This is a genomic window from Actinoplanes regularis (assembly GCF_900188005.1).
Lineage (GTDB): Bacteria > Actinomycetota > Actinomycetes > Mycobacteriales > Micromonosporaceae > Actinoplanes > Actinoplanes regularis.
The window spans coordinates 170,499-228,169 of the sequence record NZ_FZNR01000013.1 but is presented as its reverse complement, the minus strand read 5'-3'; the positions used below and the strand labels follow the sequence as shown (position 1 = coordinate 228,169).

50 protein-coding genes and 2 pseudogenes (2 of these 52 cut by a window edge) are annotated in these 57,671 nt (G+C 71.3%); 16 read left to right on the top strand and 36 right to left on the bottom strand.

Going from position 1 to position 57,671, the window contains the following annotated elements:
- Positions 1–561 carry the 3' portion of a Clp protease N-terminal domain-containing protein gene (locus CHC09_RS29635; protein WP_089296515.1) on the top strand. It extends 144 nt beyond the left edge of the window, so the window shows 561 of its 705 coding nt (coding positions 145–705); the start codon falls outside the window, past its left edge; the stop codon is at positions 559–561.
- A gap of 250 nt (positions 562–811) precedes the next feature.
- Here CHC09_RS29635 and CHC09_RS29630 read toward each other — a convergent pair whose 3' ends face one another.
- Positions 812–1,258 (bottom strand): MarR family winged helix-turn-helix transcriptional regulator, encoded by a 447-nt coding sequence (locus CHC09_RS29630; protein ID WP_089296514.1) that lies wholly within the window; start codon positions 1,256–1,258, stop codon positions 812–814.
- 145 nt (positions 1,259–1,403) lie between these two features.
- On the opposite strand from CHC09_RS29630, the gene CHC09_RS29625 reads away from it, so the two are divergent.
- A complete protein-coding gene (locus tag CHC09_RS29625; protein WP_239138569.1) occupies positions 1,404–1,871 on the top strand; it encodes a GNAT family N-acetyltransferase in 468 nt (155 codons plus the stop codon).
- A 15-nt stretch (positions 1,872–1,886) separates the two neighbouring features.
- Here the strand turns inward: CHC09_RS29625 and CHC09_RS49030 are convergent, their stop codons facing one another.
- The 3 genes and pseudogenes from CHC09_RS49030 to CHC09_RS29615 all read right to left on the bottom strand — a co-directional run bounded on the left by CHC09_RS49030 (position 1,887) and on the right by CHC09_RS29615 (position 2,748).
- Entirely contained in the window at positions 1,887–2,222 is a 336-nt protein-coding gene (locus CHC09_RS49030; RefSeq protein ID WP_483398209.1) for a Clp protease N-terminal domain-containing protein, read from the bottom strand.
- An 84-nt stretch (positions 2,223–2,306) separates the two neighbouring features.
- Positions 2,307–2,510: pseudogene (locus tag CHC09_RS47920) on the bottom strand (Clp protease N-terminal domain-containing protein); the annotation flags it as partial.
- A 1-nt stretch (position 2,511) separates the two neighbouring features.
- Positions 2,512–2,748, bottom strand: a complete 237-nt coding sequence (locus CHC09_RS29615) for a helix-turn-helix domain-containing protein (RefSeq protein WP_089296512.1) — start codon at positions 2,746–2,748, stop codon at positions 2,512–2,514.
- A 73-nt stretch (positions 2,749–2,821) separates the two neighbouring features.
- On the opposite strand from CHC09_RS29615, the gene CHC09_RS29610 reads away from it, so the two are divergent.
- Together CHC09_RS29610 and CHC09_RS29605 are read left to right on the top strand one after the other, a co-directional pair.
- Complete coding sequence (locus CHC09_RS29610) at positions 2,822–4,021, top strand: aminopeptidase (protein WP_089296511.1); 1,200 nt, start codon at positions 2,822–2,824, stop codon at positions 4,019–4,021.
- Entirely contained in the window at positions 4,018–4,683 is a 666-nt protein-coding gene (locus CHC09_RS29605) for a class I SAM-dependent methyltransferase (RefSeq protein ID WP_089296510.1), read from the top strand. The genes CHC09_RS29610 and CHC09_RS29605 overlap by 4 nt, the downstream gene beginning before the upstream one ends.
- On the opposite strand, the gene CHC09_RS48515 is transcribed toward CHC09_RS29605, so the two are convergent.
- On the bottom strand, positions 4,673–4,798 hold the full coding sequence (locus CHC09_RS48515) for a hypothetical protein (protein ID WP_275407897.1): 126 nt from the start codon (positions 4,796–4,798) through the stop codon (positions 4,673–4,675). The genes CHC09_RS29605 and CHC09_RS48515 overlap by 11 nt on opposite strands.
- A 113-nt stretch (positions 4,799–4,911) precedes the next feature.
- Between CHC09_RS48515 and CHC09_RS29600 the strand changes: the two genes are divergently transcribed.
- The 3 genes from CHC09_RS29600 (at position 4,912) to CHC09_RS29590 (ending at position 8,490) form a co-directional block, all read left to right on the top strand.
- On the top strand, positions 4,912–6,492 hold the full coding sequence (locus CHC09_RS29600; RefSeq protein WP_089296509.1) for a phospholipase D family protein: 1,581 nt from the start codon (positions 4,912–4,914) through the stop codon (positions 6,490–6,492).
- Between the two features lie 76 nt (positions 6,493–6,568).
- Positions 6,569–7,846, top strand: coding sequence for a sensor histidine kinase (locus CHC09_RS29595; RefSeq protein WP_089296508.1), 1,278 nt, complete (start codon positions 6,569–6,571; stop codon positions 7,844–7,846).
- Entirely contained in the window at positions 7,834–8,490 is a 657-nt protein-coding gene (locus CHC09_RS29590; protein WP_203833246.1) for a response regulator transcription factor, read from the top strand. Before CHC09_RS29595 ends, CHC09_RS29590 begins: the two co-directional genes overlap by 13 nt.
- Here the strand turns inward: CHC09_RS29590 and CHC09_RS29585 are convergent.
- The 4 genes from CHC09_RS29585 to allB are packed head-to-tail and all read right to left on the bottom strand — an operon-like array spanning position 8,465 to position 13,041.
- Positions 8,465–9,550: a protein-L-isoaspartate O-methyltransferase family protein gene (locus CHC09_RS29585; protein WP_089296507.1), complete on the bottom strand. Its 1,086-nt coding sequence runs from the start codon at positions 9,548–9,550 to the stop codon at positions 8,465–8,467. The genes CHC09_RS29590 and CHC09_RS29585 overlap by 26 nt on opposite strands.
- Positions 9,551–9,599: 49 nt before the next feature.
- Positions 9,600–10,760, bottom strand: a complete 1,161-nt coding sequence (locus tag CHC09_RS29580) for a phosphotransferase (protein ID WP_089296506.1) — start codon at positions 10,758–10,760, stop codon at positions 9,600–9,602.
- Entirely contained in the window at positions 10,745–11,731 is a 987-nt protein-coding gene (alc, locus tag CHC09_RS29575) for an allantoicase (RefSeq protein ID WP_089296505.1), read from the bottom strand. The genes CHC09_RS29580 and alc overlap by 16 nt, the downstream gene beginning before the upstream one ends.
- Positions 11,731–13,041, bottom strand: a complete 1,311-nt coding sequence (gene allB / locus CHC09_RS29570) for an allantoinase AllB (protein WP_089296504.1) — start codon at positions 13,039–13,041, stop codon at positions 11,731–11,733. The genes alc and allB overlap by 1 nt, the downstream gene beginning before the upstream one ends.
- A 121-nt stretch (positions 13,042–13,162) precedes the next feature.
- Here allB and CHC09_RS29565 point away from each other — a divergent pair, with 121 nt between their 5' ends.
- Positions 13,163–13,585 carry a glutaredoxin domain-containing protein gene (locus CHC09_RS29565; protein ID WP_089296503.1) on the top strand — a complete coding sequence of 141 codons (423 nt, stop codon included), beginning with the start codon at positions 13,163–13,165 and terminating at the stop codon, positions 13,583–13,585.
- 101 nt (positions 13,586–13,686) lie between these two features.
- Here the strand turns inward: CHC09_RS29565 and CHC09_RS47915 are convergent, their stop codons facing one another.
- From CHC09_RS47915 to uraD, 7 genes and pseudogenes are all read right to left on the bottom strand, one after another.
- A complete protein-coding gene (locus CHC09_RS47915; protein WP_239138568.1) occupies positions 13,687–14,124 on the bottom strand; it encodes a hypothetical protein in 438 nt (145 codons plus the stop codon).
- A 191-nt stretch (positions 14,125–14,315) separates the two neighbouring features.
- Positions 14,316–15,452, bottom strand: a complete 1,137-nt coding sequence (locus tag CHC09_RS48735; protein WP_089296502.1) for a DUF6986 family protein — start codon at positions 15,450–15,452, stop codon at positions 14,316–14,318.
- 10 nt (positions 15,453–15,462) lie between these two features.
- Positions 15,463–17,013, bottom strand: a pseudogene (gene aceB, locus CHC09_RS29550) (malate synthase A); the annotation flags it as partial.
- A 124-nt stretch (positions 17,014–17,137) separates the two neighbouring features.
- Positions 17,138–18,490 carry an 8-oxoguanine deaminase gene (locus CHC09_RS29545; protein WP_089296500.1) on the bottom strand — a complete coding sequence of 451 codons (1,353 nt, stop codon included), beginning with the start codon at positions 18,488–18,490 and terminating at the stop codon, positions 17,138–17,140.
- Entirely contained in the window at positions 18,487–19,338 is an 852-nt protein-coding gene (gene pucL / locus CHC09_RS29540; protein ID WP_239138572.1) for a factor-independent urate hydroxylase, read from the bottom strand. The genes CHC09_RS29545 and pucL overlap by 4 nt, the downstream gene beginning before the upstream one ends.
- Before the next feature lie 12 nt (positions 19,339–19,350).
- Positions 19,351–19,713 carry a hydroxyisourate hydrolase gene (gene uraH / locus CHC09_RS29535; protein WP_089296498.1) on the bottom strand — a complete coding sequence of 121 codons (363 nt, stop codon included), beginning with the start codon at positions 19,711–19,713 and terminating at the stop codon, positions 19,351–19,353.
- The gene (gene uraD, locus CHC09_RS29530; protein WP_089296497.1) at positions 19,703–20,209 is read right to left on the bottom strand and encodes a 2-oxo-4-hydroxy-4-carboxy-5-ureidoimidazoline decarboxylase; all 507 of its coding nucleotides are present in this window, start codon (positions 20,207–20,209) and stop codon (positions 19,703–19,705) included. Before uraD ends, uraH begins: the two co-directional genes overlap by 11 nt.
- A gap of 199 nt (positions 20,210–20,408) precedes the next feature.
- Here uraD and CHC09_RS29525 point away from each other — a divergent pair, with 199 nt between their 5' ends.
- Positions 20,409–23,435 (top strand): ATP-dependent helicase C-terminal domain-containing protein, encoded by a 3,027-nt coding sequence (locus CHC09_RS29525; RefSeq protein WP_244911615.1) that lies wholly within the window; start codon positions 20,409–20,411, stop codon positions 23,433–23,435.
- Between the two features lie 172 nt (positions 23,436–23,607).
- Here CHC09_RS29525 and CHC09_RS29520 read toward each other — a convergent pair whose 3' ends face one another.
- From CHC09_RS29520 to CHC09_RS29470, 11 genes are all read right to left on the bottom strand, one after another.
- Complete coding sequence (locus tag CHC09_RS29520) at positions 23,608–26,436, bottom strand: putative bifunctional diguanylate cyclase/phosphodiesterase (protein WP_239138567.1); 2,829 nt, start codon at positions 26,434–26,436, stop codon at positions 23,608–23,610.
- 52 nt (positions 26,437–26,488) lie between these two features.
- Positions 26,489–27,211, bottom strand: a complete 723-nt coding sequence (locus CHC09_RS29515; protein WP_089296494.1) for a PP2C family protein-serine/threonine phosphatase — start codon at positions 27,209–27,211, stop codon at positions 26,489–26,491.
- Between the two features lie 91 nt (positions 27,212–27,302).
- The gene (locus CHC09_RS29510) at positions 27,303–28,364 is read right to left on the bottom strand and encodes a hypothetical protein (protein WP_239138566.1); all 1,062 of its coding nucleotides are present in this window, start codon (positions 28,362–28,364) and stop codon (positions 27,303–27,305) included.
- The gene (locus tag CHC09_RS29505) at positions 28,361–29,479 is read right to left on the bottom strand and encodes a transporter substrate-binding domain-containing protein (protein WP_239138565.1); all 1,119 of its coding nucleotides are present in this window, start codon (positions 29,477–29,479) and stop codon (positions 28,361–28,363) included. The genes CHC09_RS29510 and CHC09_RS29505 overlap by 4 nt, the downstream gene beginning before the upstream one ends.
- 44 nt (positions 29,480–29,523) lie before the next feature.
- Positions 29,524–29,910, bottom strand: a complete 387-nt coding sequence (gene yidD, locus CHC09_RS47905; RefSeq protein WP_239138564.1) for a membrane protein insertion efficiency factor YidD — start codon at positions 29,908–29,910, stop codon at positions 29,524–29,526.
- Between the two features lie 183 nt (positions 29,911–30,093).
- Entirely contained in the window at positions 30,094–31,827 is a 1,734-nt protein-coding gene (treZ, locus tag CHC09_RS29495; RefSeq protein WP_089296492.1) for a malto-oligosyltrehalose trehalohydrolase, read from the bottom strand.
- On the bottom strand, positions 31,824–34,091 hold the full coding sequence (treY, locus tag CHC09_RS29490; protein ID WP_089296491.1) for a malto-oligosyltrehalose synthase: 2,268 nt from the start codon (positions 34,089–34,091) through the stop codon (positions 31,824–31,826). Before treY ends, treZ begins: the two co-directional genes overlap by 4 nt.
- Positions 34,091–36,202 (bottom strand): glycogen debranching protein GlgX, encoded by a 2,112-nt coding sequence (gene glgX, locus CHC09_RS29485; RefSeq protein WP_089296490.1) that lies wholly within the window; start codon positions 36,200–36,202, stop codon positions 34,091–34,093. Before glgX ends, treY begins: the two co-directional genes overlap by 1 nt.
- A gap of 171 nt (positions 36,203–36,373) precedes the next feature.
- Positions 36,374–36,637 (bottom strand): UBP-type zinc finger domain-containing protein, encoded by a 264-nt coding sequence (locus CHC09_RS29480; RefSeq protein ID WP_089296489.1) that lies wholly within the window; start codon positions 36,635–36,637, stop codon positions 36,374–36,376.
- Positions 36,634–38,208 carry a Na+/H+ antiporter gene (locus tag CHC09_RS29475; RefSeq protein WP_089296488.1) on the bottom strand — a complete coding sequence of 525 codons (1,575 nt, stop codon included), beginning with the start codon at positions 38,206–38,208 and terminating at the stop codon, positions 36,634–36,636. Before CHC09_RS29475 ends, CHC09_RS29480 begins: the two co-directional genes overlap by 4 nt.
- Before the next feature lie 11 nt (positions 38,209–38,219).
- A complete protein-coding gene (locus tag CHC09_RS29470) occupies positions 38,220–38,828 on the bottom strand; it encodes a fibronectin type III domain-containing protein (protein ID WP_089296487.1) in 609 nt (202 codons plus the stop codon).
- Positions 38,829–39,052: 224 nt separating this feature from the next.
- On the opposite strand from CHC09_RS29470, the gene CHC09_RS29465 reads away from it, so the two are divergent.
- Positions 39,053–39,958, top strand: coding sequence for a proteasome assembly chaperone family protein (locus tag CHC09_RS29465; protein WP_089296486.1), 906 nt, complete (start codon positions 39,053–39,055; stop codon positions 39,956–39,958).
- Positions 39,959–39,961: 3 nt separating this feature from the next.
- Here CHC09_RS29465 and CHC09_RS29460 read toward each other — a convergent pair whose 3' ends face one another.
- The gene (locus CHC09_RS29460; protein ID WP_089296485.1) at positions 39,962–40,708 is read right to left on the bottom strand and encodes an alpha/beta hydrolase; all 747 of its coding nucleotides are present in this window, start codon (positions 40,706–40,708) and stop codon (positions 39,962–39,964) included.
- Positions 40,709–40,914: 206 nt separating this feature from the next.
- Between CHC09_RS29460 and CHC09_RS29455 the strand changes: the two genes are divergently transcribed.
- Positions 40,915–41,802, top strand: a complete 888-nt coding sequence (locus CHC09_RS29455; RefSeq protein ID WP_089296484.1) for a zinc metalloprotease — start codon at positions 40,915–40,917, stop codon at positions 41,800–41,802.
- Positions 41,803–41,879: 77 nt separating this feature from the next.
- On the opposite strand, the gene CHC09_RS29450 is transcribed toward CHC09_RS29455, so the two are convergent.
- Entirely contained in the window at positions 41,880–44,051 is a 2,172-nt protein-coding gene (locus tag CHC09_RS29450; protein WP_089296483.1) for an MMPL family transporter, read from the bottom strand.
- Positions 44,052–44,209: 158 nt separating this feature from the next.
- Between CHC09_RS29450 and CHC09_RS29445 the strand changes: the two genes are divergently transcribed.
- Entirely contained in the window at positions 44,210–45,406 is a 1,197-nt protein-coding gene (locus CHC09_RS29445; RefSeq protein WP_089296482.1) for a sensor histidine kinase, read from the top strand.
- Positions 45,403–46,110, top strand: a complete 708-nt coding sequence (locus CHC09_RS29440; protein ID WP_089296481.1) for a response regulator — start codon at positions 45,403–45,405, stop codon at positions 46,108–46,110. The genes CHC09_RS29445 and CHC09_RS29440 overlap by 4 nt, the downstream gene beginning before the upstream one ends.
- On the opposite strand, the gene CHC09_RS29435 is transcribed toward CHC09_RS29440, so the two are convergent.
- From CHC09_RS29435 to CHC09_RS29425, 3 genes are all read right to left on the bottom strand, one after another.
- The gene (locus tag CHC09_RS29435) at positions 46,101–46,634 is read right to left on the bottom strand and encodes a pyridoxamine 5'-phosphate oxidase family protein (protein ID WP_089296480.1); all 534 of its coding nucleotides are present in this window, start codon (positions 46,632–46,634) and stop codon (positions 46,101–46,103) included. The genes CHC09_RS29440 and CHC09_RS29435 overlap by 10 nt on opposite strands.
- A 75-nt stretch (positions 46,635–46,709) precedes the next feature.
- Positions 46,710–47,273: a hypothetical protein gene (locus tag CHC09_RS29430; RefSeq protein WP_089296479.1), complete on the bottom strand. Its 564-nt coding sequence runs from the start codon at positions 47,271–47,273 to the stop codon at positions 46,710–46,712.
- A 131-nt stretch (positions 47,274–47,404) separates the two neighbouring features.
- Positions 47,405–49,012, bottom strand: a complete 1,608-nt coding sequence (locus tag CHC09_RS29425; RefSeq protein WP_089296478.1) for a PQQ-binding-like beta-propeller repeat protein — start codon at positions 49,010–49,012, stop codon at positions 47,405–47,407.
- A gap of 423 nt (positions 49,013–49,435) precedes the next feature.
- Here CHC09_RS29425 and CHC09_RS29420 point away from each other — a divergent pair, with 423 nt between their 5' ends.
- Positions 49,436–49,906, top strand: a complete 471-nt coding sequence (locus CHC09_RS29420) for a DUF4259 domain-containing protein (RefSeq protein WP_089296477.1) — start codon at positions 49,436–49,438, stop codon at positions 49,904–49,906.
- A 46-nt stretch (positions 49,907–49,952) separates the two neighbouring features.
- Here CHC09_RS29420 and CHC09_RS29415 read toward each other — a convergent pair whose 3' ends face one another.
- Entirely contained in the window at positions 49,953–50,486 is a 534-nt protein-coding gene (locus CHC09_RS29415; protein WP_089296476.1) for a hypothetical protein, read from the bottom strand.
- Positions 50,487–51,012: 526 nt separating this feature from the next.
- Between CHC09_RS29415 and CHC09_RS29410 the strand changes: the two genes are divergently transcribed.
- Together CHC09_RS29410 and CHC09_RS29405 are read left to right on the top strand one after the other, a co-directional pair.
- A complete protein-coding gene (locus CHC09_RS29410) occupies positions 51,013–51,618 on the top strand; it encodes a hypothetical protein (RefSeq protein WP_089296538.1) in 606 nt (201 codons plus the stop codon).
- Positions 51,619–52,157: 539 nt separating this feature from the next.
- Positions 52,158–53,141: a DMT family transporter gene (locus CHC09_RS29405; protein ID WP_089296475.1), complete on the top strand. Its 984-nt coding sequence runs from the start codon at positions 52,158–52,160 to the stop codon at positions 53,139–53,141.
- 722 nt (positions 53,142–53,863) lie between these two features.
- On the opposite strand, the gene CHC09_RS29400 is transcribed toward CHC09_RS29405, so the two are convergent.
- From CHC09_RS29400 to CHC09_RS29390, 3 genes are all read right to left on the bottom strand, one after another.
- Positions 53,864–55,810, bottom strand: a complete 1,947-nt coding sequence (locus CHC09_RS29400) for a sensor histidine kinase (protein WP_239138563.1) — start codon at positions 55,808–55,810, stop codon at positions 53,864–53,866.
- A gap of 541 nt (positions 55,811–56,351) precedes the next feature.
- Positions 56,352–57,038 carry a tRNA (guanosine(46)-N7)-methyltransferase TrmB gene (trmB, locus tag CHC09_RS29395; protein ID WP_089296537.1) on the bottom strand — a complete coding sequence of 229 codons (687 nt, stop codon included), beginning with the start codon at positions 57,036–57,038 and terminating at the stop codon, positions 56,352–56,354.
- A gap of 48 nt (positions 57,039–57,086) precedes the next feature.
- A protein-coding gene (locus tag CHC09_RS29390) for a hypothetical protein (protein ID WP_239138562.1) crosses the window boundary here: on the bottom strand, positions 57,087–57,671 show its 3' portion. The gene runs 330 nt beyond the window's last position; only the last 585 of its 915 coding nucleotides appear in the window; its start codon lies off the right edge, out of view; the stop codon is at positions 57,087–57,089.

Sequence of the window (57,671 nt, the reverse complement as noted above, 5' to 3'; positions counted from 1 at the left end):
TTCGTCGACCAGGCCCGCCGCTCCGGCGCGTCCTGGACCGAGATCGGCCGCAGCATGGGCGTCACCAAGCAGGCCGCGCAGAAGCGGTTCGTCGGCAAGCCCGACGCCGACCCGTCGCAGGCCTTCCAGAAGTTCTCCAAGCCCGCCCGCAGCGCGATCGTTTTCGGGATGAACGAGGCCAAGACGGCCGGCAACGCCGAGATGATCCCCGCGCACCTCGTTCTCGGCCTGCTCGGCACCGAGGGCACCGCGACCGAGGCCCTGCGGGCGCAGGGCGTCAACCTCGACCAGGCGCGGATGACGGTGGCCGCGACCCTGCCGGCGCGCAGCGACGCCGATCCGGTGCTGATTCCGTACGACGCCCGCGCGAAGAAGGCGCTCGAGCTGACGTTCCGGGCGGCGCTGCGGCTCGCCGACGAGGTCATCGGGACCGGACACGTACTGCTGGGGCTGCTCGAGGAGGAGAACGGCGCCGGGGTGCTGTCCGCGTTGGGGGTGGACATCGCGGTGGTCGAGAGCTTCGTCTCCGGTGCCGACGACGAACCGCCGGCCACCCTTTAGTGAGACCGTCCCGAAGACCCGGCCGTTTGACGGCCGTGACGACCAGCCCGAGCGGCACAGCTGGTTGTCACGGCCGTTTTAGGACCGCCGACACCACCACCGCAACCAGCCGACACGGCGCGGGCCGATTGTCGCGGCCGTATCAAAATCGCCGGCCGGTCGCGTCGAGATCGCTGAGACCGGCAAGGTTCTCTGAACGTGGAAACATCCGCCCGCAACGCCGTACCCCCGAATCGCCTCGGGCCATCCGTCAGGATGGGCGCTGCCGGATCTTGGCAAAGGCCCTGCCGACGACGGCCAGCTCCTCGTCGTCGAGCTGATCGATGAAGTTCTGGCGCACGGTCTTCAGGTGCGCCGGCGCGGCATCCCGCAGCGCGGCGAATCCCCGCTCGGTGAGCACGGCCTCGAAACCGCGCCGGTCGCCGGGACAGCTCACCTTCTCCACCAGGCCGCGCTTGACCATCGAACTGATCTGATAGGTGATCCGGCTCGGTGAGAAGACCAGCCGGTTGGCCAGCTCACCCATCCGGATCCGTCGATCCGGCGCCTCGGCGAGGGCGATCAGGACGTGGTAGTCGTTCATGCTCAGGCCGGTCGCGGCGCGCAACTCGTCCTCCAGCGTCGTGTGCAGCGCCCACGAGGCTTCGATGAACGTACGCCAGTGCTGCAACTGCGTCTCGCTGAGCGGTTCGGCCATACCGAAAACCATACTCCTTCAAATCTTAAACTTCATATCCGAAGAGCAGGACCCGATCTTCCGGTACGACCGACGCCGCCCGATCCGTATCGAAGCGGGCGGAAATCGCAGGCCCCGGCCCCGCGAGTCGGCTAGCGTTCCGGGCGTGCCGATCCGACCGGCCTCCCCGGCCGACGCCGCCGAACTGATCCGCCTCCGCGCCATCATGCTCGGCGATTTCCGGTTTCCGGAGTGGAACGACGACTGGCGCGAGCCGGCCCGCCGGACCCTGAGCGACCTGCTCGGCCGCCCGGAACCGACGCTAGCGGCGTTCGTCGCCGACCGGCCCGACGGGGCCGGCCTGGCGGCCTGCGCCGTGGGGAGCATCGAGCAGCGACTGGGCGGGCCGTCCTATCCGGATGGCCGGGTCGGGTACGTCTTCAACGTCGTCACCGACCCGGACATGCGCCGGCGCGGATACTCCCGGGAGTGCGTGACCGCGCTGATCGAGTGGTTCCGGAAGCACGGCGTCCGTGCCGTCGACCTGCGCGCCTCGGCCGTCGGGGAGCCGCTCTACCGCTCCCTCGGCTTCCGGCGCGTCACGGAGCCGGCCATGCGCCTCGATCTCGGCTGACCCGGGCGCACCGGCTCAGCCGACCGCGCGTGCCTCCAGGGACCGGGTCAGCTCGGTGCGCAGGTGCTCGAAGTCCACCCCGTGCTCGGCGAGGATCCGCATCGCCAGGCCCTCACCCTCCCGGATCACGCCGAGCATGATGTGCTCCGGCGCGATGAACTTGTGCTTCAGCCGCAACGCCTCACGCAGCGAGAGCTCCAGCACCTTCTTGTTCCGCTTGGAGAACGGGAGGTGCCCGTCGGTGACGCGCGCGGAGCCGTAGAACTTTCCGAAGATCCCCCGCTTCTTCGGCGCGGGGCGCGGCAGGCGCAGCGAGCCGGCCCCGAAGTTCTCCTCGATGGCGGCCCGCACGGCGTCCAGGTCGATTCCGATCGCCTTGAGCGCGGCGGCGTCCTCGGCGTCCCGGTCGGTGTCGGCGCCCGGCTCGTCCGCGTCGGTGCCGACGAGCCGGACGACGGCGTCCCGCACCAGCTCCCGGTCGACGCCGGACTCCCGCAGCGCGGCAGCCGCACCGCTCTCCCGGGCGAGCAGTGCGAGCAGCAGGTGCTCGGTGCCGATCACCGAATGGCCCAGCTCGCGGGCCTCCTCCCGGGAGGCGACCACGACGGCGCGGGCGCTCTGGGTGAATCGCTCGAACATCTCAACCCTCCCGCGGGTCGTTCATCGGCATCAGGTGCGCATGCTTCTTGTGTACGCCCTGGCGGGTCACCTGGAGCGCGTCGGCGATCTCCTGCCAGGACCAGCCTTTGGCGCGTGCGTTCGCCACCTGCAGGTGCTCCAGGCCCTCCAGCAGGCGGCGCAGCGCCACCACCGCGCGCAGGCCGACCCGAGGGTCGGCGCTTCCCGCGGCGGCGGCGAGGTCGGTTGCCTCCGTCATGCTGTCAACCTACGTTGACGCCATCCACAATGTCAACCCCAGTTGACGACATCGCGTGAATAGACTGCGACGCATGGATCGGATCGCGCGTTTCGCCGAGGTCGTGGTCCGGGCGGGGGTCAACATCCAGCCCGGGCAAGGTGTCATCCTGAGCACCGACACCGCTCATCTGGAGATCGCTCGCGCGGTGGTCGAGGCGGCCTACGCCGCCGGCGCCGCCTGGGTCGAGCCGATCTGGACCGACGGCCCGATGCACCGGTCGGCGGTCGACCACGCCGACCTGGATGTTCTGCGGGCCAGCCGGCCCTGGGCGCTGCAGCGCATCCGCGAGTGGGCCGACCAGGGCGCCGCCTGGATCGTCCTGGTCGGCGACGCGGACCCGCACGTGCTCGACGGCGCCGACCCGGTCAAGGCGGCCGCGGTCCGGGCCGAGGAGACACGCGCCCGGCGCGAGGTGATCATGAACAAGCTCCGCTGGACCGCGGTCGGTGCCCCGAACCCGGGCTGGGCCACCCAGGTCTTCGGCGAGCCCGACGTGGAGCGCCTCTGGCAGGCGGTCGGCACCGCGATGCGCCTCGACGAGGACGACCCGGCGCGGGCGTGGCGGGAGCGGGCCGCGATGCTCGCCGAGCGCGGCGCGGCGTTGGACACGCTCGACCTGAGCGAGGTGCGCTACCTGGGTGAGGGCACCGATCTGACGGTCGGACTGATCCCCGGCTGCCACTGGACCGGTGGCGGGATGGTGGACGCCGACGGCATCGCGTACCTGCCGAACATCCCCACCGAGGAGGTGTTCACCAGCCCCGACCGGCGCCGGGTCGACGGCGTGCTGCGGGTGACCAAGCCCCTGGTGCTGGCCGGCCGGTTGGTCACCGGGCTGCGGCTGACCTTCGAGGACGGGCGGATCACCTCGGTCGCCGCCGACGAGGGGGCGGACATCGTCGAGGCGCAGCTGGCCACCGACGAGGGCGCCCGCTACCTGGGTGAGGTGTCGCTCGTCGACAGGGAGAGCCGGATCGCGAAGGCCGGGATCGTCTTCCACAACACGCTCTTCGACGAGAACGCGGCCTGTCACGTGGCCTGGGGACAGAGCTTCCCGTTCGCGGTGCCGGGCGGGCTGGCGATGAGCCCCGAGGAGCGCGCCGCGCTCGGGCTGAACGTGTCCGGCGTGCACACCGACGTGGTGATCGGCGGCGAGGGGATCACGGTGACCGGCACCGGTCCGAAGGGGATGGTCGATATCATCCGCGACGACCAATGGGTGCTTGATTGAGGGCGGTCTACGACGAGATCGCGGATTGGTACGAGCACGAGTTCCGGGGCGCCGCGGCGCCCGGGGACCCGCTCGGCGTCCGCCGCCTGCTGGACACGCTGCTCGGGCCCGGCAACGGGCGCTGCCTCGAGATCGGGTGCGGCACCGGGGCGTACGCGAAGCAGATCGGCGATCTCGGCTGGACCGCTCTCGGCGTGGATCTCTCCGCCGGCATGCTGCGGCATGCCGGCGGGCGGTTGGCGGCCGCCCGCGCCGACGCCGCCCGCCTGCCGATCCGTGACGCCGCGCTGGACGCGGCGGTGACCGTCATGGCGCACACCGACATGCCGGAGTATCCGGCGGTGCTGCGCGAGGCCGCACGGGTGCTCCGCCCGGACGGCGTGTTCGTTCATGTCGGTGTGCACCCGGCCTTCTGCGGCGGTTTCGCCGACCGCACCGACCAGCGGGCGATCGTCATCCGGCCGGGATATCTCGACGGTCACTGGACCAAGGAGTCCTGGACCGACCAGGGCGTACGCGACAAGGTCGGTGCGACGCACTGGCCGTTGCCCGAGTTGCTGCACGCGTTCCTCGACGCGGGCCTGCGGTTGGAGAGGTTCGGCGAGGGCGGGGCGCCCGTCCCCACTGCCCTAGCGGTCAGAGCGCGGAAACTCAGGACATGAGAAGCATCGCGGTGGTGCCCAGCAACACAAGCAACAACACCGCGATGAGCAGGCCGGTCTCCGCGGATCCAGCGGTTTCCGGCGCGACGGGGGTGGTCAACGGCTCACTGCTCACGACGAGATCCTCCGCAGGTAGGAAGCCACGATCGGGGGTGATCGCGTAAGAAAGTGCACACGACGGTCGGTGGGCTTACGGTGAGGGCGTCGTTGACCTCGAAGGGGTTGCCCGTGCCATCGGAGGACTGGCTCCTGACCGCCGCCGAACGCGGCAACCCGCACACCGACATACCCGCATGGTGTGCCGGAAACACCGCTGAACCGCTGATTCATGGAAAAACGTACTTCGCCCGGCTGAACGCCGAAGTGCGGAAGCTCGAAGCCGGCGACCACCTGCTGTTCACCGACTGGCGGGGAGATCCGGACGAACTGGCCGTCGACGACGGGCCGACGATCGCGGAACTGTTCGCGGCGGCCGCCCGGCGCGGGGTGATCGTCAAGGGCCTGCTCTGGCGGTCCCATCTGGACAGATTGGCGTACAGCGAACAGGAGAACCGCAACCTCGGCGACCGGATCCGCGAAGCGGGCGGCGAGGTGCTGCTCGACCAGCGGGTCCGGCGGGGCGGCTCACACCACCAGAAACTCGTCGTGCTGCGGCACCCTGGGCGGCCCGAACTGGACGTGGCCTTCGCCGGCGGCATCGACCTGTGTCACAGCCGCCGCGACGACGCGGATCACCACGGTGATCCGCAGGCGGTACGGATGGCTTCGGCGTACGGGCCGACCCCGCCCTGGCACGACGTGCAACTGGAGCTGCGCGGCCCGGTGGTCGGCGCCCTCGACCTGACCTTCCGGGAACGCTGGTGCGACCCGGCACCCCTGGACCAGCACGGCCCGGTCTCCACCCTGATGGACGAGCTCAAGCACGCCGACCTGCACGCCGACCGGATGCCGCCGCAACCACCGGATCCACCGGAGTGTGGCCCACTGACCGTTCAGGTGCTGCGGACCTACCCGGCGATGCGCCCGCGATACACGTTCGCCCCGCTCGGCGAGCAGACCGTTGCCCGCGGTTACACCAAGGCGATCCGGCGGGCCCGGAGCCTGATCTACGTGGAGGACCAGTACCTCTGGTCAACCGAGGTGGCCGAGTTGTTCGCCGGGGCGCTGCGGGCCAATCCCCGGCTGCACCTGATCGCGGTCGTCCCGCGGCATCCCGACGTGGACGGGGCGTTCGCGCTACCGCCCAACCAGGTCGGCCGGGAGCAGGCCATCGACCTGTGCAAACACGCCGCTTCCGACCGGGTGCACGTCTTCGACCTGGAGAACCACGCGGGCACTCCGATCTACGTGCACGCCAAGGTGTGCGTGATCGACGACGTCTGGTGCAGCGTGGGCAGCGACAACTTCAACCGCCGCTCGTGGACGCACGACAGCGAGCTGTCCTGCGCGATCCTGGACTCGACCCTCGATGGGCGCGCGCCCGCGGATCCGGCCGGACTGGGTGACGGGGCACGGCGGTTCCCTCGCGACCTGCGGCTCGCCCTGACGCGCGAGCACCTCGACTCCGCCGACGGTGATCCGGATCTCCTGGACCCGGTCACGGTCGTACGAACGATGACCGAGTCCGCCGAGCGCCTGCGCGACTGGCGTGACGGCGGCCGCCGCGGCCCCCGTCCACCCGGCCGGTTGATCCCGCACGAGACCGAGCGGCTCCCCTGGTACCAGCGCGCCTGGGCCACCCCCGCCTACCGCCTGATCTACGACCCGGACGGCCGCCCGTGGCGTGATCGCCGGGCCGGTCGGTGGTGAAGGTGTGCCTAGGTATACCCCCGATCCGGATGCCAGTGGGATGGGCCGCGAACGCCCTGCTCAATACGGTTGACCTGTGTCCACCACAAGCCTGACCGAGTCCCTCCGGGACCGCCGCTACCTGCTCACGTCCTGGCCGTGGCGATCAGGGATCTTCCTGGCCTCCACCGCCGTCATCGCCGCGCCCCTGTCCTTCGGGCTCACGCTTCTGTTGCTGCCGCTGCTGGTGGCCGCTCGTCGGCTCGTCAACGGGGACCTGCCCAGCCCGGCTGTCATCTTCCTGGTCGTGGTCGGCGGCGTGCTGCTCGCGGTCAGCGCGCCACTGGTCGCACTGCCGGTCGCCGTCCTGGAACGCCGCCGCCTGCGCCTGGTCGACCGGCGCCCGTTGCGCGGCGGTGGCCTGCCCCGCGACCTCGCCTCACTGCTGCGGGACGAGGCGACCTGGCGGGCGGTGCTCTACACGACGCTGCTCGCCCTGCTCGCGCCGCCGATCTTCTTCGGCGCCTTCGTGGCCCTGCTCGCCGAGGTTCTGATGATCGCCAGCCCGTTCGGGATCGGCACCTGGCAGTTCGGGACGTATGAGGTGCACGGCGGCCCCCGGAGCATCCCGTTCTGCCTGGCCGGGCTGGTCCTGGCGCCGGCCCTGCTCTACCTCGCCGGGGCGCTCGCCGCCGGGCACGCCCTGCTGGCGCGCCGGCTGCTCGGCGCCGGCGATCAGCTGCGCGACCAGCTCAGCGAGGTGTCCCAGTCCCGGGCCCGGCTGGCCGACGCGTTCGACGCGGAGCGCCGCCGGATCGAGCGCGACCTGCACGACGGCGCCCAGCACCGGCTCACCAGCCTCACCCTGCAACTGGGTATGGCCCGGCTGGACCTGCCCGAGGACTCCCCCGCGGCCGGGCCGCTCGGGCTGGCGCACACCCAGGCGAAGGAGCTGATGGTGGTGCTGCGCGACCTGGTGCACGGGATCCGCCCGCAGGTGCTGACCGATCTGGGGTTGCCGGCCGCGCTGCGCGAGCTGGCGGCGAGTTCCCCGGCCCCGGTCACCGTCGAGGCCCAGATCACCGCGCGGCCGCCGGAGAGCATCGAGACCACGGCGTACTTCGTGGCCGCGGAGGCGCTGACCAACATCGCCAAGCACGCCCACGCCACCGAGGCCCGGGTGCGGGTGAACGGCGACGGCACCCGGATCGAGCTGGAGATCGAGGACAACGGCCGCGGCGGGGCCGACCCGTCGAAGGGCAGCGGGCTGACCGGCCTCGCCGATCGGGTCGCCGCCGCCGGGGGCCGGTTGCTGCTGGCCAGCCCGGCCGGTGGGCCGACGCTGCTGCGGGTGGAGCTGCCGTGCCCGAGGTGAACGCGCGAGTGGTCCTCGCCGAGGACGGGGTGCTGTTGCGGGAGGGCCTGACCAGCGTGCTCGCCCGGTTCGGCTTCACCGTGGTGGCCGCGGTCGGGGACGCGGAGCACCTGATCGCGGCGGTCGGTGAGCAGGAGCCCGACCTGGTGATCACCGACATCAAGATGCCGCCGGACTTCCGGGACGAGGGGCTGCGCGCGGCGGTCCGGCTGCGGAGGGAACGGCCCGGGCTGCCGGTGGTGGTGCTGAGTCAGTACGTGCTCCAGGAGTACGCGTCCGACCTGATCGGCACCGGCGACGGCGTGGGTTACCTGCTCAAGGACCGGGTGGCGGACATCGAGGCGTTCGTCGCGGCGCTGCGCACCGTGCTGGCCGGCGGCACCGTCGTCGACCCGGAGGTGGTGCGGCGGCTGCTGCACCGGCCACGGGACCCCCTGGCCGGGCTGTCGCCACGCGAGCGGGAGGTGCTCACGCTGATCGCCGAGGGCCGGTCGAACTCGGCGATCGCGAGCGCGCTCTTCGTCAGCGAGACCGCGGTCGCCAAGCACGTCGGCAACATCCTCGCCAAGCTCGGCCTGCCACCGACCGACGACACGAACCGCCGTGTCCTGGCCGTGCTCACGTTTCTCGGCGCTCGATCGTGAACCCTCGCGGGACCCAGATCGGGGCCGCCGGGTCACCGTCCAGGGCCAGGTCGATCCGCCAGGACCGCATCGACGGGCGGCCCAGGCGCCACCAGCGGTCGATCAGGGTGACGGCGTCGGCGGTGTAACGCTCCGCCTCCACGCCACCGGCGAGAATCGAGCCGTCCGGCAGCACCACGGCGCCACCGGTCCGGTCCCGATCGAGCAGAACGAGGTGGCCGGGCAGGGTGGCCAGGGTGACGCGCCCGTGCCAGGCGCCCGCGGCGAACCACAGGTCGCGGTAGCCGGTCGTCTTCAGGGGTGGTGACCACCGGGCCGGTGCGGCCTCGGTCAATTCGGCCAGTTCGCCGGCCGACGGCGGATGGCTGCCGGCGTGGCGGGCGCCGAGTGGGCCGGTGGCGCTCATGAAGCCGGACGAGCAGACCACGGCGGCGGTCATCGGGCCGCCCGGTCGCGCCGACAGCACCGGGTGGTGGCCGGCGTGCTCGACCGGGGCGATCACGAGACCATCCGGGGTGAGCTGCTCGAACCAGTGCGGGGAGAGGCCGGCGACACCCACGGTCACGATGATCCGGTCGTACCGTGAATCGGGATCGCCGCGATAGCCGTCCCCGGCCGCTACCCGCACCCCGGTGATGCCGGCCCGGGCCAGCGCGGAGCGCGCCCGGGCGGCCACGTCCTCCTGCACGTCCACACTGGTCACCTCCGCTCCGAGGGTCGCCAGCAGGGCGGCGTTGTAACCGGTCCCGGCTCCGATCTCCAGCACCCGCATCCCGGGCCGGACGTCCAGCGCCTCCAGCATGATCGCCATCAGCGACGGCTGGCTGGACGAGCTGACCGGCACGTCGCCGTTCATCTTGGTGACCAGCACGTCGTTGCGGTACACGGTCGGCAGGAACTCGGGGTCGGCCGGCGCCACCCAGCCGCCGTCGCGCCGGTGGAAGCCCTCCGGCACGAACACCTCCCGTGGCACGGCCTCGAAGGCCGCGGCCAGCTCCGGTGCCAGCCGGACGCCGTCCTGCCGAATCAGATCGAGGAAATGCCGCCGAACGTCCACCATGAATGCCACGGTACGTAACTCGCGCGGAAAAGTGACATACGTGGATTCCTCAGACGGTGGCCTTTCCCAGCTGCGCGGCCGCGACCAGGCAATCCGGCACGTCGCCGGCGTGGTACGGCCATTCCGACTGCTCGGTGCTGGCGAGGAACCCGGCATACGTGGCGGCCCCCAGCAGCCCGGCCACCGGTCGCAACAGCTCCACCGCCCGCTCCGGGTCGCACCCCGGTGCCGCCCGCCGCCAGCGCTCCGACCAGGCCGCGACGACCGGCTCCGGCTCCGGCAGGCCCTCGGTGAGCCGCAGCAGGTCGAAGGCGGGGTTGCCGATCGAGGAGTCGCCCCAGTCGATGATCACCGGTCGGCCGTCGCCGTCGGTGCGCACGTTGCCCGGGTGCAGGTCACCGTGGACCAGGGTGTCCGGCAGCCCGCAGGCGGCGACCGCGGCGAGCCGCTCCGGCAACCCGTCGATCAACTCGACGAGCCCGTCGATGTCGCCCAGGTACGGCGCGGCCACGTTGACGAACGTCTCCGTGTCGAGCCGCCGGTCCGGCAGCCCGGCCAGCTCGTTCAGCCGGCCGGCGAAATGCTCCTGCACGGGGTGGAACGCCTCGGCGACGGCCACGCACAGCTCCGCTCCGGCGCCGTACCGGTCCTCGCCGGGGATGTGTGCGAGCAGCATCCGGCCGGCGTCACCGGCGGCCATCACGTACGGAACCAGGTCGGGCGCGACCGAACCGACCAGGCCGAGCACCGCCGGCTCGTGCGCGAAGAAGCCCGGCACCTGCTTGAGCCAGGCGACCGGGCCGTCCGGGCCGTCCATCCGCCAGATCGCCGAAAGGTTCCAGGTGCGCCGCTGGTGGGCGGTCACCGGGGGGAAACCGAGCCGGTCCAGCGCGCCGGCGGCCCAGGCCAGCGTGGCGGCCGGCCCGCCCGGCTCGGCCCAGGGCGCACGCAGGGCGTGCGGCGCCAGGTCGGCGCCGAGCGGGATCAGCCCCTCGGGCCGCTCCGGAGTCTCGGCCAGATAGGTGACATGCCCGCCGGGCGGCGCCTCCCGGTCGGCGTGCAGCAGGCGCAGCACGGTGACCTCGGCGCATGCCCCCGCGACCACCTCGGCCACCTCCTGCCACCAGGGGCTGCTGACGGAGAACGGCGGCAGCGCGCCGAGCAGCTCACCCGCCGGATCGACGAGCACCAGGGTTACGGTTCGAGACACTGTCTCATTCTCGCCCAAAGCTGGTCCCGGTCGGCGCGACCGTGCAGCCGCAACCGCGCCATTCCGCCATCGGGAAAGACGTCCAGCCGTGCGTGGGTCACCTGTGGGCCCTTGAGCAGCGAAAACCGGTGCGGGGTGTCCGGTCGCAGCGCGGTCTTCGGCAGCAGTTCGACCTGATCGCCCTCGGCGGTGATACCGGTCAAACCGGCCCATCCAGGGGCGTTGCCCTTGAAATGGCTGGTGTCCAGGTCGGCGAAGCGCAGCTTGGCCGGGGCGGCGAGTTGCACCAGCACCCAGTCGTTGGCGGTGTCGCGACGTCGCGACGTCTCCCAGCCGTCGCCCATGTTCTGCGCCAGGCCGGGCATCAGCATCCGCTGCGGGTGGCCGTAGAACATGTTGCTGCAGTCGACGACCCGGCCACCGAACTCCGCCGCGGCCACGTCGAAGACCTTCGGCAGCAGCTTCGGGTCGGGCACCACCTCGCCGTGCACGCGCAGGCGGGCCACCCCGCCGTCCGGATAGATGTTGAGCCGCACGTGGGTGAACCGGCGGGCGTCGGTGATCGGGAACAGGTTGCTGCTGTCGCCCTTCAGCTCCGAGACCCGCAGGATCTCCACCCACGCGGCCTCGGCGAGCTCGGCCGGGCCCGGATAGCCGGACAGGACGGCGGCCTCGATCGAGGCGTGCGGCGGGTAGTTGCCGGTGAAGAACGCGGTGTCGATGTCGACACCGCGGATCACGCCGGGCGCGCCGAGCCGGACGATCGCGAAGTCATGCCCGGGGCTGCGCCGGCGGCGCGTCTCCCAGCCGTCGTACACCTGGCCCTTGTGGTCGAAGGTCTTCGGCGCGTGCCCGGGCTCGGACGGCAGCACGAGATGGTCGGCGGCGGCGAAGAACTCGTCGTTGGCGTACACGACGCCGCCGCCGAAGGCCCGTGACGCCAGGTCGGGCAGTGCGGTGAAGTCCTCCATCAAATCTCCCTCGCGAGAAAGCGTCCCGTTGTTTCGTCACCCGTCACCGGCGAACCGCGCAGCCAGGTGGTCCGGACCACGCCGCGCAGGGTCCTGCCCGCGTACGGCGTCACCGGGTTCCTGTGGTGCAGCGCGTGCGCGTCCACCACGAACTCGGCATCCGGGTCGAAAGCCACCAGGTCGGCGTCCGTGCCGACGGCGATCCGGCCCTTCCGTTCCAGGCCGACCAGCGCGGCCGGGCGGCTCGCCATCCAGCTCACCACATCGACGAGCGAATGCCCACGGGCTTGCGCCGAAGTCCAGATCACCGGCAGGCCGAGCTGCACCGACGCGATGCCGCCCCAGGCCGCGGCGAAGTCACCGGTGTCCTGCCGCTTCAGCTCCGGCGTGCACGGCGAGTGGTCGCTGACCACGCAGGTGATCAGGCCCTCGGCCAGGGCCGCCCAGAGCAGGTCCGCGTTGGCCGAGTCGCGGATCGGCGGGCAGCACTTGAACTCGGTGGCGCCGTCCGGGACGAGGTCGGCGTCCAGCGTCAGGTAGTGCGGGCAGGTTTCCGCGGTCACGCAGACGCCGTCGGCCCTGGCCTGGGCGATCAGCGGAAGCGCGGAGGCGGCGGAGAGGTGCAGGATGTGGACGCGCCGGTCCGTGGCGCGGGCTACCGCGATCGCGGTCGCGACCGCGGCGTGTTCGGCCGCCGCGGGCCGGGAGGCGAGAAAGTCCCCGTACGCCGCAGAACTGGCCGCGGCACGCAGGTGACCGGGATCCTCGGCATGGATCACGAACAACGCGTCCGCGGTGCCCATCGCCTCGGCGAGTTGCTCCCGGTCGACCGGCGGGAACTCCGGAACCCCGGAGTCGGCCAGGAACGCCTTGAAGCCGAAGACGCCCGCGTCGTGGAGCCCGGGAAGGTCGGCGGCGTTGCCGGGGACGACGCCACCCCAGAAGCCGACGTCGACGTGGCACTGACCGGTCGCGGCGGCCCGCTTGATCTCCAGGGCCCGGGTGTCGACCGTGGGCGGAAGGCTGTTCAGCGGCATGTCGATGATCGTGGTGACCCCGCCCGCCGCGGCGGCCCGCGTCGCGGTGGCGAAGCCCTCCCACTCGGTGCGGCCCGGCTCGTTGACATGCACATGAGTATCGACGAGACCCGGTAACAGCACGGTGTCAGCCAGATCGACATCCTTCGACGCGTCGACCTCCGCGCCATAGGGCTGGATCGCGACGATCCGCCCGCCCTCGACCACGACGGCCGCCGGGATCTCACCTTCCGGCGTGATCACCCGCCGGGATCGCACCACAAGATCAGCCATGGATCAGACCCTAACCGCGGTTTGTTTCACGCGACGCCGTTCTCCAACCGCCCGGGTCCCGTCGGCAACAGACTCCGACCGGGCGATCCAACACCTCACGAACCTGGCGTAACCTTCCGCCATGGCGCGACGGTGGGGACCCGCATTGCTCAGTGTGGCCTGTGGTGCCATCATCGCCGCGATCAAATTCGGCCAGGGAGCACCGGGCGGCGCCGCGGTTCTCCTGTCGATCTTCGTGGTGCTGGCGATCCTGACGTCGCCGCTGGCCTTCCCACGCGGGGTGCCCGCCGCCGAGGCGGTCGCCGGCGGCCGCCCGATCGTCTACTGGCGCCCCGGATGTCCGTACTGTCTGCGCCTGCGCGCCCGGCTCGGCCCTGAGGCGAGCCGCCTGCAATGGGTCGACATCTGGAAGGATCCGGAGGGCGCCGCCGTCGTCCGCGGCTTCGCCGACGGCAACGAGACGGTGCCAACGGTGGTCTTCGGCGGCGAGGGCTTCGTCAATCCGGATCCGCAATGGGTCCGGGAAAGACTTCAAACCCTTTAGACGTCCGACCTACGCGTCCCGTCCGCAGGCTTCTCAGCCACGCCCCGCCGCCACGCGTCATCTTCGCGGCCCCGCCGCGGGAGTACTACCGGGGGTGTTCCTCAGGCGCTCAACCCCGCCAGCTCGTGCGACCGCGCCGACACCGCCGGGCGCACGTGGATCCAGCACAGGAACCGCTCGAACATCTCCTGCGGCGACCGTTTCGGCAGGTCCGCGACCGCCCGCTCGAGATGCCCCGACATGTAGAGCGCGAGCGACACCCGATCCGACTCCGACGCCAGGATCGCCCGGGCCGGCTCGCACGGCCAGGCTCCACCACAGGACCGGCACTCCCAGGACAGCCGCTCCCAGATGTGCTCCGCGACCCCGTCCCGGGCCCCGTCGCCGAGCTCGCCCGCGTCCTCGTCGCCCAGGTGCAGGCTGCGGGTGACCGCGGGCGGCGGAATGGTCGCCGCGTCCGGGCACGGATACCAGTCACACCCGCAGGAGCATCGTTTCTTCCAAGGCTTGTACCAGGCCCGTACCGGTTCGTGTCGCACCCTCATCGCCTCCCGGCGCTCCCGGCGTCCACACAGCCGGCTGATGCCGTCTTGTACGTATCCGGCACGGGCTGGTTCGAGGTCAACGGGAATTCGACGGTCGCTGATGTATCACCTTATGAACGACAGCCCGACGCCTGACCGAACCGGATCAGGACGAGCCGGGTGGCGCGCCCTGCCGACGGCCCCGGTCAGACCAGCGCCGTCAGCTGTTCGCGGGGGAAACCGGCGTCGGTCAGCGCGCCGCAGTCCAACCCGCGCAGCAGGTACCCGGCGAGGGCCCGGGCGGTGGCCGGCTCGTCCATCACGCCGCTCTCCTGACGGTCCAGGTAGCGGTGCAGCCGGGTGACCGCGGCGTCCCGGCCGTCGCGGAAGAACGCGTACGTCGCCGCGTACCTGCTCGGAAGCTGGGCCGGGTGCAGATCCCAGCCCTGGTAGTAGCCCCGCTCCAGCGACCTGCGGACCAGCCGGTGATGCGTCTGCCAGGCCGCGTGCACGTCGGCGCGGTCACCGATCGGGAGAATGTTCGTGGAGCCGTCGGAGAGCCGCACCCCGGTCTGGGCGGCGGCCGCCTGCATGACCGCCTTGGCGTAATCGGCGGCGGGGTGCTCCATCGACTGGTAGGCGGCGGCCACCCCGGCGGCAGCGCTGTAGTCGTAGGTGCCGTAGTGCAGGCCCGTGCACCGGCCGCCGGCGGCCGTGATCAGCCGGGCGACGGTCGCCGTGCCGTCCGCGGCGAGCACCGCCGAGGGCAGTTCGATCTGGAGCTCGAAGGTCAGGACGCCCGCGCTCAGGCCGTACCCCCGCTCGAGCTTTTCGCAGAGAGCGACCATCGCCGAAACCTGGTCGGTACCGCTGACCTTGGGCAGGGTGATGGTGAAGACGTCCTGGTAGGAGTCGAGGAAGAGGTCGAGGGTCCGCAGCGAGCGGCGGCGCGTCGCCGCCTCCAGGGACTTGATCCGCAGGCCGGCGAAGGGTGGCCGGGGTCCGTTAGCGAGGATCGCGGCGGCCTTGCGGACCGCCGCGTCCTCTTGGTCGTCGTCGCGTACGCCGTAGCCGTCCTCGAAGTCGACCCGCAGGTCCTCGATCGGCTCCCGGGTCAGCTTGTCGCGGACCGCCGGGTCCGGCCACGGAAAGTCGTGGTCGTCCATCGCGGCCAGCGCGATCGCACCCCAGTCACGGAACCCGTCGAGTTTGTCGGCGGGCACGTAGACGGTGTGCACAGGTTGCCGCCCGGCGCGCTCCCCCGGGTATCGAGCCCGGAGGAACGCGTCGTGGGCAGCGAGACGCCCGTCGATCTCGGCATAGTCATGATCGAACAGGCGCATGGAGCCTCTCTCAGTCGATCGAGTCGTAGGCCGCGCTGGTCAGGAAGTCGGCGAAGTCGTCGGCCAGGGCGACCCGCTCGAACAGCTTGCGAGCGTCGTCGAAACGCCCCGCCGTCCAGGCGTCGTCACCGATCGCCGCGCGGATCGCCGCCAGCTCCTCGTCCTCGATCCGGCCGACCAGCTCGGCGGTGATCGGGGTGCCGTCCGGCAGCTTCACGCCGTTGTGGATCCACTGCCAGATCTGCGAGCGGGAGATCTCCGCCGTGGCGGCGTCCTCCATCAGGTTGTGGATCGCGACGGCACCGTTGCCGCGCAGCCACGCCTCCAGGTACTGCAGCGCGACGTTGACGTTGTTGCGCAGGCCGGCCTCGGTGACCTGGGCGTCGAGCGCGGCGACGTCGAGCAGGTCACGCGCGTCGACCGCGACGTCCGGGCGCTGCCGGCCGAGCTGGTTCGGGTTGTCGCCGAGCACCCGGTCGAAGATCGCCTTGCAGACCGGGACCAGGTCGGGGTGGGCCACCCAGGAGCCGTCGAAACCGTCACCGGCCTCGCGCTCCTTGTCCTCGTTGACCTTGGCCAGCGCGACCTCGTTGACCTTCGCGTCACGGCGGCTCGGGATGAAGGCCGCCATGCCGCCCATCGCGAACGCGCCGCGCCGGTGGCAGGTGGAGACCAGCAGCTCGGAGTAGGCCCGCATGAACGGCGCGGTCATCGTCACCGCGGCCCGGTCCGGCAGGATCATCCGCGGGTTGTCGCGGAAGTACTTGATGATGCTGAACAGGTAGTCCCAGCGACCGGCGTTGAGCCCGGAGATGTGCGGGCGGAGCGCGTAGAGGATCTCCTCCATCTCGAACGCGGCCGGGATGGTCTCGATCAGCACGGTGGCGCGGATCGTGCCGACCGGGATGCCGAGCTGCTCCTGGGCGTACGTGAAGACGTCGTTCCAGAGCGCGGCTTCCTTGTGCGACTCCATCTTCGGCAGGTAGAAGTACGGACCGCTGCCGCGTTCGAGCAGTTCCTTGGCGTTGTGGAAGAAGTAGAGACCGAAATCGACCAGGGCGCCGACAGCCGGCTCGCCGTCCACCGGCAGGTGCCGCTCGTCGAGGTGCCAGCCGCGCGGGCGCATCACGATCGTCGGGTACGGGCCGCCGTTCAGCTCGTACGTCTTCTTCTCGGTCTCCAGCGTGATCGTGCGCCGGATCGCGTCGTAGAGGTTCTGCTGGCCCTCGACCACATTCGACCAGTGCGGGGTGTTGGCGTCCTCGAGGTCGGCCAGCCACACCTTGGCGCCCGAGTTCAGCGCGTTGATGGTCATCTTGCGTTCGGTCGGCCCGGTGATCTCGACGCGCCGGTCCTGGAGGTCGGCGGGCGCCGGCGGCGCGGTCCACTCGGCGGCACGGATGTCCGCGGTCTCCGCGAGGAAGCCCAGACTTGCCCCGGCGGCGATCTCGGCCCGCCGGGCGGCGCGCGCCTGAAGGAGCTCGTTGCGGCGCGGCCGGAACCGCCGGTTCAGGTCGGCGACGAACGCTACGGCCTCTTCGGACAGGATCTCGGTCATCGTTGACGGCTCCTCTCGGTGTGGTTACTCCCGCGTAGCGTAGTGGTGCACCCGCGCGACGTCAGCGGCCGCAAGAGCCAAAAAGATCACACTTGGTAAGCGGCCGTCACACGTTGGACATCCTCCCTTAACGCTCCGCGTCCAGAAGGCGCTGATGTGCCCGCCGGGCCGCCCTCGTCAGGCCCTCCTCGTCGGCGTTGACCAGTTCGCCGCGCTCGACCACCGGCTCGCCGCCGACCAGCGCCAGCTCGACCCGCGCCGGCGGGCCGAACACCAGCGCCGCCACCTTGTCGTCGATACCGTCATGACCCAGCCCGTCCAGCCGCCACATCACCAGGTCGCCCAGCTTGCCGACCTCGATCGATCCGATGTGGTCCTGCCGCCCCAGGCAGCGCGCCCCGCCGATGGTGCCGAGCCGCAGCGCCTCCCGCGCGTCCATCGCCTTCGGGCCGCCACGCAGCCGCGCGGTGTAGAGCGCCTGCCGCAACTCCGCGCCCAGGTGTGACGCCTCCTGCGACGCCGAGCCGTCCACCCCCAGCCCCACCGGCACGCCGTGGTCGAGCAGCTCCCGCACCCGGGCCATGCCCGCCCCCAGGCGCGCGTTGGAGCTCGGGCAGTGCGCCACGCCGGTGCCGGTCTCGCCCAGCCGGACGATCGCCGCGTCGTCCAGGTGCACGCCGTGCGCCAGCCAGACGTCGTCGCCGAGCCAACCGACGCGCTCCGCGTACTCCACCGGGGTGCAGTCGAACTGCTTACGGCAGAACTCCTCCTCGTCGTCGGTCTCGGCGAGGTGGGTGTGCAGCCGAACGCCCTTGCGCCGGGCCAGCAGCGCGGCCTCCTCCATCAGCCGGGTGGTGACCGAGAACGGTGAGCAGGGCGCGACCGCGATCCGCAGCATCGAGTCGGGCGACGGGTCGTGCCAGCGGTCGATCGCCGCCTCCGTCGCCGCGAGCGCCTCGTCGGTCTCCTCGACCAGGTGGTCCGGTGGGAGCCCGCCGTCCTTGCGGCTCAGGTCCATCGACCCGCGGGTCGGGTGGAAGCGCACCCCGATCCTCCGGGCCGCCTCGATCTCCGCCTCCAGGACGTCGCCGCCGTCCCGAGGAAACACGTAGTGGTGATCCATGGTGGTGGTGCAGCCGGAGAGGGCCAGCCAGCCCAGCCCGGCACCGGCCGCCGCGCCGACGATCTCGGCGTCCAGCCGGCCCCAGACCGGGTAGAGCGTGGTCAGCCAGCCGAACAGCGTGTCGTTCAGCGCCAGGCCACGGGTCACCCACTGGTACAGGTGGTGGTGGGTGTTGACCAGGCCCGGCGTGACCAGATGACCCGTTCCGTCGATCACCCGGGCAGCCTCGGCGAGACCGGACCGGCCGGGGCCGACCGCGGTGATCCGGCCGTCGTCGCCGATCACCACGTGGCCGCCGGAGAACTCGGTGCCCTGCGCGTCGACAGTCGCGATCGTGGCGTTCTCGATGACGATCACAGGTACCACTCCGCACTCGCCGGGGGCACGTCGTCGCGGGTCACGGTGCCTTCGATCAATCCGTACGGCCGGTCGCCGGCGATGAACACCTCGTTGTCGTTCGCCAGCCCGAACGGCGACAGGTCGACCAGGTAGTGATGCTTGTTCGGCAGCGCCAGCCGGACCTCGGCGAGCTCCGGACGGCTCGACAGCACAGAGGTCCCCATCGACAGCAACGTCTGCTGCAACGAGAGGCTGTAGGTGTTCACGAACGCGTTGGTCATCGCGTCGAGCGCGCCCTGGAACGACTTGTCCCAATCGGCCGTGTCACTCAGATGGCGCCATTTCGCGTCGACGGCGGTGGCCAGGATGCGCTCGGTGGTCTCCGGCAGGGTGGTGTAACGGTCCTTCACGAAGCCGTGGAACTCCGACGCGGTGGTGTTCATCAGCACCAGGCCGGTGACACCGGAGACCACCTGGGTGGTCTCCCGGGTCACCGTGACCACGGTCGTGCGGGTGTGGTCGCCGCGCCGCTGGAACGAGTGCGGGCCGAGCCGGTCCCAGGCGAACGACTCGACGGTCACCCTCGCCGAATCCACGTGGTCCTGCGTCTCCACGAAGTGCCGGGCCAGGAGCAGCGCGAACGTCTCCGGCTCGGCGACGCCGTGCTGCTTGGCGAACGCGTACACGGTGTTCTTCATCGAGTCGGTCGGCAACACGTGGGAGTTGTCGCCGGTCAGGTGGGTGGCCGCCAGGTCGCCGGAGAGCGCCACGCTGACGTTGAAGTCCACCAGCCCGTGCGTGTCGCCGTCGCGGTGCACGCGGACCAGCCGGGTCTCCGCCTTGCCGTACCGATTCGGCCCGAGCACGATCGCCAAGGTTCAGCTCCCTCGATAGGTTGTGTAGCCGTACCGGCTGAGCAGCAGCGGCACGTGGTAGTGGCGTCCCGGGTCGTGGACGTGGAAGGCGACCGTGATCTCCGGGAAGAAGCACTCCTTGCCGATATAGGGCTCGACGTAGAAGAGCAGCCGGTAACCACCGGCCTGCCAGTCACGCATCGGCACGCGATAGCGCAGACGGCCGTCGTCGTCGGTGCGGCCCTCGGCGATGGTCAGCCAGCCGTCCGCGTCCCGGCGCTCCAGCCGGACGTAGACGTCCCTGGCCGGGTCGCCGGTGACGGTGTCCAGGATGTGCGTCGAGATCCGGGCGTGGACCCCGGAGGCGGTGCCGTCGTCAGAGGGCATCGAGCACCCGCTCCAGCCGCAGCCCGGCGATCCTGCGCAGCTCCTCGCCGACGATCGCGCGCTCGGCCGCCTCGTCGTTGGCCAGCCGCTCGCGGGCCGCGGCCAGGATCTCGGACTGGCTCCGGCCGCTCGCGAAGATCAGGAAGACGTGGCCGAACCGCTCCTCATAAGCTCGGTTCGCCGCGATCAGCGCGGCTTTCGTCTCGTCGTCGGCGCTGCCCGCGGCGGCCGACTGCTCGGCGCGGGACCAGGCCGCCTCCCGGGAGTCGCCGGTCGCCCGCTCGCCGATCCGCGGGTGGGCGGAGAGGCCCTGCTGGACCTCGTCCCAGGTCAGCGCGGCTGCCGCGGCATCGGCCGCGGCGAGGACGCCGGCCCGGTCCGCGAACGGTCTCTTGGCGGCGATCGCGGCGCTCCAGGCGGGCGCCGCCAGGCAGGCCGACAAGAGCTCCGTCAGCCGCTCGGCCGGCAACGCGTTGAACGTCTCCACTGCCGTCATCGGTCACCTCTCATCGGTGTTGATCAGTCAAACAGGCGGAGCACGCCGTGTGCATCGGCGGAGCGAAGATTTAACACGGTCACCCTGCCACGAACGACGACTCGAAACACGGCCGATCCGCGGGCTGTGGACAACCGGCTGGCTATCCACAGGCCTTGAGAAGTCGTCGGCGGGATCGGCAAGACTGTCGGGCGTGCTGATCCCCGCCGACGCCCTCCCCGCTCTCCCGGTCCGCGACCTGCTGCCGGAGTTGACCGCCACGCTCTCCCGAGCCGGGGCGGCGGTTCTGGTCGCGCCACCCGGCACGGGCAAGACGACGCTGGTCCCGCTCGCCCTGGCCGGCGTGGACACCGGCCGGGTGCTGGTGGCCGAGCCGCGACGGGTCGCGGCCCGCGCCGCCGCACACCGGATGGCGTCGCTGCTGGGCGAGCCGGTCGGCGAGCGGGTGGGCTACGCGGTCCGCGGCGACCGGCGGGTCTCCCGGCGGACCGTGGTCGAGGTGGTCACCACCGGCCTGCTGGTCCGCCGCCTGCAGCGCGATCCGGAGCTGGCCGGCACGGCGGTGGTGGTCCTGGACGAGTGCCACGAGCGGCATCTCGACTCCGACCTCGCGCTGGCCTTCCTGGTCGAGGCGCGCGGCGTGCTGCGGCCCGAGTTACGGCTGCTCGCCACCTCGGCGACGGCCGACGCCGACCGTCTCGCCCAGGTGCTCGGCGTCCTCCACCACCCGGCACCGGTGCTGACCGCGCACGCCCGGACCCACCCCGTCGACGTGCACTGGTCGCCGCCGACCGGCCCGATCGCCCCGCCGCACGGTCTCCGGGTCGATCCGAAGCTGCTCGACCACGTCGCCGCCACCACCCGCCGGGCGCTCGCCGACGGCGACGGTGACGTGCTGGTCTTCCTGCCCGGCGCCCGGGAGATCGAGGTTGTCGCCGCTCGCCTGCGCGGGGTGGCGGCCGACGTGCTGCCGCTGCACGGCCGTCAGTCCGGTTCGGCGCAGGACGCCGCACTGCGGCCCGGCCCGCGCCGGCGGGTGGTCCTGGCCACCGCGGTCGCCGAGAGCAGCCTGACCGTGCCCGGGGTGCGGGCCGTGGTCGACTGCGGGCTCAGCCGGGTGCCGCGGATGGATCACTCGCGGGGCCTGGGCGCCCTGGTCACCGTTCCGGTGTCGCGCTCGTCGGCGGTCCAGCGCGCCGGACGGGCCGGCCGCGAGGCGCCCGGGCGGGTCTACCGGTGCTGGTCCGAGACGCAACACGACCGGCTGCCGGCCCGTCCCGAGCCGGAGATCGCGTCGGCCGACCTGACCGGGTTCGCCCTCGACCTGGCCCTCTGGGGCGCCCCGTCCGGGGACGGCCTGGCCCTGCCGGACCAGCCGCCGGCCGGGGCGCTGCGCGCGGCCACAGCGGTCCTGCACGATCTCGGCGCGATCGACGACTCGGGCAAGGTCACCCCGCGCGGCCGGGACCTGGCCGGGGCCGGCCTGCATCCCCGGCTGGCTCGCGCGCTGCTCGACGGTGCCGGGCTGGTCGGGACCCGGCGGGCCGCGGAGATCATCGCGGTGCTCGACGACCCCGGGAACGCGACCGACGATCTGGTCGCGGCGGTTCGGCGGGCCCGGGCCGCCGGTGATCCGGCCTGGCGATCCGAGGTACGTCGGCTGACCGCCGCCGTCCCCGGCGCGGGCGGAGCACCTGCCTCCGCCCCAGCGGCACTCCCACCGACCGATGGGCCGGACGTCGGCCAGCCAGCATCCGGCAGGCCGACACCCGACGGCCCGGAATCCGACGGGCCGGACTCTGGTGGGCCGGACTCTGGTGGGCCAAAGCTTGGTGGTCTGGAGTCTGGCGGGCCGGAATCCGGCAAGCCAAAACCCGGCGAGCCAAAGCGCGGTGGCTCAGAATCTGGCGGGCCAAAGCCCAGCAGGCCGGCGTCCAGCGGCCCGGCGTTTGGTGCGCCGGCGTCCAGCGGCCCGGCGTTTGGTGCGCCGGCGTCCAGCGGCCCCGCGTCCGGCGGCCCGGCGTCCGGCGGCCCCGCGTCCGGCGGCCCGGCGTCCGGCGGCCCCGCGTCCGGCGGCCCGGCGTCCGGCGGCCCCGCGTCCGGCGGCCCGGCGTCCGGCGGCCCCGCGTCCGGCGGCCCGGCGTCCGGCGGCCCCGCGTCCGGCGGCCCGGCGTCCGGCGGCCCGGCGTCCGGCGGCCCGGCGTCCGGCGGGCCGACGTCCGGCGGGCCGGAGTCTCGTGGCGCTCGGATTCCCGACGATCTGGCGACCGGGCTGGTAGTCGGGCTCGCCTTTCCGGAGCGGGTGGCGCTGGCGCGGGAGCCTGGCGGGCGGGCCTACCTGATGGCCGGCGGCACCGCGGCCGACCTGCCGGCCGGGACCTCGCTGGCCGGCGCGCCCTGGCTGGCGGTGGCCGTCGCGGACCGGGCAGCCGGGGCACGCACCGCACGGATCCGCAGCGCCGCGCCGCTCGACGAGGAGACCGCGCGCGAGGTGGCGGGCGCGCTGTTGAGCGACGACACCGAGATCGGCTGGGCCGACGGTGACGTCGTCGCCCGACGGGTACGCCGGCTCGGCGCGATCACGCTCACCAGCACCCGGCTGACCGATCCGGATCCGGCCGCGTTGCGGGAGGCCCTGCTGACCGGGCTACGCACCACCGGCCTGAGCCTGCTGACCTGGAACCGCGCGAGCGAGGAGTTACGCGCCCGGCTGGCCTTCGCGCACGCCGCGCTCGGCGATCCGTGGCCGGACGTCTCCGACGCCGCCCTGCTCGAGCACGCCGAGGACTGGCTGAGTCTCGAGTCCGTCCGGCGGCGCGCCGACCTGGCGAAACTCGACGTGGCATCCGCGCTGCGGCGGCTGCTGCCCTGGTCGGTGGCGGGCCGGCTGGACGACGTCGCCCCGGAGCGGCTGCCGGTGCCGAGCGGTTCACAGATCCGGGTCGACTACTCAGATCCGGCCGCGCCCGTGCTCGCGGTGAAGGTGCAGGAGGCGTTCGGCTGGCGGGACGCCCCGCGCCTGGCCGACGGGCGCGTTCCGGTCCTGCTGCACCTGCTCTCCCCCGCTGGTCGCCCGGTCGCGGTCACCCGTGATCTCGCCTCGTTCTGGGTCCAGGGCTATCCACAGGTCCGCGCCGAGATGCGCGGCCGCTACCCACGCCACCCGTGGCCCGAGGACCCGCTGACGGCCGCGCCCACCCGTCGCGCCAACCCACGCTCGCGCTGACCCACAACGTGTGACCGATGCTCACGCCGTTAGCCAGCCGAGGCCCCGCACCAGAACATGGACCGGCCGAGACCAGCCAGCCAAGGCCGCGCAACACGGCATGGACCAGCCGAGACCAGCCAGCCGACGCCGCGCAGCACGGCATGGACCAGCCGCGCTCGGCCAGCCGAGGTCAAGGGTTCGGAGGGGGTGTGGGCCGGCCGAGGTCGGCCAGGCGGGCCGGCGGGCCGAAGAGGTAGCCCTGGCCGAGCGGGCATCCGAGGCCGGACAGGGCCTCAGCCCGCTCGTCGGTCTCGATGCCCTCGGCCACCACGGTGATGCCCAGGTCCGCGCAGATGGTGAGGACCGAGCGGCAGAGCGCGCCCGCCCGGTCGGGAGCCGTGTCGACGTCGGTCAGGGTGGAGTCCAGTTTGACCGTGTCCACCGGCATGCCGTGGAGCTGGGCCAGGGCGTTGTACCCGCTGCCGAAGTCGTCGAGGGCAACCCGGACGCCACGGGCGCGGAGACGCTCCACCATGGCGGCGGCGCGGGGCAGGTCCGGGATGCGGAGGGTCTCGGTGATCTCGATGACCAGACGGGCGGGCGGCATCGCGTGCCGGGCCAGCGCGGCGTCGACGGCGTCCTCCAGGCCCTGCTGGCCGAGGCGGCCGGCGGAGACGTTGACGTGTACGGCGATCGGGCGGCCGTAACGTTCGGCGAGAGCCTGGGCGTCGGCGCAGGCCTGGTTCAGTACGAAGTCGTCGATCGCGGAGACCAGGCCGGTTCGTTCGGCCATCGTGACGAAGACGTCGGGGTGGACCGGGCCGGCGACCGGGTCGGTCCAGCGGGCCAGGGCCTCCACGGCGACGGTCGCGCGGTCGTCGAGCCGGACGATCGGCTGGTAGTGGACCTCGAAACCGGCCGCGGCGGGGCTGCCGCCGGTGAGCGCTCCGGCCAGCAACTGCGGGAGGTCCGCGTTCGGGCCGTGAACCGGGCCGGTGTAGCGGATCAGGGCGCCCTTGCCGCGGCGTTTGACCGCGTACATCGCGGCGTCGGCGCGGCGCAGCAGCAGGTCTGCGGAGAGCTGGTCGCCCGGTTCGGCCACGACCAGGCCGATGCTGGCGCCCACGCTGACCGAACGGCCGTCGATCAGGTATGGCTCACGGAGGGCGGCCAGCACCCGCTGCCCGACCCCTTCCGCCTCCGCCTCCCACGGCCAGCCCCCGACAGCGGAGGGCCGCACCGGCGCGATCACGAAACCGGATCCAGCGTCCGGCGCGGAGGCCGTCCCAGAGCCCGACGCCGAGTCGGAACCAGATCCCGAGCCGGAGCCACAGCCCGGCACGGAACCGGAAGCGGAAACCGGCGCAGGACCGGAGCCCGGCGCGAGCCCGGCACCCGAGCCCGGCACGGAAAAGGATCCCGACCCGGGACCAGAGCCCGGCACGAGCCCGGCACCCGAGCCCGGCACGGAAAAGGATCCCGACCCGGGACCAGAGCCCGGCGCAGGCCCGGCACCCGAGCCCGGCTCTGAGGCCGGGACAGGGGCGGACGCGGACCCACCATTGGACGAGACCGGAAAGTCCGTCCGCCGCCGCAGCGGGGACCTGGGAGCCGGCGGCCGCCCCGACCCCGGCCGTGAAGGGCCGGAGACCCGGATCCCGGCGGCCGATAGGACGTACCTCCGCTGCCGCCCGATCACCTGTCGCAGCACGGACCCCGCGCTCCGCCGCGGCGCCGGCACCACCAGCGGAACGGTGTCGCTCTGGTCCAGCACCACCGCGAACTCGTCACCACCCAGCCGCGCCACCAGATCCTGCGGTCGCACCGAGGCACGCAACCGGTCCCCGATCGCGTGCAGCACCCGGTCACCCATCGCGTGCCCGTACGTGTCGTTGATCAGCTTGAAGTCGTCCAGGTCCGCGAAGAGCACCGCCACGGGCGTCCCGTGGTGCTGGTTCGCGTCCAGCGCCAGGACGAGGCGCTCCCGGAAGAGGGCGCGGTTGGCCAGCCCGGTCAGTGGATCGTGGTACGCCTGATGGTGCAGCCGCCGCTGGGTCTCCGCGACCCGGTCCAGCAGCACCGTGTTGTCCAGGATCGTGATCATCTGCCGGGTCACCACCAGCCCCAGGCCGAGCCAGCCCAGGTAGGCCTGGAACGGCGTCAGCGGATGGCCGGTCGCGGTGCGGGCGAGCAGCACCACCCCGGTGACCAGCACCGGCACGTACGGCAGTAGCAGGTGGAACCAGTCCCGCTGGAGCGCCGCCGGGTCCGGCGGGAGCGGCGTCGACCGCCCCGGGCTCAGCGCCCCCAACGCGATGAACGCCGGCCCGATCAGGTGCCCGGCGGACTGCAGCCAGGACGGCCCGAGCCCGAGCAACTGGAGACTGTCGGCCATCCCGAACCCCAGCAGCCCCACCCCGACCAGGCTGAGCGGCTGCCGTCCGACCGGCGCGTCGGGGCGGGTGGTGAGCAGCAGCACCACCATGGTGAACACGACCAGGTCGGCGGCCGGATAGGCGATCGCCCACCAGGCCAGCGCGTTCCAGTCCAGGATCCCGCTCAGGAACGCGGAGGACCAGCCCAGCGCCAGCACCGACCCGGTGATCAGAACGCTGTCGAGCAGCAGTGCGATCTGGTCCCGCCGCGGCGAGGTGGCCACCGGCCGCGGCCGGTTCCGGGTCACCGCGAGCAGGCCGACCACCATGCAGGCGGGCAGCATCACCGCACCGATGTCGAAGGCCGACGAGTCGGTGGCCCGCTCCCGGCCGGCCAGGTCCTGGATCACCCACCACAGCTGGACCGAGGACCAGACGGCCAGTCCGCCGGCCGCGAGCAGCCGCCATTTGCGCGGAATGCCGGCCCGGCCGCGGGCCGCGAGCAGGCAGGCCCAGGCCGCGATCGCACCCGCGGCAAGTTGCGCGGTGTCGGTGTAGAGCCGGGGCGCGCCCACGAACTCACCGACCGCGACCACCGCCAGGGCGAGCGCCAGGGTCCCGATCAACCGCGCCGTCGTGATCACCACCAGTGTCCGGGCCGCGGGTTTGGATCCGCGGCCGGATGAAAATACCGGCTCAGCTCCCGTCGGTCACGTCGGCGATGACTACCGTGACGTTGTCCGGGCCCCCGCCGCGCAGCGCGAGATCGACGAGTCTCTCCGCGCAGGCCTTGGGATCGGGAACGGTACGCATCTCTTCTTCGATGGTCTCATCGTTCACGACTCCGGTGAGACCGTCACTGCAAAGCAGCCACCGGTCGCCGGCCAACGGCTCGACGATCACGTAGGCCGGGCTGACCGGCTCGCCCTGCAGCACCCGGGTTACGACCGCCCGGCGCGGGTGGCCGGCCGCCTCCTCGGGCTTGATCAGCCCCTGGTCGACCAGCATCTGAACGTATGTGTCGTCCTTGGTCAGCTGGTTCAGCCGGCCGTCGCGCAGCAGGTAGGCCCGGGAGTCGCCGACGTGCGCCATGGCCGCCCGCTCACCGTTGAAGAGCACCGCCGTCAGCGTGGTGCCCATGCCCTGGAGCGAGGGGTCGGCGGCCACCTGCTCGGCAATTCGCCGGTTGGCGAGTTCCAGCCCACTGTGCAGCGCGTCCATCTGGTTTTCGGTATCGATCGGTGCGTCGAGCGAGACCATGGACTCAACGGTCAGCCTGCTGGCGAGGTCGCCGGCGGCCATCCCGCCCATGCCGTCCGCTACGACGAGAAGCCGGTCACCGGCGTAATGACAGTCCTCGTTGTTGCTCCGGACGTGTCCTTGGTCGGTGACGGCCGCCCACCGCAGGTGCAAGGTCATGGCGTGCAGCCTGCCAGGTCGATGGCTGGCTGTCTGCAAGTGGTGGGCGGCATGTCGCACAAGTCGTCGCCGAAAATGCTCCCAGACCGGGTCACCGGGGACGCCCGAGGCAGGCGGAATCGGTCTCGGTCACCTTCCGTGTCGGCGCCATCCACTCCAAGATCGTCTCCTCGACCGGCCAGCCGCGGACCGTCACGGCGCTCTCCGGCGGGCGTTCCGGTTCGGGACAGAGCGCCTTCGACCGGACCTCGCCGTTCGGGATGAACCTGACCTCGCCGGAGCTCAGCAGCATGGTGGTCGAGGTGTCGTCGACCGCGATCAACTGGCCGCGCACGACCTCCTCGACCCGTCCATCCTCGGGGCCGACCTCGATGGCGCTGCCGGGCAGCACCGGCGAGCGCAGGAACACCGCACCGACCACGATCGGCAGGGCCATCGCGGCGGCGATCGCCGGCCAGTGCGTGACCAGCCGGGCCCAGTCCGCCGGGACGGGGCCGGTGAGCAGCGGGCCGAGCAGCGGCGGCACCCCGAGCAGGAGCGCCGTGCTGTACTCGCCGTCCTGGACCGCGTTGACCACTCCGGGCCAGACGAAGATCCAGGTGAGGGCGCCGGTGAGAATCGGGACCCACAGGGTGATCCAGCGCATCGTCCAGGGCCCGGCACGCAGCCGCTGCACCGCGGTGAGCCCGAGCACCGCGACGATCAGCATCTGCAACGTCGGCAACAGGCGAAGCTGCCAGGTGAAACCGGCGATCACGACGGCGATCAGCACCACCCAGTCCGGCATCCGCAGCGCCGCGACCGCGATCGGCGATCGACCGGCGTCGCTCGGCTTGCTCACCAGCAGGATACCGCCGAGAACCCGCAGGGTCAGGATCACCGCCGGGATCGCCCAGCTCAGCGTTATGAAGAGCGCACTGATCATGCCGAGCGGATTGATGTACTGGACCAGCAGCAGCATCGTCGGCAGATCCTGCCGGCTGAGATACCAGAGCCGCAGCACCAGCAGCATCAGCGGAAACGCGGGCAGGACGGTGAGCAGCCAGTTGAGCTGCGCCCGCCGCCTGCGCGGCGCGATCACCGGCCCTTCAGCAAACCCCTCACCGCCCATGCCGATGACCGAGCCGGCCGATTCGCTCGCAAGCTCGCTCATGGCACCAGGTTCTCCCACGGAAGCTCGCGCACCGAGGGCCGGATGACCCGGGGCTGCTCGGCCACCGCGATCGGGGTATCCCCATTCTCGGCGACCTCGTCCTGGAAGTTGTCCTCGTACGCCTTCTCCCATCGGCTGTCGCGCGGATCCGCGTACGACCGATACAGCGTGAGGTCGACCAGTCTCTGCAGCGCAGGGTTGTCCCCCACGTTCACCCCCCACGCCTCGGTCCGGTCCAAGCCGAGATCCCAGTGGTCGTACTTCTCCGGGAATTCCGCCTTCCACCCGGCGAGGATCGCCGCGTCGGTGGAGACCGCGTCGACCTCCCCGTGATCCAGCATCGCGAAACACTCCCGCACCCGGTTCTTCGAGACCACGACCGCACCGGCCTCCTTGGGCGCGGTGAGACTGGTCGCGGTGGAGAGGGAGCAGACCTTCTCGTCGGCGAAGTCGTCCAGGGAGGCGACCGGCTTGTGCCCGGCCAGGGTCATCACCGACTGCTCGGTATAGAGGTAGGGCTGCGAGAAGTGCACCCCTTCCGCGACACGTTTCGGCGTGATGCTGTAGCTGGCGATCACCATCTTGACCGGGACTCGTTTGTGGTTCTCGTCGGTAGCCTGCATCCGCGCCCGGTCCTCGGACTCCATGCCGTAGAACTTCACCTGGTCACGCCGGAACCCGAGATCCTCGGCGATCATGTATGCCATCTCGATGTCGAACCCGGACCATTTCTTTTCCTTCGGATCGAAATACGCGACCCCGTACTGATCGTCCTTGACCCCGATGGCGAGCACCGGCCAGGTGTCGACCCCGGACTGCGCGCGCAGCTGAGCGATCGAAGGCGGTCCACCAACAAAGAGCCGCACCAGCGTCAGCGCGAAGACCAGCACCAACGCCAGCCCGAGCCCGGCCAGCCGGAGCGCGGCCATGTTGAACCGCTCCGGCCTGTCCGGCAGGACCACCGGCTCGGGCAGCGCCTCCGGCTCGGCCGGCAGCGGCAGCCGCCCCTCGTCGACCGCCTCCTGGACGGCGATGTCCCGCGCAGCGATGTCCTCCACCGTGCGTTTGCGCAGCTTCCAGACCCTGCGCAGCTGCGGCGGAATTCCGGCCTCCATCGACCCTCCCAACGCTCCCAGTCGGGCCATGGTGCCTCATCGGGTCACGGAACGGGATCCCAGGTCCCGAGCGAAATCCGCGGACCACACCGCAGAAGCCGCCCGCCGGCCAGCTTCGAACCCTTTTTGAGACCGTATTTCTGAATCGCTTCGAGAGCGTAGGCGCTGCAGGTCGGCCGATAACGGCACCGAGTCGGCAACCGCGGCGACACTTTTCGATATCCACGAATCGCCGCGACGACCGCCCGCTCCGTCGGCCGGGCCGTCGAACCATGCCCGAGCAGGGCCACCACGGTCAGCAGCGTGCTGATCCGAAACAGATCACATCCCGGAACGTCGCAGGGCAGCAGATCGCAACAAACCGGATCGCAGTCGCATTTCTCATACCACCGCTCCTTCTTCCGCTCCGGTTCCTCAGGCTCGCTCCGCACCGCCACATCGTGCCGGATCCGGTCAACCTCCGGTACTGGCGAAAATCGCCAGTAAATTCAAATAAACCACCATTTCGAGGTACGACCTACGCGCCGGAGTCCACAGGCCTCGCGGCCCAAGCCCCGTGTCGACGGCCGGCGCGAGACCGCCCCGCCCCCGGACCGCAGCGCGCCGCCACCGGCTCACCGGGACGTACGGACCACCACCGCGCTCTCCGGCGGCAGCACCACCCGGTCGCGTTCCAGCACCACACCCTCCGCGGTGGCCAGCAGGACCGCCGACGGGACCGCGCGCAGGCTGACCGTCCGCGTCGAGTCCGCCAGGTTCGCCGCCACCACGTGCCGGCCGCGCCGGATCACCACGTACTGATCGCCGTGCCAGACCTCGACGTCGGACAGCCACGGGTCGCTCAGGTCGGGCGCCTCCCGGCGCAGTCTGATCAGCCTCCGATAGAGCGCGAGCATCTCCGCGTGCCCGGGCTTGTCCAGCTCCGACCAGTCCAGCTTGGACCGCTCGAAGGTCGCCGGGTCCTGCGGGTCGGGCACCTCCGCCTCGGCCCACCCGTGCCGGGCGAACTCCCGTCGCCGCCCGTTCTGCACCGCGGCGGCCAGCTCCGGTTCCGGATGACTGGTGAAGAACTGCCACGGGCTGCTGGCCGCCCACTCCTCGCCCATGAACAGCATCGGCGTGAACGGAGAGGTGAGCAGCAGGGTCGCGCCGACCTTGAGCAGGCTGGGCGAGAGGGTCGCGGTGAGCCGGTCGCCGATCGCCCGGTTGCCGATCTGGTCGTGGTTCTGCAGGAACGCGACGAAGCGGTGCCCGGCGGTGCGCTGCCGGTCGACCGGCCGGCCGTGCCGGCGGCCACGGAACGACGACCAGGTGCCGGCGTGGAAGAACGCGCCCTCCAGGACGGTCCGCAGGCAGTCGAGCGACCCGAAGTCCCCGTAGTACCCCTGCCGCTCCCCGGTGAGCAGGGTGTGCAGGGCATGGTGCACGTCGTCGTCCCACTGCGCGTCCAGACCGTACCCACCGGCCTCGCGCGGGGTGATCAGCTTCGGGTCGTTCAGGTCGGACTCGGCGATCAGCGACAGCGGCCGCCGCAGCGCCGTGGAGAGCGACTCGACCTCGACCGCGAGCTGTTCCAGCAGGTGCACCGCGCCCTCGTCGTGCAGCGCGTGCACGGCGTCCAGCCGCAGGCCGTCGACGTGATAGTCGCGCAGCCACAGCAGCACGCTGTCGGCGATGTAGCGGCGGACCTCACCGGAGTCCGGCCCGTCCAGGTTCAGCGAGCTGCCCCAGGTGTTGGAGCCGGAGGACAGATAGGGGGCGAACATCGGGGCGTACGCGCCGGACGGGCCGAAGTGGTTGTAGACGACGTCGAGGACCACGCCGAGACCCTTGCGGTGGGCGGCGTCGACGAAGCGCTTCAGCCCGTCGGGGCCGCCGTAGGCCTCGTGTGGCGCGAACCAGCAGACCCCGTCGTAGCCCCAGTTGTACTCGCCGTTGAACGCGTTCACCGGCAGCAGCTCGACCAGGTCGACGCCGAGCTCGACGAGATGGTCGAGGCGCTCGATCGCCGAGTCGAAGGTGCCCCGCGGGGTGAACGTGCCGATGTGCAGCTCGTAGAGGACCGCCCCGGGCAGCTGGCGCCCGGTCCACGCCTGGTCGGTCCAGGCGAACGCGCCGTGGTCGTAGACCCGGCTGGGACCGTGCACCCCCTGCGGCTGCCAGGCCGAACGCGGGTCGGGGACCGGGTTGGCGACGTCCTTCAGAACGTACGCGTAGTCGGTGCCGGGACCGGCGGACGGGACGTCGAGGTGCCACCAGCCACCGTCACGCGGCCGCATCTCGTGCTCCCGGTCGCCCAGGCGCAATCTGGGCGACTGCTCCGGCGCCCATACCTCGAAGGTAGTCATTCTTTCACCAGAAGCGCGACGGGATAGGTGTGGAGAAGCTCGGCAACGGCCAGGCGATCGCCACCGTAGCCGGTGTTCGTGAACACTTCCGTCCAACTGTGTCCGTCGAGTGACAGCGCGGTGTCGTGCCATCCGCCGTGGCGTGACAATCCGACCGGGAGCCGGGTGGCGACGGCCACCACCCCGCCCCGGTCGAAGGCGAGCACGTGCTCGCCGACCCGTCCCTCGGCTAAGACCGGCCGGTATCCGGTGAACAGCTCGGGCCGCTGCCGCAGCAGCCGCAGCGTCCGGCCGACCACGAGCAGCTTGGCCGCGCCGGTCTCGTCGATCGGCGGCTGCCAGCCGTCGTCGAGGCGGGCGAGCAGCTCACGCCGGGCGGCGAAGTCGACCGGCCGCCGGTTGTCCGGATCGACCAGGGAGTGATCCCAGAGCTCGGTGCCCTGGTAGACGTCCGGCACGCCGGGCATGGTCAGCTGCACCAGCTTCTGGCCCAGCGAGTTGGACCACCCGGGCGGCGTGATCGAGGCGGCGAAGTCGGAGATCTCGCGGTGCAGCGCGGGGTCGTCGTAGATCTTGTCGATCATGGCGCGCAGGGCGGTCTCGAAGGACTCGTCGGGGTGGTGCCAGGTGGTGCCGGTGCCGGCCTCACGGGCGGCCTTCACGGCGTACGCCAGCAATCGGTCCTTGGCGATCGGCCACGCGCCGACCGCGACCTGCCAGATCAGATGGGCCAGGGCGGGGTCCGGCAGCGGAGCGGCCCGGACCCAGCGGCGCACCACCTCGGTCCAGTCCCTGGGCACCTCGGCCAGCACCGCCAGGCGGGCCCGGACGTCCTCGCCGCGCTTGGTGTCGTGGGTGCTCAGCGCCGTCATCGTGGCCGGCCAGTCCTGCTGGCGGGCCTGCGCGCCCTTGTGGAACTCGCCGGGGGTCACCGCGAACCGCGCCGGGTCGTTGCCCACCTCGTTGCGGGCCACGAACCTGGTCCAGCGGTAGAACGCGGTGTCCTCCACGCCCTTGGCCATCACCGCGCCGGTGAACTGCTGGAAGCGCACCGCCAGCTCGTCGCCGGGGTTGCGCAGGCGGCCGGTCAGCTGATCCAGCGCGCTGATCAGTTGCGGACGCCGGCGGCCCGCCTCGGCGCGGGCCTGGGCGAGATACCGGGCTCCGGCCGGCAGGTAGGAGCGGTAGACCGGGAAGCAGGCGGCGAGCTCGGCGAGGGCGCGCGGGGCACCGTCGATCTCCGGCGCGAGCCGGGCGAGCCGCCCCAGCTCCGCCGCGAGCAGTTCGACCGCGACCCGGTGCTTGGTCTCGTGGACCAGGTTCTGCCAGGTGGTCTCGGTGCCGCTCAGGTGGTGGTCCAGCGTGTCGAAGAACGCCTCGGTCCCGGGGTCCACGAAGACGCCGTTCACCTCGGCCATCGCGTCGTACCCGGTGGTGCCGTCGACCGGCCAGCGGGGCAGCCGCTCGCCCGGCTCGAGGATCTTCTCGACCGTCAGCCAGGACTCCGGTGCGGCGTCGCGCAGTCGTTGCAGGTAACCGCCCGGGTCGCGCAGCCCGTCCGGGTGGTCGACCCGGAGGCCGTCCACCAGGCCCTCGCGGACCCAGCGAAGGATCTCGGCGTGGGTGGCGTCGAAGACCTCCGGGTCCTCGACCCGCAGCGCGGCCAGGTCGACGATGGCGAAGAACCGCCGGTAGTTCAGCTCACTGTCGCCCCGGGTCCAGTTGACCAGCTCATAGTGCTGCCGGTCGTGCACCTCGCGGGCGGAGCCACCGCCGGTCCCGTCGGCGATCGGGTAGCGCTTGTCGAAATAGACCAGCTCGTCGCCCTCGACGGTCAGCTCGCCGAGCGCGTCCGGATCGTCGGCCAGCACCGGCAGCAGCAGTCTCCCGCGCGACCAGTCGATGTCGTAGAACTTCGCGAACGCGGACTCCCGGCCGTGCTTGAGCACGTCCCACCAGGTCGGGTTGGCCTGCGGCACGGCCACCCCGGCGTGGTTCGGCACGATGTCCACGACCAGGCCCAGGCTCACCTTCTTCAGCGCGGAGCTGAGCGAGCGCAGCCCGTCCGGACCGCCCAGCTCCGGGCTGATCCGGTTGTGGTCGACCACGTCGTAGCCGTGCTGGGAGCCGGGGGCCGCGGTGAGCAGCGGCGCCGAGTAGAGATGGCTCACGCCGAGATCGGCGAGGTAGTCGGTGAGTTCTGCAGCGGCCTTGAGTGGGAAGTCGGGACGGACCTGGACTCGGTAGGTGCTGCTCGGCCTCATCAGACCGTCCTGTCCAGGACTATGAGGGAACGGTCGGGCACCAGGATTCGATGGCCGGCCTCGACGACCGACGCGCGACCTGGGGACGGTTCGGCGGTTTCGATGACCATCTCCCACTTCTCCCCGTACTCGGCGGGCGGCGTGGCGAACTCGATGGGGGCGTCGTGCGCGTTGAAGAAGAGCAGGAACGAGCTGTCCACGTGCCGCTGGCCGTACTGGCCGCGCTCGCGGATGCCCTCGCCGTTGACGAAGAGCGCGACCGCCCGGCCGAAGTCGTTGCCCCAGTCGTCGCCGGCCATCGGTCGCCCGTCCGGGGTGAACCACTCCAGGTCGGGCAGCGGGTCACCGCCGCCGCGCGCGGTCACCGGCAGCCCGGTGAAGAACCGGCGGCGCTGGAACACCTGGTGCCGGTGCCGGAACGCGGTCAGCTTCCGGGCGAACGCCAGCAGCTGCTCGTCGGCGTTCTCCCAGTCGATCCAGCTGATCTCGCTGTCCTGGCAGTACGCGTTGTTGTTGCCCTGCTGGGTCCGCCCGAGCTCGTCACCGTGCGAGATCATCGGCACGCCCTGGCTGAGCATCAGCGTGGCGAGGAAGTTGCGGCGCTGCTTGGCGCGCAGCTGGAGCACCTTCTCGTCGCTGGTCGGGCCCTCGATGCCGCAGTTCCAGGACCGGTTGTGGTTCTCGCCGTCCCGGTTCTCCTCCCCGTTCGCCTCGTTGTGCTTGTCGTTGTAGCCGACCAGGTCGTTGAGGGTGAACCCGTCGTGCGCGGTGACGAAGTTGATCGAGTGGAACGGCTTGCGGCCGTCGTCCTGGTAGAGGTCCGCGGAGCCGGTGATGCGGCTGGCGAACTCGGCCAGGGTGGCCGGCTCGCCGCGCCAGAAGTCGCGGACCGTGTCGCGGTACTTCCCGTTCCACTCGGTCCAGTTCGGCGGGAAGTTGCCGACCTGGTAGCCGCCGGGGCCGACGTCCCACGGCTCGGCGATCAACTTCACCTGGCCGACGATCGGGTCCTGCTGGACCACCTCGAAGAACGTGGAGAGCCGGTCGACGTCGTAGAACTCGCGGGCCAGGGTCGAGGCGAGATCGAAGCGGAAGCCGTCCACGTGCATCTCGGTGACCCAGTAACGCAGTGAATCCATGATCAGCTGGAGGCTCTGGGGACTACGCACGTTCAGACTGTTACCCGTGCCGGTGTAGTCCATGTAGAACTGCGGTTGATCGTCGACGAGCCGGTAGTACGTCCGGTTGTCGATGCCCTTGAGGCTCAGCGTCGGCCCGAGGTGGTTGCCCTCCGCGGTGTGGTTGTAGACCACGTCCAGGATGACCTCCATCCCGGCCGCGTGCAGCGCCTTGACCATGCCCCGGAACTCCTGGGTCTGCTGCCCGAGCGTGCCGGTCGACGAGTACCCGTGGTACGGCGCGAAGAAGCCCAGCGTGTTGTAGCCCCAGTAGTTGCGCAGGCCCAGGTCGTGCAGCCGGTTGTCGTGGACGAAGTGGTGCACCGGCATCAGCTCGACCGCGGTCACCCCGAGGCTCTTCAGGTGCTCGATGGTGGCCGGGTGACCGATCGCCGAGTAGCTCCCGCGCATGTCCCGGGGGATCTCCGGGTGCCGCTGGGTGAGCCCCTTGACGTGCGTCTCGTAGATCACCGAGTGGTGGTACGGAATGTCCGGCCGCCGGTCGTTGCCCCAGTCGAAGTACGGGTTCACCACCACGCCCTTGGGCATGTACGGCGCCGAGTCCACGTCCGACATCTGATCCGGGTTGTCGAAGTCGTACGCGTACAGCGAGGGGTGCCAGTCGATGTCCGAGTCGATCGCCCGGGCGTACGGGTCGATCAGCAGCTTGTGCGGGTTGCAGCGCAGGCCGCGGTGCGGCTCGTACGGGCCGTAGACCCGGTAGCCGTACCGCTGGCCCGGCTCCACACCGGGCAGGTACGCGTGCCAGACGAACGCGTCCTGCTCGTGCAACTGAACCTTGCGCTCGTTCCCGGCGGCGTCGAAAAGGCAGAGCTCCACCGCCTCGGCGATCTCCGAGAAGATCGCGAAGTTGGTGCCCGTCCCGTCGTAGGTGGCCCCCAGCGGGTACCGGTGACCAGGCCAGACCTGCATTGTTGCGCTCCCCTCGGCCTGCGGTCATCACGACCGGCCCGCGGTTCATGCCCGTCCGTGATGCCAGCTAACCCTGTCCAGCCGCGTCCTGGACCATTCTCCCGGGAGCATTCGACACCGTCGGCCCGACTGTCCGATAGGCGCCGGGAAATCCCCTTACGGGTTCGACTCTCAGCCGAGCTGCTCGTCGTCGAAGCACCAGCGCCACGACTCACCCGGTTCGAGTGAGCGCATCACCGGATGGCCGGTCTCGGCGTGGTGCGCCGACATGTGCCGGCGGGGCGAGGAGTCGCAGCAGGCGACCAGGCCGCAGGTGAGGCAGACCCGCAGGTGGACCCAGTCGTTGAAACCACCCGCCACGCACTGCGGGCAGCCCTCCCCGTAGGCGCTCAGCGGCTCCCGCTCACCGGATTCCTTGAGATGCTCGCAGGTCACTCTTCACTCCGTCGCAGCTGGGACTCTTCCAGGTCGAGCTCGCGCTGGGCGCGGACCAGCACCTCCTCGGGGATCCGCCCCTCGTTCCGGGCGATCTTGAAGACGTGCCGCTCGGCACTGATCATCTCGCGCCGCAGCCGTCCGTACGCCGCCGAGGGGGTTTCCTGCCGCTGGCTGCCCAGCCGTTCCCACGCGTTGTTGGACCGGCTCTCGACCAGTCCGCGCAGCCGGTCGACCACCGACTCCGGCGCGCCGTCGGCATGCTCCTCGAGGGCCTCCAGGGCCGCCCGGCCGGCCGCGTGCTGCACCCCGGCCTCGGCGAGCGCGTCCTGGGCGCTGTTGTCCTCCCGCACCCCGAGCCGCCTCGCGAGCGTCGGCAGCGTGGTGCCCTGGACCAGCAGGGTGAGCACGATGACCGCGAACGCGATGAAGATGAACAGGTCGCGCGGGTAGTCCGGAACACCGTCCCGGTTCGGCTCGGGCAGGGTCTGCGCGGCGGCCAGGGTGACCACGCCGCGCATCCCGGCCCAGGCGATCACGGTGGGCACGCTGAACGGCGGGCGCGACTCACGGTTGCGGATCCTCGGGATCAGCCGGGCCAGGTAGGTCGCCGGGTACATCCAGAGGAACCGGATCAGCACCAGCAGGCCGAAGACCAGCGAGGTGACCTGGACCGTGGTGACCATGTCGGTCTCGATGTGCTCCACGACCGTCCGCAGCTGCAGGCCGACCAGTAGGAACACCACGCCCTCGAGGAGGAACGTGGTGAGCCGCCAGACCGCGTCCATCTGCAGCCGGGAGGTGGCCGAGAGCAGGTACGGGATCCGGTGCCCCAGGTAGAGCCCGGCGATCACCACGGCCACCACGCTGGAGGCGCCCAACTCCTCGGCGACGATCACCACGACGAACGGCGTCAGCAACGACACCGCGTCGTCCAGCAGCGGATCCTCGATCCACTTGTGCAGCTTGGCGGCGCTCACCGCGGCGATCATGCCGAGCAGCACGCCACCACCGGCCTTCAGCGCGACCTCGCCGGCGATCTCCCAGAACCCGACCGCGAGTCCGGCCAGCGCGCCCACCGACACCCGCACCATCACCAGCGCGGTGGCGTCGTTGAGCAGGCTCTCGCCCTCCAGGATGGTGACCACCCGGCGGGGCAGGCCGACCCGGCGGGCGATCGCGGTCGCGGAGACCGCGTCCGGGGGCGCGACGATCGCGCCGAGCGCGACGCACGCGGCCAGCGGCACCTCCGGCAGCAGCCAGTGCACGGCGAAGCCGATCACGAACGCGGTGAGCAGCACCAGTCCGACGGCGAGCAGCAGGATCGGCCGTAGCGCGCCGCGGAACGCGGGCACCGAGGTCTGCAGGGCGGCCACGTAGAGCAGCGGCGGCAGGATCCCGATCAGCACCAGTTCCGGTTCGAGGTGCGCCTCGGGGAACCCGGGGAGATAAGACAGCCCCAGGCCGGCCACCAGCAGGACCAGCGGTGCGACGAATCCGAGCCTGCGCGCGAGAGCCGCGCCGACGACCGCGATCGCCACCAGTACGACCGTGTCGACGATGCCCTCCATAGGCGGAAAGCTTAGGCCAGGGCGGTGGTCACGACCTTCGAGCGGGCGACGGTCCGGGTGTGCGTGCCGTCCACGCCCATCCCCGTCCACATGCCGTCGACCGAGAAGATGTAGGGAGTGCCCGGGGTCAGGCCGGTCACCACGCCGGTCATCCAGCCGCAACCGTTCGACTTGACCGTCACCCAGCCCGGGATCTCCGGCTGCCGGCCGTACACCAGGTGCTGGCTGACCGCCAGGATGTGGAAGTCGACCAGGGTCGGCGAGCCCGGGTTGAACCACTTGACCACGGCGCTGGTGCTGCCGGCGGTGACGTCGGCGCCGTTGATCTGGCCGGCCCGGAACTCGGCCCCGCGGCAGGGGTCGCCGCTCCGCGTCGGGGTGGCCGACGCAGACGGGGTCGCCGGCAGCGTGGCGGTGGCCGACGCGCGCGGCGTGAAGCTCGCCGAGGGCGACGGCGCGACGCTGCCGGTCGCCAGCAGCAGCCAACTCGTGCCGGTCGGGTTCGGCTGCGCCTGCGTGGTCCGGTCATTTGAGAAGAGGACGTGGACGCAGACGGCCAGCAGCAGCAGCCCGACGAAGATGGGCAGTACGACGGTGGCGGCTTTCCGGATCCCCTTCACGTGCTTCAGGTTCGGGCGGACCCGCCGAAGGCTTAGCGCTTCCCGCGACAACTCACGGCCGGACACGGGACTTTCGTGTTCACCGTCACACGAGCACACCCACGGGGCCGATGTCGTACGTAATGATTCGAACATGGCCCAGCGGCCCGGAATGAACTCTCCGGCCGCACTGTTCCAGCGGAAGGCCCGCGCCGGCGGGCATCGTCTTCGAGGAGGTCCGCAGCGTGCTCGACCCACACGGGCTCTACGACGTGGCCGGTGAGGTACCGGCCCTGGACGGCCCGGTGCTCATCCAGGCACTCACCGGTTTCGTCGACGCGGGCAGCGCGATCCAGCTCGCCCGGGAAAACCTGCTCGAGAACCTGGCGAGCGAGGTCGTCGCGACCTTCGATCTGGACCAGCTCCTCGACTACCGGTCCCGCCGCCCTCCGATGATCTTCGTAGCCGACCACTTCGAGAGCTACGAGGAGCCGGTCCTCGCCCTGCACCTGCTCCGTGACCAGCTGGGCACCCCGTTCCTGCTGCTCGCCGGCCCGGAGCCGGACCTGCAGTGGGAGCGGTTCATCGCCGCGGTGACGGAGCTCATCGAGCGGTTCGGGGTCAAGGCCACCATCGGCCTGAACGCCATCCCGATGGCCGTGCCGCACACCCGGCCGGTCAGCCTCACCGCGCACGCCACCGACAAGAGCCTGCTCGGCGAGCACACCTCCTGGCTGCAGCGGGTGCAGGTGCCGGCCAGCGTCGGCAATCTGCTCGAGTTCCGGCTCGGGCAGACCGGGCACGACGCGCTCGGGTACGCCGCGCACGTCCCGCACTACCTGGCCCAGACCGCCTACCCGGCCGCCGCCGAGCTGCTGCTCGACACGGTCTCCAAGAACACCGGGCTGGCGCTGCCCACCGGCAAGCTGCGCGAGTCGGCCAAGCTGATCCGCGAAGAGGTCGACAAGCAGATCGCCGACGACGAGCAGGCGGCCCGGCTGGTCAGCTCCCTGGAGGGGCAGTACGACGCGTTCCTGCGCGGCCGGCAGAACAACCTGCTGGTCGACACGGACACGCCGCTGCCGACCGCCGAGGAGCTCGGCGCGGAGCTGGAGCGATTCCTCGCCGAGCAGGCCCGCGACGAGGGCTGATCCTCAGCGCTCGGCCAGCAACCAGTCGATCACGGCCGGGAGCTGCGCGTCCCAGTAGGACCAGACGTGCTCTCCCGGCCCGAATCCGGAATCCAACTCGACCCCGCTGGCCCTGCAGGCCGCAACGAACCGCCGGTTCTGCGCCAGCATGTGATCCTCGGTGCCGCAGCGCAGCATCAGCCGGGGCAGCCGTCCCGGTTCGGCGTCCCGCAGCAGGCGCAGCAGATCCTCGTCGCTGCCGGCGACGACCCGGTCGCCGAAGACCCGGGCGACCAGGGCGCGCATGTGCGGCCGCAGATCATGTTCCTGGATGTACGCCAGATCGAGCGCCCCGGAGAGCGTCGCCGCGGCCGCGAACCGCTCCGGTTCCCGCAGCGCCCACTTCATCGCGCCGTAGCCGCCCATCGACAACCCGGCGACGTACGTGTCCTCCCGCCGCCCGGAGACCCGGAAGAACCGCTTCACCGTCTCCGGCAGCTCCGCGGAGAGGAAATCCCAGAAGCGCATCCCGTACGCCTCGTTGGCGTAGAAGCTGCGGTGCGCCTGCGGCATGATCACGGCCAGCCCCCGCTCGGCGGCGTACCGCTCCACCGAGGTGAGCCGGCTCCACGCGGTGTGGTCGTCGGTCAGCCCGTGCAACAGGTAGAGCACCGGCGGCGGTTCCGCGCCCTCCCCGTCGGGCAGTACCACGGTCATCGAGGTGCTCAGTTCCAGCGCCTCGGAGTCGAAATCACACCGGATCATGGCCACGCCGTCATTCTCCTGTACCCCGGCCCCCGCACCCTCCTCCCGTCCCGCCGGGCGGGAGGTGCCAGAGACGGTCAGTGCGGTAACCGGAAGGCTCGACGGCCGGCAAGAAGCAGGTCAGATATCCGACCAGATCGATAAACGGCTATCCCTGGGCGCGTTTCGCGGTAATGCTTCGCGAGACATTGACACTCCACACAGGAGGAACGGTGCGACTTTTCCGCATTCCCGTTCTCGGGGGCCTGGTAACCGCAACACTGATCGCGGCGATCGTCGGAGCGCCGTCGCCGGCGAGCGCCGCGCCGCCGGTCCTGACGGACAAGACTCCGGGCGTCCGGACCGGACAGGCAGAGCCCGTGAAGCCCGCACTCCCGACGAACATCGCCGCGGTCGTCGAGACGTCCGCTACCGAGATCAAGGTACGCACTCCCCGCGCCGGCGGCGGGCTGAGCCTCAAGCTCTACCACCTGGTACCCGGCGCGGACGCCAAGAAAGTCCTGGCCGACCTGCGTACCAAGGGGGCCGTCCCGACCGGGACGGCCACCGAGGTCCGGGCGGCGACAGCCGACTGGCAGGAGTGCTCGACCTCCTACGGGTCCGCCAAGTACCTGTGCGCGAAGACGTCGCCGCACTACTGGTACAACTGGCGCTGGAACGGCTTCGACGACCCGCAGGTGTACTTCAGGGACTACACGCCGGCGGCCTGGCCGGTGAAAGCCTCGGTCGCCGAGTGGAACAAGTCGCCGGGGGTCGACTCCTACTGGACCACCGGGGCCTGCCCGACCGGCGGCCGCCACTGTGTGCCGGTCCGGGCCGCCAACAGCGGCGCCAACGGCATCTACGCCGAGACGGACATGGAGGTCGACTCGGTCGGCTTCTTCATCGACGGCACGGTCCGCGTCGACTTCAACAACTACTACTCGTCCACCGACGACAACCGCGGCACCGCCTGCCACGAACTCGGCCACGCCCTCGGCCTGGCGCACAACGGGTCGACGTCGAGCTGCCTCTACAACTCCGCTGTCAGCGGGCCCGACCCGAGGCTGCCGCACTCCACCGACATCTCCGTGCTGCGTTACATCCTGTACGCGGACTGAGCCCTGACCAGGACGAACGCCGACACCGGCAACCCGATGTGACGGGCCGCCCTTCGTGTGAAGGGCGGCCCGTCGCCTCAGTGGTGCTCGAGCGCCAACCGGGGCAGTCCGCGGGCCAGTGCCGCCGGCAGCCACCACGCCCGGTCGCCGAACAGGTGCATCACGGCCGGCAGCAGCAGGCACCGGATGATCACGGCGTCCACCAGGACGGCCACCGCCAGGCCGAGGCCGAACTGCTGCAACATCCGGTCCGGGGCCAGCAGGAACGCCCCGAAGACCACCACCATGATGGCGGCCGCGGCGGTGACCACCCGGCCGGTGGTGGCCAGGCCCTCCCGCACCGCGCCCGGAGCGTCGCCGGTCCGCTCCCACTCCTCGTGCATGCGGGCGAGCAGGAAGACCTCGTAGTCCATGGAGAGCCCGAAGACGATCGCGAAGATCATGACCGGCACGTACGCCTCGATCGGGCCCGGCGGCACGCCGAACGCGCCGTGCTGGAAGACCAGGGTGACGACGCCCATCGCCGCGCCGATGCTGAGCAGGTTGAGCACGGCGGCCTTGACCGGGATCAGCAGCGAGCGGAACAGCACGAGCAGCAGCAGCGCGGAGAGCCCCACCACGACCACGACGAAGAGCGGCAACCGACCGGCGATCGCGGCCGAGAAGTCGATGACCCCGGCCGTCGGCCCACCGACCAGCACGGCCACGCCGTTGCCGCGGGCCAACGGGGCGAGCACATCATCGCGCAGGGCGGCCACCAGGTCGTCGGTCGCCTCATCCTGCGGGGCCGATTCGGGGAAGGCGATCACCGTGGCGACGTCGCCGCCGGGAGCGGGGATCGGCGGCGTGGCGGCCGCTACGCCCGGGGTGGCGGCGACCGCCTCGCGCACGGCTTCGGCGGCCGGTCCCGCCGCGCGGCCGTGCGCGTCCACGACCACCACGAGCGGGCCGTTGAAGCCGGGACCGAAGCCCTCGGCCAGTAGTTCGTACGCCCGGGTGCTGGTCTTGGTCTCGGCGTCGTTGCCGGCGTCGGCGAAGCCGAGCCGCATGTCGAGCGCGGGCGCGGCCAGGCCGAGCAGGGCGACCAGGGGCAGCAGGAGAGCCGGCCACGGCCGGCGGGCCACCGCGTCGCTCCACCGGCGCCAGAGCCGGCCCTCCTCCCGCGGCGTGCGCCCGCGGCGCGACGCCCTCTCCCGGCGGCGCGTCATCGACCGTTCCAGGCGCGCGCCGAAGAGGCTCAGCAGCGCGGGCAGCAGCACCAGCGAGGCCAGCATGGTGACCATCACGGTGACCGCCAGGGCCACCGCCACACCCTGCAGCGCGCCGACGCCCAGCAGCACCAGGCCGAGCAGGGCGATGATCACGGTGGTGCCGGCGAAGAAGACCGTCCGCCCGGCGGTGTCGAGCGCGGTACGCACGGCCGTGGCCCGTTCGGCTCCGGCGGCCAACTCGCCGCGGAAGCGGGAGAACACCAGCAGGGCGTAGTCGATGCCGACACCGAGGCCCACCAGGATGAGCAGCGCGGAGGTGAAGTCCGCGACCGTCGCCACGTGCGAGGCGAGCGTGACCAGGCCGATCGCGGTGCCGACCGCGAAGACCGCGATGACGATCGGCAGGGAGGCCGCCAGCAGCGAGCCGAAGAGCAGCACCAGCACGACCAGGGCGGCCAGCATGCCGGCGCCCTCGGCGGCGCCGCCCTCGGCCTCCTCGGCGGCGCGGGCCGGCTCCCCGCCCACCTCCACGGTGAGCCCGGGCAGCCGGGCGGCATCGATGATCTCGAGGGTGGCGCCGGCGGGCATCGCCTCGGCCGGCACGTCGAGCGCCACCGTCGCGTACGCGATCGTCCTGTCGCCGGAGATCGCGGTGCCGCTCGTGTACGGGCTCACCACCTCGACCACGTGCGGCAGCGTCCGGACCCGGGCCAGCATGCCCTCGACCGCGCCACGGACCGCGGGCTGATCCACGCCCGCCGGGTCACGCACGACGATGTCGAGGGTGGCACCGGCCCGGGCCGGCATCCGCTCGGCGAGCACGTCCTGGGCCTGCTGCGATTCCGCGCCGGGCAGGGTGAAGTCGTTGTGGTAGTCGTCGCCGGCCAGCCCCGCCCCGGCCGTGACACCGGCCAGCACGAGCACCCACAGCAGCAGCGCCGTCCAGCGCCGCCGGTAGGACCAGCCGGCCAGCCGCTCGAAGACACTGGGCCGGCGGGCCCGGTCGGGAGCCTCGGGCCGTACCGCGATTCCGGTCATGAACTCTCCTTCGAAGAATTGCCGCCAGACGACGCTAGGAAGGCCGGACGCCACGCCGAAACGCTCCGCGGAGGGCTCCGTCCGTACCCCCGCAGGGGGATGCCGGATGCTCCCGGTGAGGGACTCGCCGGGGACCGCACCGCCCGTACGCTGGAGGTATGGGGTTGAAGATCGGAACAGGCGGTCGCGCCGCGGTCGATGCCGCGGCGGCGGTGGCGGCCGGCGTCTTCACCATCGTGATGCTGTTCCAGGGCGGCCTCGGCGGCGACGGGGGCGGCTACCGCCCGCTGGATTCGATCGGTGTCCTGCTGACGCTCGCGTCGGCCGCACCACTGGCCTGGTCGCGCCGCGCACCCGGCGTGACGTTCGGCGTCTCCGCGGCGGCGACGCTGGGCCTGATCGCGCTTGACTATCCGCTGGACGTGCCGCCCGCGCTGCTGATCGCGACCTACACGCTGGCCGAGGCCGTGGGCGGTGGCGCCACCCCGCACCGACGGCTGCTGGCGGCCGCGAGCGTCGCGGCGTTCCTGCCGTCGACCGTCGCCCTGATGCTGCTCAACGACAGGTCGGTGCGGCCCCTGTCGTCCGGCATGGTGGCGTGGGCGACCATGTTCGCGCTGGTGTGGACGGCCGGGGACCGCAGCCGCCTGCGCCGGGAACGCATCGCCGAGCTGGAGGAGCACGCCCGGCTGCGCGAACTGGACCTCGCGGCCCAGCGGCGGCTCGCCGCCGCACAGGAACGCACCCGGATCGCCCGCGAGCTGCACGATTCGGCCGGGCACGCGATCAACGTGATCCTGGTACAGGCGGGTGCGGCGCGGCTGCTGCACGAGCGGGATCCGCGGCGTTCCCGGCAGGCCATCGAGACCATCGAGGAGGTCGCCCACGCGACGATCGCCGACATCGACCGGCTGGTTCACGCGCTTCGGGAGGAGTCCGGGCCGGCCGATCCGGCGCCGGCCGACACCGCCGCGCTGGAACAGCTGGTCGACCGGCATCGGGCCGGCGGCCTTCAGGTCTCGACGGTGTTCGACGGGGCGCCTCGCGGGCTGCCGAGCGGGGTGGCGTGGGCGGCGTACCGGATCTTGCAGGAGGCGCTGACGAACGCGGCGCGGTACGGGTCCGGGGAGGTCGACGTGCGGATGTCGTACGGGCCGGCGGCGGTGGAGATCGTGGTCAGCAATCCGGTGGGTGGGCGGGAGCAGCCGGGTGGGGGGCTGGGCATCGTCGGGATGCGGGAGCGGGCGGCGTTGCTCGACGGGACCCTGGAGGCGGGCACCGTGGACGCCGGGATGTTCCGGCTGCGTGCCCGCCTGCCGTACGACCCGCCGGTCACCGTGGGTGCCCTGGCATGACAGACAAACCGTTGCGGGTGTTGATCGCCGATGATGACGATCTGATGCGGGCGGGGCTGCGCGCCGTGCTCTCGAGCGACGACACGATCGAGGTCGTCGGGGAGGCCGCCGACGGCCGTGAAGCGGTGGCGCTGGCCCGCGTGGTCTCACCGGACGTGGTCCTCATGGATGTGCGGATGCCGCAGCTGGACGGGATCGCGGCCACCCGGCAACTGGGTGCCGCCGTGCCCACGGTGCGGGTGCTGATTCTGACCACGTTCGAGGACGACGACTACGTGTTCGGCGCGCTGAGCGCCGGCGCCTCCGGATTCCTGCTCAAACGGACCCGGCCGGAAAAGTTGATCGAGGGCATTCACACCGTCGCGGCCGGCGACTCGCTGTTGTCACCGTCGATCACGCGTACGGTGATCGATCAGATGTCCGCGGCGGCGCCCCCGGACCCGGCGGCGGTCCGCCGGCTCCATGGCCTGACCGCGCGGGAGCGCGATGTGCTGGTGCTGGTCGCGCGCGGCCTGTCGAACGGGGAGATCGCGGCGGAGTTGTTCGTCGAGGAGTCGACGATCAAGACCCACATGAAGCGGATCCTCGCGAAGCTGGACCTGCGCGACCGGGTGCAGGCGGTGATCGTCGCCTACGAGACCGGCCTGGTCCGTCCCGGTGACCCGGCCAGATCTCGGCAACCTGCGCCCAGAGGTCAGCCCTGACTCTCCTGGATCGCGTCCCGCTTCCAGAACTGGCGGGCCGCGAAGCCCTCGCGCCGGAGCCAGTGCTCGGTGTAGACGATCCGGTCCGGTTCGATCACCACGAGCGGGTCGATCGGCGGCTCGGCGAGCGAGCGGCCTCGCTCGGCGTGCTCGTTCTCCCAGCGGAACGCGTCCCAGTAATGGTTGCGTTCAGGATGTCCGGGAGACAGCATCCGGGCCTCGCCGAACACCTGTGCTCCGCGGCTGCTGGCCAGGCCGACCAGCGGAGCGAAGATGCCGACGGAGACCCTCGGATCGGCGGCGATGTTGCGCAGTTTCGGGGATCGGGGCGCGGCGGTGAACATGACCGCGAAGCCGAGGGAGTAGTAGCGCACCGGTGTGGCCAGTGGCCCGTCCGGCCCGGTCGTGGCCAGCACGCACATGTTCTGGGAGGACAGCAGGTTGAGGATGCGTTCCTCGAGCCGGTGTCGTGGCAGCCGGTGAGCCGGGGTGGGTTCGGAGAGCCACGGGTTCGTCAACGGCATTCGAGTTCCGCTCGCACGTCATGATCCTATTCGACGTTCGCCGATGAGGGGCGTCTCGTCCGGTTCTGACCCGCATTACACGCGGTAGACGCCGCCCGGCTGTGTTCGGGCGTGAGCGATGAAGTCGCGGACCTGCTTGATGTCCGGAACGTCCCACAAAACCGGGGGCCGGGGCGGCTGGCTGCGCGCGGGCCACGTTCGAGGTCCGTACAGGTTGGCGAGAGCGTCCAGGATGGTGGGGAACGCGCCGAACGCGAGGCTGCCGGACCCGTCGGACTCCACGAGGATCACCGGCGGCGGCAGGGAGTTGAGGTAGACCATGACAACCCGGTCGCCGGCCCGTCCTTTGCGGACGATGAGTCGCCGGGTGGTGACCGTGTACCGGGTGCTCCGGGACAAGACGGCACGCTCGATGAACGGCGCGAGGACGAGGAACAGGGCGATGAGCAGTATCGCCGCGAACGCCATGGCGCCGTTGCCCACCGTGCCGTCGGACAGCACCTGCCGCCCCCAGGCCACTGCCAGCCACAACGCCACGGCTTGAAGAGGCACCATGGCGACGTCGGTGCTGCGGAACAGCCGATGCCGCAGCGGCCGGCTCTCCCAGAGGACGCGCTCACCCGGCAGAAAGACCTCCACACCTCGCATCATCATCCTTGAATGCGAGCGGCGGAAGTGCCGCCGGGCTGAGCTGCCGGGTCAATCCCGGATTCGGCCCCCGAACATGGCGGTCAGCCGGGGCAACGCCTCATCCGGGTCGCGGTCACCGATTACTGGAGTCCGACCAGAACGTTGCCGGAGCCGCCCCGCGCGTCGATGGCGGAGTAGACGATCACCGCGCCGTTCGCCGCGACCAGCTCCAGCGGGCGGTCGGAGCTGCGCTCATCGCGCGGCCCGAGATCCACCGGCAACTCGGCCGCCTGTTGCGTCCCCAGCGGGGCAAGCGTCAAGGTGACTTGACCCGTGTCGAGAAGCCTCGTCAACCAGCGGTCGCCACGGCGCACGCACAGGACCATGCTCTCCAGCAGGACACCGGAGAACGCACAGCTGCTGATCTCTTGCTGGTGGCGCACCTCGCCGGTCCGGGCATCGCGAAGCAGGGGCGGTTTCCGGGTGTCGCCGTCCGTCGCCAGGCCCTGCCCGATCAGCCTGCTCAACTGAACCTTCATCGGCAGGACCTGGCCACTCTCGACGTCGAGCAGCTGAACGGCCTGTTCCGGCCGCACCGCGTACACCGCCTTCAGCAGTGCCAGTGACCGATCCGGGGCGGTGACCACCCCGGGCGGCAGGATTCCCTCCGCCCGGATCGCGACGACATGCTCTCCGACCTGGCGACCGGTGGCGCTGTCGAGCAGGACGAACCTCGACTCGGCGCCGCACTTCGCGGAGATGATGACCCGGTGGTGCAGCGCGGCCACAGCGTGCAATCCTTCGCCGCGACAGTCTTCCGGCCTGCGCCAGGTCCACGCCGTACTACCGTCACGCAGCGAGAACGCCGGGTGGTCGCCGTCGTTGTCCCACAGTCCCCGGCCCACCAGCACGTCGTCGGTGATCATGTCCTGGGTGGGGTTCACGAGGCCGGCCGGGTAGCTGCCGGTGGACCGGACGGCACCGGTCATCGCGTCCAGGATCAGCATCGTGTCGGCGCCGCCGTCCTCCGGCGGGAGGATCCCCAGCACCACCGACCCGCCGTCGGGGCTGGCCACCATCCAGGCCGCCCGTGCGCCCAGCCGCCGGTAGGACCAGCGGATCGCGCCGCTGAGCCCGTCGACGCCGAGAACGCCGTCCTCGAGCAGCACGACGGCGCCGGGCCCGGCCGGGCGTACGTCGCGCACCGGTCCCGGCATCGGAGTGGTCCAGCCGACCTTGGACACCGTGCCGGGCACAGGCGGCACGGCCACCGCGCTCGCGGTGCCCGACCTGATCGCCCAGCTGTCGTAGGAGAGCGCCACCGGCACGCACCCGGCTGCGAGCAGCGCCGATACGCAGGTGACCGCGGCGAGCCGCCGGACGTTCCACCGGCGCCAGCGCCCTTCGGCCGGCCGGGTGGCCCCGAGCAGCAGGCCGACGGTGACCGCAACTCCGCCGACCACTCCGAGCGGGGCCACCACGCCCGGGTAGCCGTCACCATAGCGGCGCAGCCCGTCGACGACGTGGAACGCGGTGGTCGCCACCGCCGCCAGCACGGCGAACCCGGTGATCACCCAGCGGCGGACCGCCGATCCGGGGGCCTCCAGGTGCCGCGCCGCCGCGACCAGGGCGCACAGCAGCACCACCAGCGCTCCCAGCCATCGGCCGGCGACCGGAGACAGGCCGCTGTTCCCCGCGCTCTCGTCCCGGACCCAGCCGATCAGGAGCAACAGCGCTCCGATCGTCACGAGCGTGCCGGTCGCTGCGGACCGCGCCCCTGGCCCGGATGGGCCACCTCCGTCGTGCGGCATGCGACCTCCAGGCTGCAGTAAGCCGAGCCATGATCGCAGACGGCCGCCCGCCGGACCTGCCCGGCCCAACTGAGGGTTGCGTACGGTCGGGCGCTGATCAGGGGTCCACCAGGTAGATTGTCGGGGCCGTCCTGACGGACGAGCGTGCGCGATGGGGAGCCGCCCGGATCAAGCTGGCACCTTCTTGGCCTACGGATCCTGGCCGCGATGGGCAGGGCTTCAGGAGTGCGTTTGGTCCCCACCGCACCGGTCAGGTTCGGTGTGCTGTCCCGGTTCTGCGGAATGAAGAAGGTCGAACAGCAGATCGGCATGATCTTGTAGCTTCAGGGCAAGAGGGTCGTCTCGAAGGAGGCAGCGAGGATGGGAACGTTCGGGACCGGCCCGTTCTCCAGCGATGGCGCCATCGACTTTCTGGAAGAACTCGCCGAACGACCTCCTGAGCGGCGGGCGGCAGCGCTGGAGCGCATGTTCCTGTTCGTGAAGGACAAGCCGGAGCTGCTCGGGCGAGAGTTCTTCCCGGACGAGGTTGTGGCGGCTGCAGCGATCGTTGCGGCGTCCCTGCCCGGCGGACAACAGTTCGACGAGCGCCTCGAAACCTTGATCGAGAACGACCTTGCTCCCGATGCCCGGCTGGGCGCGCCCGCGCCGGAGTTGGCGAGTATCGCGCTGGACGCCCTGCTGTTCGTTGCTGGTCCTCAAGGCCCCTGGCATCAAGGTTGGACGAGCGACACGAACGCCGCTGAAGCGCGCGACACCGTCGCCGCGCTGTCGCAAGTGCTCACTCTTGCAGGCGGCGAGTTGGACGACCTTGAGCCGCCGGACGGTATCTGAACGGGTGTGCTTTTGAGGCTCCTGGGCCAGGTCCTGACGAGCTCAGTCATCGCTCGAAGGTCTGTATCTGTGTCCGATATTCGCGGTTGGGCTGACCTTCGGGATTGATCAAGATCGTGAAGTCAGAGAGGGCTGTAGGCGCCGGCCGTCCGGCATCGTCCGCCTGACCGGGTTCCGCTTCCCAATCGATCAGGAAGATCGCGACGCTCCACCGGCCCGCTGGCAGCGGAACGCGCAAGTTGTCGTTCGACTCCGCCGCAACATGCTCGATACCGCTGATGACGGCATCGTTGGTGGTGATCAGCAGGTAGGGCTCCGAGGCGACAACGACGTACTTGCGCTCACGTTCGGTCAGTTGCGCGAGGGCCGACGATTCGCCAACCCGCGCAACGACCTGGAAGGCACCGTCACCGCCGATATTCACGGGCACGAGGGCTCCGCCGGCGATGTGTCGAGCTATGTCCTCGTCCTCCAGCAGCTCCGACTCCCAGGTGTCGTAGTCGACGATGCCGTCAAAAGAGCCAAGTGCCCACAGCGCGCCCATGCCTGCGTCGGTGGCCATCACTCCGGTGATCTCCACCGGTCACGCTCCCTTCGTTCGCACCGCGGTTGACTCCGGGTCACTTCCGGATGGCGATCGAAATGCGCTGGTCTGTCATGGTTAATCATCTACTGCTGGCCGAACGTTCGCCGCTGTTGTTCCGCCACCCGGGAGCTGGTCGTTGCGGGGCAGGCCGAGGAGGTCGGCGAGGGTCGGTTCGGGGGCATTCGCCAGCGGTGGAGGGCTGCCGAGCCCGGCACCGCGCGCAGCATCCCGGCACCCCTACCGCTGGCCATCTTCGGCCGGACGTGGCCACGCCGTTGGCCAACTTCCCGCGAGCTGGCCATGTAGGTCCGGACCGGACAGCGGGGGCTGTCGGCGGTTGGGAATGTCAGACCCGTCGATTAGAATGTATGTACGAAAGAGGGGCCCTGAGCTGCTGATCTTCGGGTGATCCTTCGTGGATCCGAGGCTGCGCAGCGCGAGTGAGGAGACCGACGTGACCACGTCCACCCTGTCCACGATCTCGACCAACCCCGTGCCTGTCATCCCGCCCTACGCCACCATGCTCGGCTTCACCCGGTATGTCTCCCGCACCGGCCCCGCGAAGGCCACCTTCGTCGGCGGGCTTCGCAAGCAGCGCGAGCGGCGCAGTGGTTTCAACCCGCACAGCCAGCTGGTCAAGGCACTGAAGGCGGACATCGCGTTCCGCACCGGCGGCAGCTACCTCGGCGGCGTCGTCGACCTGGTGAAGGACCGGTGGAAGCCGCTCTACGAGTCGCTCCGTGCCGGCGCCCGCACCTACCTGGCGTCGCTCGGCGACCCCGAGCAGCTCACCCTGATCCAGACCCACGACGCGCTGGCCAGCGTCGGCCCGCTGGCCGTGAAGATCAACCTGCACTTCGGCCTGCGGTTCGCGGATGGTCACCGCGAGGCGGTCCGGATCCACTTCGACGAGGAGCCGCCGAGCCCGGAGCTGGTCACCGCCATGCTGCACCTGATGGCCCGTCACATGGACCAGATCCTGCCCGACGCCGAGCCGGTCCTGGTCGACCTGCGCCGGGGCTTGACCCACCGGCTCAACCCGGGAACCCGGGCGGCCGATGTCGAGAGCTGGCTCGCGGGCGAGGCCGCGGCCTTCACCGCCATGTGGTCCGCCACCGCCGCCTGATCCAGTTCCCCGGCGCGCTGCCCGCGCCGGGGAACTGCCGTTCCCTCCCCGGGCCGGAAAACGGGCCCTGCCCGGGGAGGGCGCCCTGCCGAGGTAAGCCGCCCTGCCCGGGGGGACGGCCTGCCCGGGAGGATGGCCTGACTCTGGGAAGGCATTCAATCCGAGGAGACGCCCCGTCCCTTGGGAGGAGGCACCCGGCGCAGGGAAACTCTTCGACCCGAGGAGGCTCCCAGCCCGAACAAACACCCCACCCGAGGAAGACACCCGACTCAGGAAGACACCCGAGCCAGGAAGACTCCTGGCCGGAGGAAGATGCCCGCCCCGGAGAGGCACTCTGGCGGGCAGGGCCGTGCCGGTGCGCTCCTCCTTGTGCGAGCCGCAGGTCGGATATGGTGTGCGGCGTGAGTCCGTTTCCCGGCGTCCTGCCCCCGCCGCGCTCCTGAGCGGAGCGTGAGCCGCACCGTCTGAGCCCTGCTCGGACGGTTTTTTGCGATGCGCTCCGCCGCCGGTCCTGACCGACTCACTCTCGCGGAGCGCACATGTTCTCGTTCTTGTCCACCAACGCCTCGGCCGGTGCCCGGCTGAGCCTTCTGCAACTGTCAATCGCCGGGGTGCTCTGGGGCACCGCAGGCGTCGTCGTCCAGGTCGTCGCGGCTCGCACCGGGCTCGGTGCGGTCCAGATCGGGTTTTACCGGCTGCTCTTCGCGGCCGGAACCATGCTGCTCCTCGGGTTGCCGGCCCGCAGGCAGATCTGGGCGGCCTTCCGGTCCGCCCCTGGCGCCGTCATCACGGCCGGGGTCGGGCTCGCGGCGTATCAGGCTCTGTATTTCGTCGCGGTACGCCTCACCGGCGTCAGCATCGCCACCGTGGTCAGCCTGGGCCTGGCGCCGGTGCTGCTCAGCGCATGGGAGACGATCCGCACCCGGCAGCGACCCGGCAACGCCGAACTCGGCGCCTCGGCCGCGGCGATCATCGGCCTGGTGCTCATCTCCAGCGTCACGGCCGACGGCGCGACCACCGATGACTCGGCCACCGGATCCGGCATGACCGCCGCTGGTCTGGGACTGCTCGCGGCGATCGCCTCCGGCACCGTCTACGCGGCGTCGACGGCGTTGAGCCGGCGGACCACGCAGGGCGTACCGCCGCTGATCCTGACCACGTTGTCCTGCACGATCGGCGCGATCGCCCTGGCGCCGATCGCCGTGGCACGGGGTGTGGCGTTCGCGCCGAGCTTCCAGCCGATCGCCCTGCTGGGCTATCTGGGCGCGATCACGACGGCGCTCGCCTACGCGTGCTTCTACACCGGGCTGCGGCACACCAGCGGGAGCGTCGCCGTGGTCGTCACCCTGTTGGAACCGCTGACCGCGGCCCTGCTGGCGGTGCTGCTCATCGGTGAGCCGCTCGCGCTGCCCACGATCGTCGGCGGTCTGCTGCTGCTCGGCGCGGTGACCACCCTCTATCTGGGGGCCGGCCGCTCCGCCGAGGCGCCCGCACCGAGCGGACAGCCAGCCCTGACCGAATGATCAGCACCTACAACGGGTGGGCGCCGGGAACCCTCGACGCGAGTTGATCTTGAATGTGGGCTGATGCGAGCACCTGCGGCCGCACTGCGGGTGCTCGCCAGCCACATCCACCTCGGGCCGCCATCCCGGCCGCCGCCCGCGGTCCGGGAATGGGCGCCGATGCTCACCGGCCACCGCCCGCCTTTGGCCACCGTTCCGGCCGCCGCCCGCGGCTTGCGGATGGGCGACCAACCCCAGCCATCCGCCCACCCGCGAGCAATCCCCCGAGAGGCCGTGACCCCCACCCGCCAACGCGCCCAAGATCAACTCAGATTGGGTGACGTTGGCCGTCAGCGAACCGGGATCTGTCAACGAGCCGGAAGCCGTCAGCGAACCGAAAGCCGTCAGCGGGCCAGGGGCTATTAGCGAACCGAGAGCCGTCAGCAGGCCAGGGCTGCTAGCGAGCCGGGAGCCGTCAGCAGGCCAGGGCTCCTAGCGAGCCGGGAGCCGTCAGCAGGCCAGGGCTCCTAGCGAGCCGGGAGCCGTCAGCAGGCCAGAGGCTGATAGCGAACCGGAAGCTGTTAGTGGGCCAGGGGCCGATAGCGAACCGGAAGCCATCAGCAGGCCAGAGGCTGATAGCGAACCGGAAGCCGTCAGCGAGCCAGGGGCTATAAGCGAACCGGAAGCCATCAGCAGGCCAGAGGCTGTTAGCGAGCCGGGAGCTGTTAGCGGGCCAGGGGCTATTAGCGGGCCTCGAGGGGGAGCCGGACCAGGACCGTGGTTCCGGCGTCGCCGCCGGTCAGTTCGATGCTGCCGTGGTGGCGTTCCACGACGGCGCGGCTCAGGGTGAGGCCGAGTCCGCTGCCCGGCAGCGTCCGGTCGTGTCCGCGGCTGGTCCGGTAGCGGCCGGTGAACAGCTTCTCCCGCTCGTCGCGGGGCACGTCCGCGGCGGCGTCCGAGACGGCCAGTTCGACGGCGCGGCCGGCCTGGTGCAGGCTGACCCCGACGTGGCCGCCGTCGGGGCTGTAGCGGATAGCGCTGCCCAGCAGGTTCTCGACGATCTGGCGCAGCCGGTCCCGGTCGCCGGGCACGATCAGTTCGCCGGGCAGGTCCGTGTCGATGACCACCGGGGCGGCGCCGATCGCCGCCCGGGCGCGGTCCACCACGTCGCGGACCAGGCCGGCCAGGTCCATCGGGGTGCGCCGGATCTCGGCGTGCCCGGCGTCCAGCGCGGAGAGTTCCAGCAGCTCGTTGATGATGTCGCGAAGTGCCAGGGCGTTGCGCTCCACCACCTCGATCAGCCGTGGGCCCTCCCGGACCAGGGTGGCCTCGTCCGCCTCGCGCAGCAGTCCGGTGTACGTGCTGATCGAGGTGAGCGGGGTGCGCATCTCGTGCCCGATCAACGCCAGGTACTCGGCCTTGCTGCGCACCAGCTGCCGCCGTAGGTCGTCGACCCGGCCCCGCTCGACGAACTGTCCCAGGTGTGCGGCGATCCCGGACATGAGCGCGACCAGTTCGTCCTCCGGGTCTTCGATGTCGTCGGCGAAGACGGTCAGCACGCCGATCGCCCCGGTCCCGTCGTGCACCGGGATCGCGAGCGCGGTGTGCAGGCGTTCGGCAGCGGTCCTCGGGGAGATCAGGCTCTGCGGGCGGCCGACGTCCCGGATCCACAGCGGCTTGTCCACCTGCCAGGCCCGGCCGGCCAGCCCCTGGCCGTAGGCCAGCTCCTCCGGCACCTCGATCCCGGTCGCCCAGCCCGGCAGGCTCCACCGCGCCGCCGCCCGGATCACCCCGGCGGGCGCGTCTACCTTCCACAGCTCGGCGTGCACCCAGTCCAGCGTGTCGACCACCGCTTCCAGCACCCGTGGGCCGGCCGCCTCCATGCTCGGCGCCTCGGCCAGCGCGGTCGTGACCGCCAGTTCACAGGAGCGGAACCGTTCGGCCCGCCGCTGCCGGGTCACATCCTGCAGCGCCTGGACCGCGCCGACCACCCCGCCGTCCGGGCCGAGGATCGGTTGCGCGTCCATCAGGTAGTGCCGGGTCCGTTTGGTGGGCCCGGGCCGCGTGACGGGTTCGTCCCGGAGGCGCTCCCCCGCCAGTGCCCGGCCCAGCCCGTCTTCGTCGATGTCGTGGGGGTCGTCCTCCCAGAGCCGCCGCATCCGCCCGTTGGCGAAGACCACCTGCCCGTCGGCGTCGCACGCGGTCACGCCGTCGTGCAGGCTCTCCAGCACCGCGTCCAGGAACCGGTGCTGCTGCTCCAGCTCGTGCCGGGCCAGTTGCTCCCCGATTAGCAGGGTGGCCACCGCGGCGGCCTCGGCCACCGCGGCGATCTGCTCCGGCGTCCACTGCCGGGGGTGTACGTCGTAGGCGCAGCACACGCCGAGCACCTGCCCGAGCCGATCGTGCACCGGGTACCCGAGGTAGGAGACGCCGTACCTGAGGGCTTCGCGCGGCACCCGATCTTCCGCGGTGGCGTCGTTGACGATGACCGCGCGGCTCCCACGGATGACGAGACCGCCGAGCGAGCCGTCGAGATCGGTGTCGGCGATCGCCTCCCAGTCGACGGCCGCGCCCCAACTGCCGTACAGCCTCAGCTTGTTCCGTTCGACGAACTGGATGCACGCGCCCGGCGCCTGTGCCCCGCGCGCGGTGAGTGCGGCGAGCTGATCGGCGGTTCCGCTGGTCAGCACCCCGCGATGCAGGTCCGGAGCCGTTGACGCTCCGATGACACTTCGCCATGGTGGGGCGGTGGCCGGATGGCCCGCGTGTGACGCGCCGGCCGCCCGATGCCCGGTGAAGCCCCGTGACTCCTGGGATCCACGGGGCTGAGCGGGCTGGTCGGCCGGCTGGGACGCGAAGGCGGGCGGCTGAGGACCGGAGGCGGCCGGCTGGGGCTCGAGCGCGGCCGCCGGCGAGGCAGGATGCTCGTCGACGGCCGTCCCCCCGTGAAGCTCGGCCGGGCTCGCGTCAGCGGCTCCTGCCGCCCGCGCCCTTCCGGGCCGCCCGACGCCAGTGCCGGGATTCTCTCGCCGCATGGCCGACCTCCAAGGTCCAGCCTAGAGGCGCTAATACCCCGAAACCGGCAAATCCCTCCGCCGAGGAGCGGGTTCGGACCCTCGGCGGCCGTCGGAGGACCATCCGAACCACGTGCCGGCCGACCGGGCGGGTGGCCTGGGGCTTGGGCCGCGAGGCCTGGTCACGGGAGGCGTAGGTCGTACCGGCGAAGGGGTTTCAGATCCGCGCGAAGCGCAGGTCGGTGATGGGGCGGCCGGCAGCCGCGCCGCGGCGTTCGAACTTCGTCTCCGGGCGGTTGTGTGGCGTCGCCGGCAGGCGGCGCAGGCCGGGGTCGGCCTCCAGCGTCTCGGCCATGGCCTCGGCGTACTCCGGCCAGTCGGTGGCGCAGTGCAGGACGCCGCCGGGGTGCAGACGCTCGCGCAGCAGAGCGACGTTCGCGGGCTGGATCAGGCGGCGCTTGTGATGGCGCGCCTTGGGCCAGGGGTCGGGGAAGTAGACGTGCACGGCGTTCAGCGCGCCTGGGGCGAGGCGGTGCACCAACTGCATGGCGTCACCCTGGGCTACCCGGACGTTGACCAGTCCCAGGTCGCCGACGAGGGCCAGCAGGTTGCCGATGCCGGGGGTGTGCACCTCGATGCCGAGATAGTTCCGCTCCGGGTCGTCGGCGGCCATCCGCGCTGTCGCGTCGCCCATCCCGAAGCCGATCTCGAGGATCGTCGGGGCGTCGCGGCCGAAGAGCTCCGGCAGGTCGAGCGGGGTGCGGTCGCCGTCGACGACGGTCAGGCCGTAGCGCGGCCAGAGCTCGGCGTGCGCGTCGGCGTGCCGGGCGCTCATCCGGCCGCGGCGCGGATGAAAGGTCCGGATCGGCCGGGCGGACGCGGGTGGGGCGGCGGTTTCTGTCATGGCGGCGCCCACGATACGGGCCGAGCCGGCCAACCGGCCAACGACGCGTCAGCGGGACCGGACGGCGGGCTGGGAGCCGAGGTGGAACGGGACGCGGGCGCCCGTCTTCAGGTCGACGAGCAGCACCCAGGACGCGCCGCCGTTCTCGCCGGTGACCAGCACCCGGTTGCCGTCGAGATAGGCCGGCTCACGATCCATCGGCACGCCGATCGTCCGTTTTTTCCCGTTTCGAAGATCGACCTCGACGATGTGGACGGGCTGGTTCTCGGCGGCCGTCTCCCCCTTCTGATAGACCGTGAAAGCCAGCCGTCCCCCGTCGCGGCGCCACGCGGGCACCACCGCGAATCCGCTGTTCTGCAGGCCGCCGCCGCCGAAAGCGGCAAGCGTCCGCTCCGCTCCCGAGGCGACCGTCCCGACGCTCAGGCAGTCGTCGTAGATCGCGTCGCACTCCCCGCCACGGAACGCGATCTGCTTCCCGTCCGGGGACCAGGCCACCGCGCCGTCGGTCCGCAGCCGATCGATGAGCGAGCCGGTGGCCGGTTGCGGCGCCGGTTCGTCCGGGAGGTCCTCGCCCCGGCAGTCCCGGGGGAACAGCACCTCGGGTTTCGGGGAGGGCGAGGTCGTGGAGATCCG

Bases quoted from the DNA above. Each gene is read 5' to 3' on its own strand.
- CHC09_RS29405 (WP_089296475.1), top strand. From the start codon at position 52,158: ATGTTCTCGTTCTTGTCCACCAACGCCTCGGCCGGTGCCCGGCTGAGC.
- CHC09_RS29435 (WP_089296480.1), bottom strand. From the start codon at position 46,634: ATGCCGTTGACGAACCCGTGGCTCTCCGAACCCACCCCGGCTCACCGG.
- CHC09_RS29615 (WP_089296512.1), bottom strand. From the start codon at position 2,748: ATGACGGAGGCAACCGACCTCGCCGCCGCCGCGGGAAGCGCCGACCCT.
- treZ (WP_089296492.1), bottom strand. From the start codon at position 31,827: ATGACTACCTTCGAGGTATGGGCGCCGGAGCAGTCGCCCAGATTGCGC.
- CHC09_RS29505 (WP_239138565.1), bottom strand. From the start codon at position 29,479: ATGGAGGCCGGAATTCCGCCGCAGCTGCGCAGGGTCTGGAAGCTGCGC.
- CHC09_RS29475 (WP_089296488.1), bottom strand. From the start codon at position 38,208: ATGGAGGGCATCGTCGACACGGTCGTACTGGTGGCGATCGCGGTCGTC.
- CHC09_RS29565 (WP_089296503.1), top strand. From the start codon at position 13,163: ATGGCGCGACGGTGGGGACCCGCATTGCTCAGTGTGGCCTGTGGTGCC.
- CHC09_RS29610 (WP_089296511.1), top strand. From the start codon at position 2,822: ATGGATCGGATCGCGCGTTTCGCCGAGGTCGTGGTCCGGGCGGGGGTC.
- CHC09_RS29450 (WP_089296483.1), bottom strand. From the start codon at position 44,051: ATGACCGGAATCGCGGTACGGCCCGAGGCTCCCGACCGGGCCCGCCGG.
- glgX (WP_089296490.1), bottom strand. From the start codon at position 36,202: ATGCAGGTCTGGCCTGGTCACCGGTACCCGCTGGGGGCCACCTACGAC.
- uraH (WP_089296498.1), bottom strand. From the start codon at position 19,713: ATGCCCTCTGACGACGGCACCGCCTCCGGGGTCCACGCCCGGATCTCG.
- CHC09_RS29510 (WP_239138566.1), bottom strand. From the start codon at position 28,364: ATGAGCGAGCTTGCGAGCGAATCGGCCGGCTCGGTCATCGGCATGGGC.
- CHC09_RS29445 (WP_089296482.1), top strand. From the start codon at position 44,210: ATGGGGTTGAAGATCGGAACAGGCGGTCGCGCCGCGGTCGATGCCGCG.
- alc (WP_089296505.1), bottom strand. From the start codon at position 11,731: ATGGAGGACTTCACCGCACTGCCCGACCTGGCGTCACGGGCCTTCGGC.
- trmB (WP_089296537.1), bottom strand. From the start codon at position 57,038: ATGACAGAAACCGCCGCCCCACCCGCGTCCGCCCGGCCGATCCGGACC.
- CHC09_RS29585 (WP_089296507.1), bottom strand. From the start codon at position 9,550: ATGGTGGACGTTCGGCGGCATTTCCTCGATCTGATTCGGCAGGACGGC.
- CHC09_RS29630 (WP_089296514.1), bottom strand. From the start codon at position 1,258: ATGGCCGAACCGCTCAGCGAGACGCAGTTGCAGCACTGGCGTACGTTC.
- CHC09_RS29440 (WP_089296481.1), top strand. From the start codon at position 45,403: ATGACAGACAAACCGTTGCGGGTGTTGATCGCCGATGATGACGATCTG.
- uraD (WP_089296497.1), bottom strand. From the start codon at position 20,209: ATGACGGCAGTGGAGACGTTCAACGCGTTGCCGGCCGAGCGGCTGACG.
- CHC09_RS48735 (WP_089296502.1), bottom strand. From the start codon at position 15,452: ATGCGCCTGTTCGATCATGACTATGCCGAGATCGACGGGCGTCTCGCT.
- CHC09_RS29410 (WP_089296538.1), top strand. From the start codon at position 51,013: ATGCTCGGCTTCACCCGGTATGTCTCCCGCACCGGCCCCGCGAAGGCC.
- allB (WP_089296504.1), bottom strand. From the start codon at position 13,041: ATGGCTGATCTTGTGGTGCGATCCCGGCGGGTGATCACGCCGGAAGGT.
- CHC09_RS29515 (WP_089296494.1), bottom strand. From the start codon at position 27,211: ATGACCTTGCACCTGCGGTGGGCGGCCGTCACCGACCAAGGACACGTC.
- CHC09_RS29420 (WP_089296477.1), top strand. From the start codon at position 49,436: ATGGGAACGTTCGGGACCGGCCCGTTCTCCAGCGATGGCGCCATCGAC.
- treY (WP_089296491.1), bottom strand. From the start codon at position 34,091: ATGAGGCCGAGCAGCACCTACCGAGTCCAGGTCCGTCCCGACTTCCCA.